The sequence below is a fragment of the Sphingobium sp. B2D3A genome (assembly GCF_025961795.1).
In the GTDB taxonomy this organism is placed as follows: domain Bacteria; phylum Pseudomonadota; class Alphaproteobacteria; order Sphingomonadales; family Sphingomonadaceae; genus Sphingobium.
On record NZ_JAOQOI010000001.1, the window covers coordinates 2,559,457 to 2,616,590 of the forward strand.

General features: G+C 62.8%; 52 protein-coding genes and 1 tRNA gene (1 of these 53 running past the window's edge). 27 read left to right on the plus strand and 26 right to left on the minus strand.

The window, feature by feature from the left end; all coding sequences use genetic code 11:
- A protein-coding gene (gene hemA / locus M2337_RS11930; protein ID WP_181559791.1) for a 5-aminolevulinate synthase crosses the window boundary here: on the plus strand, window positions 1-965 show its 3' portion. 256 nt of this gene lie to the left of the window's left edge; the window shows 965 of its 1,221 coding nt (coding positions 257-1,221); its start codon lies beyond the left edge, outside the window; its stop codon occupies window positions 963-965.
- Window positions 966-1,139: 174 nt separating this feature from the next.
- Entirely contained in the window at window positions 1,140-1,316 is a 177-nt protein-coding gene (locus tag M2337_RS11935) for a hypothetical protein (RefSeq protein WP_264570407.1), read from the plus strand.
- Window positions 1,317-1,326: 10 nt separating this feature from the next.
- Here the strand turns inward: M2337_RS11935 and M2337_RS11940 are convergent, their stop codons facing one another.
- On the minus strand, window positions 1,327-3,447 hold the full coding sequence (locus M2337_RS11940) for a putative bifunctional diguanylate cyclase/phosphodiesterase (RefSeq protein WP_264570408.1): 2,121 nt from the start codon (window positions 3,445-3,447) through the stop codon (window positions 1,327-1,329).
- Between the two features lie 143 nt (window positions 3,448-3,590).
- On the opposite strand from M2337_RS11940, the gene moaA reads away from it, so the two are divergent.
- The 3 genes from moaA to M2337_RS11955 all read left to right on the plus strand — a co-directional run bounded on the left by moaA (window position 3,591) and on the right by M2337_RS11955 (window position 5,498).
- On the plus strand, window positions 3,591-4,574 hold the full coding sequence (gene moaA, locus M2337_RS11945) for a GTP 3',8-cyclase MoaA (protein ID WP_264570409.1): 984 nt from the start codon (window positions 3,591-3,593) through the stop codon (window positions 4,572-4,574).
- A 9-nt stretch (window positions 4,575-4,583) separates the two neighbouring features.
- Complete coding sequence (locus M2337_RS11950) at window positions 4,584-5,357, plus strand: NAD kinase (RefSeq protein WP_264570410.1); 774 nt, start codon at window positions 4,584-4,586, stop codon at window positions 5,355-5,357.
- Between the two features lie 66 nt (window positions 5,358-5,423).
- Window positions 5,424-5,498: transfer RNA gene (locus M2337_RS11955), tRNA-Asn, on the plus strand.
- Here the strand turns inward: M2337_RS11955 and M2337_RS11960 are convergent.
- From M2337_RS11960 to M2337_RS11980, 5 genes are all read right to left on the minus strand, one after another.
- Window positions 5,484-7,052 (minus strand): recombinase family protein, encoded by a 1,569-nt coding sequence (locus M2337_RS11960; RefSeq protein ID WP_264570411.1) that lies wholly within the window; start codon window positions 7,050-7,052, stop codon window positions 5,484-5,486. The two genes, M2337_RS11955 and M2337_RS11960, sit on opposite strands and share 15 nt — an antisense overlap.
- 460 nt (window positions 7,053-7,512) lie before the next feature.
- Entirely contained in the window at window positions 7,513-8,046 is a 534-nt protein-coding gene (locus M2337_RS11965; protein ID WP_264570412.1) for a lytic transglycosylase domain-containing protein, read from the minus strand.
- Window positions 8,036-11,017, minus strand: a complete 2,982-nt coding sequence (gene mobF, locus M2337_RS11970) for a MobF family relaxase (RefSeq protein WP_264570413.1) — start codon at window positions 11,015-11,017, stop codon at window positions 8,036-8,038. The genes M2337_RS11965 and mobF overlap by 11 nt, the downstream gene beginning before the upstream one ends.
- Window positions 11,014-13,059, minus strand: a complete 2,046-nt coding sequence (locus tag M2337_RS11975; protein WP_264570414.1) for a type IV secretion system DNA-binding domain-containing protein — start codon at window positions 13,057-13,059, stop codon at window positions 11,014-11,016. Before M2337_RS11975 ends, mobF begins: the two co-directional genes overlap by 4 nt.
- The gene (locus tag M2337_RS11980; RefSeq protein ID WP_264570415.1) at window positions 13,056-13,358 is read right to left on the minus strand and encodes a hypothetical protein; all 303 of its coding nucleotides are present in this window, start codon (window positions 13,356-13,358) and stop codon (window positions 13,056-13,058) included. Before M2337_RS11980 ends, M2337_RS11975 begins: the two co-directional genes overlap by 4 nt.
- 470 nt (window positions 13,359-13,828) lie before the next feature.
- Here M2337_RS11980 and M2337_RS11985 point away from each other — a divergent pair, with 470 nt between their 5' ends.
- On the plus strand, window positions 13,829-14,170 hold the full coding sequence (locus M2337_RS11985; protein WP_264570416.1) for a hypothetical protein: 342 nt from the start codon (window positions 13,829-13,831) through the stop codon (window positions 14,168-14,170).
- A gap of 155 nt (window positions 14,171-14,325) precedes the next feature.
- Here M2337_RS11985 and M2337_RS11990 read toward each other — a convergent pair whose 3' ends face one another.
- The 4 genes from M2337_RS11990 to M2337_RS12005 form a co-directional block, all read right to left on the minus strand.
- Window positions 14,326-15,339 carry a DUF2493 domain-containing protein gene (locus tag M2337_RS11990; protein ID WP_264570417.1) on the minus strand — a complete coding sequence of 338 codons (1,014 nt, stop codon included), beginning with the start codon at window positions 15,337-15,339 and terminating at the stop codon, window positions 14,326-14,328.
- 83 nt (window positions 15,340-15,422) lie between these two features.
- Entirely contained in the window at window positions 15,423-15,905 is a 483-nt protein-coding gene (locus tag M2337_RS11995; RefSeq protein ID WP_264570418.1) for a DUF736 domain-containing protein, read from the minus strand.
- 711 nt (window positions 15,906-16,616) lie between these two features.
- On the minus strand, window positions 16,617-17,534 hold the full coding sequence (locus tag M2337_RS12000) for a DUF4238 domain-containing protein (RefSeq protein WP_264570419.1): 918 nt from the start codon (window positions 17,532-17,534) through the stop codon (window positions 16,617-16,619).
- A gap of 76 nt (window positions 17,535-17,610) precedes the next feature.
- Entirely contained in the window at window positions 17,611-19,128 is a 1,518-nt protein-coding gene (locus tag M2337_RS12005; protein ID WP_264570420.1) for a hypothetical protein, read from the minus strand.
- Window positions 19,129-19,356: 228 nt separating this feature from the next.
- Between M2337_RS12005 and M2337_RS12010 the strand changes: the two genes are divergently transcribed.
- Both M2337_RS12010 and M2337_RS12015 read left to right on the plus strand, forming a co-directional pair.
- Entirely contained in the window at window positions 19,357-19,632 is a 276-nt protein-coding gene (locus M2337_RS12010) for an HU family DNA-binding protein (protein WP_264570421.1), read from the plus strand.
- Between the two features lie 93 nt (window positions 19,633-19,725).
- Complete coding sequence (locus tag M2337_RS12015; protein WP_264570422.1) at window positions 19,726-20,496, plus strand: SDR family NAD(P)-dependent oxidoreductase; 771 nt, start codon at window positions 19,726-19,728, stop codon at window positions 20,494-20,496.
- Between the two features lie 69 nt (window positions 20,497-20,565).
- Here the strand turns inward: M2337_RS12015 and M2337_RS12020 are convergent, their stop codons facing one another.
- From M2337_RS12020 to M2337_RS12030, 3 genes are read right to left on the minus strand one after another with little or no spacing between them, the layout of a single operon-like run.
- On the minus strand, window positions 20,566-22,551 hold the full coding sequence (locus tag M2337_RS12020; protein ID WP_264570423.1) for a DUF3732 domain-containing protein: 1,986 nt from the start codon (window positions 22,549-22,551) through the stop codon (window positions 20,566-20,568).
- Window positions 22,551-23,063: a three component ABC system middle component gene (locus M2337_RS12025; protein WP_264570424.1), complete on the minus strand. Its 513-nt coding sequence runs from the start codon at window positions 23,061-23,063 to the stop codon at window positions 22,551-22,553. The genes M2337_RS12020 and M2337_RS12025 overlap by 1 nt, the downstream gene beginning before the upstream one ends.
- Window positions 23,060-24,229: an ABC-three component system protein gene (locus tag M2337_RS12030; protein ID WP_264570425.1), complete on the minus strand. Its 1,170-nt coding sequence runs from the start codon at window positions 24,227-24,229 to the stop codon at window positions 23,060-23,062. Before M2337_RS12030 ends, M2337_RS12025 begins: the two co-directional genes overlap by 4 nt.
- A 236-nt stretch (window positions 24,230-24,465) precedes the next feature.
- Here M2337_RS12030 and M2337_RS12035 point away from each other — a divergent pair, with 236 nt between their 5' ends.
- The 4 genes from M2337_RS12035 to M2337_RS12050 all read left to right on the plus strand — a co-directional run bounded on the left by M2337_RS12035 (window position 24,466) and on the right by M2337_RS12050 (window position 28,482).
- The gene (locus M2337_RS12035; protein ID WP_264570426.1) at window positions 24,466-24,768 is read left to right on the plus strand and encodes a hypothetical protein; all 303 of its coding nucleotides are present in this window, start codon (window positions 24,466-24,468) and stop codon (window positions 24,766-24,768) included.
- A 32-nt stretch (window positions 24,769-24,800) separates the two neighbouring features.
- Window positions 24,801-26,228: a hypothetical protein gene (locus tag M2337_RS12040; protein WP_264570427.1), complete on the plus strand. Its 1,428-nt coding sequence runs from the start codon at window positions 24,801-24,803 to the stop codon at window positions 26,226-26,228.
- A 126-nt stretch (window positions 26,229-26,354) separates the two neighbouring features.
- Window positions 26,355-27,173: a hypothetical protein gene (locus M2337_RS12045; protein ID WP_264570428.1), complete on the plus strand. Its 819-nt coding sequence runs from the start codon at window positions 26,355-26,357 to the stop codon at window positions 27,171-27,173.
- Between the two features lie 91 nt (window positions 27,174-27,264).
- Complete coding sequence (locus M2337_RS12050; protein WP_264588601.1) at window positions 27,265-28,482, plus strand: MBL fold metallo-hydrolase; 1,218 nt, start codon at window positions 27,265-27,267, stop codon at window positions 28,480-28,482.
- 34 nt (window positions 28,483-28,516) lie between these two features.
- On the opposite strand, the gene M2337_RS12055 is transcribed toward M2337_RS12050, so the two are convergent.
- On the minus strand, window positions 28,517-29,404 hold the full coding sequence (locus tag M2337_RS12055) for a hypothetical protein (protein WP_264570430.1): 888 nt from the start codon (window positions 29,402-29,404) through the stop codon (window positions 28,517-28,519).
- A 232-nt stretch (window positions 29,405-29,636) separates the two neighbouring features.
- Between M2337_RS12055 and M2337_RS12060 the strand changes: the two genes are divergently transcribed.
- Window positions 29,637-31,295 (plus strand): phospholipase D-like domain-containing protein, encoded by a 1,659-nt coding sequence (locus M2337_RS12060; RefSeq protein WP_264570431.1) that lies wholly within the window; start codon window positions 29,637-29,639, stop codon window positions 31,293-31,295.
- A complete protein-coding gene (locus M2337_RS12065; protein ID WP_264570432.1) occupies window positions 31,292-31,768 on the plus strand; it encodes a hypothetical protein in 477 nt (158 codons plus the stop codon). Before M2337_RS12060 ends, M2337_RS12065 begins: the two co-directional genes overlap by 4 nt.
- Before the next feature lie 24 nt (window positions 31,769-31,792).
- On the opposite strand, the gene M2337_RS12070 is transcribed toward M2337_RS12065, so the two are convergent.
- Window positions 31,793-33,163: a hypothetical protein gene (locus M2337_RS12070; protein ID WP_264570433.1), complete on the minus strand. Its 1,371-nt coding sequence runs from the start codon at window positions 33,161-33,163 to the stop codon at window positions 31,793-31,795.
- A 181-nt stretch (window positions 33,164-33,344) separates the two neighbouring features.
- Between M2337_RS12070 and M2337_RS12075 the strand changes: the two genes are divergently transcribed.
- Together M2337_RS12075 and M2337_RS12080 are read left to right on the plus strand one after the other, a co-directional pair.
- Window positions 33,345-34,382, plus strand: a complete 1,038-nt coding sequence (locus M2337_RS12075) for a hypothetical protein (RefSeq protein ID WP_264570434.1) — start codon at window positions 33,345-33,347, stop codon at window positions 34,380-34,382.
- Window positions 34,383-34,434: 52 nt separating this feature from the next.
- Window positions 34,435-34,824, plus strand: a complete 390-nt coding sequence (locus M2337_RS12080; protein WP_264570435.1) for a hypothetical protein — start codon at window positions 34,435-34,437, stop codon at window positions 34,822-34,824.
- Between the two features lie 14 nt (window positions 34,825-34,838).
- Here the strand turns inward: M2337_RS12080 and M2337_RS12085 are convergent, their stop codons facing one another.
- The 3 genes from M2337_RS12085 to M2337_RS12095 form a co-directional block, all read right to left on the minus strand.
- On the minus strand, window positions 34,839-35,339 hold the full coding sequence (locus M2337_RS12085; protein WP_264570436.1) for a hypothetical protein: 501 nt from the start codon (window positions 35,337-35,339) through the stop codon (window positions 34,839-34,841).
- Between the two features lie 102 nt (window positions 35,340-35,441).
- Window positions 35,442-36,374: a hypothetical protein gene (locus M2337_RS12090; RefSeq protein WP_264570437.1), complete on the minus strand. Its 933-nt coding sequence runs from the start codon at window positions 36,372-36,374 to the stop codon at window positions 35,442-35,444.
- Window positions 36,375-36,418: 44 nt separating this feature from the next.
- The gene (locus M2337_RS12095) at window positions 36,419-36,637 is read right to left on the minus strand and encodes a hypothetical protein (protein ID WP_264570438.1); all 219 of its coding nucleotides are present in this window, start codon (window positions 36,635-36,637) and stop codon (window positions 36,419-36,421) included.
- On the opposite strand from M2337_RS12095, the gene M2337_RS12100 reads away from it, so the two are divergent.
- Complete coding sequence (locus M2337_RS12100) at window positions 36,630-37,004, plus strand: hypothetical protein (protein WP_264570439.1); 375 nt, start codon at window positions 36,630-36,632, stop codon at window positions 37,002-37,004. The genes M2337_RS12095 and M2337_RS12100 overlap by 8 nt on opposite strands.
- Window positions 37,005-37,019: 15 nt before the next feature.
- Here the strand turns inward: M2337_RS12100 and M2337_RS12105 are convergent, their stop codons facing one another.
- Window positions 37,020-38,696, minus strand: coding sequence for an ATP-binding protein (locus M2337_RS12105; RefSeq protein WP_264570440.1), 1,677 nt, complete (start codon window positions 38,694-38,696; stop codon window positions 37,020-37,022).
- Between the two features lie 187 nt (window positions 38,697-38,883).
- On the opposite strand from M2337_RS12105, the gene M2337_RS12110 reads away from it, so the two are divergent.
- The gene (locus M2337_RS12110) at window positions 38,884-39,075 is read left to right on the plus strand and encodes a hypothetical protein (RefSeq protein ID WP_264570441.1); all 192 of its coding nucleotides are present in this window, start codon (window positions 38,884-38,886) and stop codon (window positions 39,073-39,075) included.
- 38 nt (window positions 39,076-39,113) lie between these two features.
- Here the strand turns inward: M2337_RS12110 and M2337_RS12115 are convergent, their stop codons facing one another.
- The 4 genes from M2337_RS12115 to M2337_RS12130 form a co-directional block, all read right to left on the minus strand.
- On the minus strand, window positions 39,114-39,617 hold the full coding sequence (locus M2337_RS12115) for a sigma-70 region 4 domain-containing protein (RefSeq protein WP_264570442.1): 504 nt from the start codon (window positions 39,615-39,617) through the stop codon (window positions 39,114-39,116).
- Between the two features lie 118 nt (window positions 39,618-39,735).
- Window positions 39,736-39,942: a hypothetical protein gene (locus M2337_RS12120; protein ID WP_264570443.1), complete on the minus strand. Its 207-nt coding sequence runs from the start codon at window positions 39,940-39,942 to the stop codon at window positions 39,736-39,738.
- 84 nt (window positions 39,943-40,026) lie between these two features.
- Complete coding sequence (locus tag M2337_RS12125; RefSeq protein ID WP_264570444.1) at window positions 40,027-41,244, minus strand: DUF932 domain-containing protein; 1,218 nt, start codon at window positions 41,242-41,244, stop codon at window positions 40,027-40,029.
- A 123-nt stretch (window positions 41,245-41,367) separates the two neighbouring features.
- The gene (locus tag M2337_RS12130) at window positions 41,368-42,090 is read right to left on the minus strand and encodes a hypothetical protein (RefSeq protein ID WP_264570445.1); all 723 of its coding nucleotides are present in this window, start codon (window positions 42,088-42,090) and stop codon (window positions 41,368-41,370) included.
- Between the two features lie 157 nt (window positions 42,091-42,247).
- Here M2337_RS12130 and M2337_RS12135 point away from each other — a divergent pair, with 157 nt between their 5' ends.
- The 3 genes from M2337_RS12135 (at window position 42,248) to M2337_RS12145 (ending at window position 44,696) form a co-directional block, all read left to right on the plus strand.
- Window positions 42,248-43,015: a MucR family transcriptional regulator gene (locus M2337_RS12135; protein ID WP_264570446.1), complete on the plus strand. Its 768-nt coding sequence runs from the start codon at window positions 42,248-42,250 to the stop codon at window positions 43,013-43,015.
- Window positions 43,016-43,140: 125 nt separating this feature from the next.
- A complete protein-coding gene (locus tag M2337_RS12140; RefSeq protein WP_264570447.1) occupies window positions 43,141-43,956 on the plus strand; it encodes a hypothetical protein in 816 nt (271 codons plus the stop codon).
- Between the two features lie 20 nt (window positions 43,957-43,976).
- Window positions 43,977-44,696 (plus strand): hypothetical protein, encoded by a 720-nt coding sequence (locus M2337_RS12145; RefSeq protein WP_264570448.1) that lies wholly within the window; start codon window positions 43,977-43,979, stop codon window positions 44,694-44,696.
- Window positions 44,697-44,712: 16 nt separating this feature from the next.
- On the opposite strand, the gene M2337_RS12150 is transcribed toward M2337_RS12145, so the two are convergent.
- The 3 genes from M2337_RS12150 to M2337_RS12160 all read right to left on the minus strand — a co-directional run bounded on the left by M2337_RS12150 (window position 44,713) and on the right by M2337_RS12160 (window position 52,413).
- Window positions 44,713-48,999, minus strand: a complete 4,287-nt coding sequence (locus tag M2337_RS12150; RefSeq protein ID WP_264570449.1) for a strawberry notch family protein — start codon at window positions 48,997-48,999, stop codon at window positions 44,713-44,715.
- Between the two features lie 135 nt (window positions 49,000-49,134).
- Complete coding sequence (locus tag M2337_RS12155; protein ID WP_264570450.1) at window positions 49,135-51,195, minus strand: ParB/RepB/Spo0J family partition protein; 2,061 nt, start codon at window positions 51,193-51,195, stop codon at window positions 49,135-49,137.
- A 33-nt stretch (window positions 51,196-51,228) separates the two neighbouring features.
- Window positions 51,229-52,413: a toprim domain-containing protein gene (locus tag M2337_RS12160; RefSeq protein WP_264570451.1), complete on the minus strand. Its 1,185-nt coding sequence runs from the start codon at window positions 52,411-52,413 to the stop codon at window positions 51,229-51,231.
- A gap of 20 nt (window positions 52,414-52,433) precedes the next feature.
- Here M2337_RS12160 and M2337_RS12165 point away from each other — a divergent pair, with 20 nt between their 5' ends.
- The 6 genes from M2337_RS12165 to M2337_RS12190 all read left to right on the plus strand — a co-directional run bounded on the left by M2337_RS12165 (window position 52,434) and on the right by M2337_RS12190 (window position 57,054).
- On the plus strand, window positions 52,434-53,192 hold the full coding sequence (locus tag M2337_RS12165) for a helix-turn-helix transcriptional regulator (protein ID WP_264570452.1): 759 nt from the start codon (window positions 52,434-52,436) through the stop codon (window positions 53,190-53,192).
- Between the two features lie 135 nt (window positions 53,193-53,327).
- On the plus strand, window positions 53,328-53,894 hold the full coding sequence (locus M2337_RS12170; protein ID WP_264570453.1) for an acyl-homoserine-lactone synthase: 567 nt from the start codon (window positions 53,328-53,330) through the stop codon (window positions 53,892-53,894).
- A gap of 9 nt (window positions 53,895-53,903) precedes the next feature.
- Window positions 53,904-54,809, plus strand: coding sequence for a phytanoyl-CoA dioxygenase family protein (locus tag M2337_RS12175; RefSeq protein WP_264570454.1), 906 nt, complete (start codon window positions 53,904-53,906; stop codon window positions 54,807-54,809).
- Between the two features lie 92 nt (window positions 54,810-54,901).
- Complete coding sequence (locus M2337_RS12180) at window positions 54,902-55,189, plus strand: MarR family transcriptional regulator (RefSeq protein ID WP_264570455.1); 288 nt, start codon at window positions 54,902-54,904, stop codon at window positions 55,187-55,189.
- Window positions 55,190-55,405: 216 nt separating this feature from the next.
- A complete protein-coding gene (locus tag M2337_RS12185; protein WP_264570456.1) occupies window positions 55,406-55,960 on the plus strand; it encodes an RNA polymerase sigma factor in 555 nt (184 codons plus the stop codon).
- Complete coding sequence (locus M2337_RS12190) at window positions 55,957-57,054, plus strand: FecR family protein (protein WP_264570457.1); 1,098 nt, start codon at window positions 55,957-55,959, stop codon at window positions 57,052-57,054. The genes M2337_RS12185 and M2337_RS12190 overlap by 4 nt, the downstream gene beginning before the upstream one ends.
- Window positions 57,055-57,134 lie beyond the last annotated feature (80 nt).

Here is a 57,134-nt window from a genome sequence, read left to right on the forward strand (position 1 = left end):
TCGGCGGCAACACCCATTATCATGTCGATCTGGAAGCCGAGCTGGCGGACCTGCACGGCAAGGAGAGCGCTCTGCTCTTCACCTCCGGCTATGTCTCGAACGAGGCGACGCTCGCCACACTGGGCAAGCTGCTGCCCGGCTGCATCATATTTTCCGACGCGCTCAACCACGCCTCGATGATTGCGGGCATCCGCAATTCGGGCTGCGAGAAGCGCGTGTTCCGTCACAATGACGTAGCGCATCTGCGCGAACTGCTGGCCGAGGCCGATCCGGATGCGCCCAAGCTGATCGCCTTCGAGAGCGTCTATTCGATGGACGGCGACGTGGCGCCGATCCACGACATCTGCGACCTTGCCGATGAGTTCAACGCCCTCACCTACTGCGATGAAGTGCATGCCGTGGGCATGTATGGCCGGCGCGGGGGTGGCATCACTGAGCGGGACGAGGCGGCGCACCGGATCACGATCCTCGAAGGCACGCTGGGCAAAGCCTTTGGCGTGATGGGCGGCTATATCGCGGCCGACAAGGTGATCATCGATGTGATCCGCAGCTATGCGCCGGGTTTCATCTTCACCACCTCCCTCTCGCCCGTGCTCGTTGCCGGCGTGCTGGCGGCCGTCCGGCATCTCAAGCAGAGCCAGGTCGAGCGGGACGCGCAACAGGCCGCAGCGGCGTTCCTCAAGGCCGAAATGGCCAATGCCAATCTGCCGGTCATGCCGTCGGTCACCCATATCGTGCCGCTGATGGTCGGCGATCCGGTAAAGGCCAAGCGGATCAGCGACATTCTGCTCGCCGAATATGGCGTATATGTGCAGCCCATCAACTTCCCCACCGTGCCGCGCGGTACGGAGCGGCTGCGGTTCACGCCCGGCCCGTCCCACAGCGAAGAGATGATGCGTGAGCTTGTGTCCGCACTGGTCGAGATTTGGGATCGGCTGGATTTGGAGTTCCGCAAGGCGGCCTGACCAGCGCCACCGGAAATCGGGCGAGCGGTTCCGATTTTCCACCCATTTTTTGCCAGCTGTGTTACACTTCTCGCGTTGAGGCGGGGAGTTTCGCTGTTTATCATCGAGTCGGCTGTGCATTTCAGCTGACGGTGCGCGGAATTCCGCTTTGCCCCTCGATAGGAGGGACATCCGATGAGAAAATTAACCGACGAATGCACGGACATGGCGAGAGCCATGCTGGATGCCGAATTATACGCAATCGCGCGGCGCGCGGCTGCGCGTGATTCGAATACGCCGCTGCAACAGGCGGTGAACACGGAAATTGCCCGTCGTAATCTGCCCTTTCGGGGTGAACTGCGTTACGGTTGAGCTGGCGGCGCTAGGTGGCGCCGCGCTTACTCGTGCGAACGAGATCGGCGAGCTTGTCGCTGGCAATGGCCGGCGAACGCAGAAAACCCTGATAACATGTGCAGCCCGCCCGCGCGAGAAGCGCGAGTTGCTGCTCGGTTTCCACACCCTCGGCGATCACGCCCAGCCCCAGCGAGCGCCCCATATCGATGATCGCCCGGACGATCACACGATCACGCGCCGTGCCCTCGATATCGCGCGCGATGCTCCGATCGATCTTGAGATAATCGAGCGGCAGGGCCTTGAGATAGGCAAGGCTTGAATAGCCGGTTCCAAAATCGTCAACCGCGACCTTGAGCCCCGCCTCACGCAATTGCGTGAGCAGCAGCGAGGCGCCGGCGAGATGCTCGACCAGGCCGCTTTCGGTCAGCTCGACGGTCAGACGCTCGCGCGCGAAGCCGGAGGCATCGACGGTCTGCAGGAAGTTCTGCAGGAAATCCGGCTCGGAGATATCAGCCGCGGTCACGTTGATCGCTAACCGCAGATCGCGCAGCTCATCGGGCCACGCCGCCGCCTCCGCCAGTGCCCGCGCATGAATATGATCGGAGAGCGGCAGCATGAAATCGGATCGCTCGGCGATGGCAAACAGCGCACCGGCGCCGATCTCGCCATAATGCGGGTGCTGCCAGCGCGCGAGCGCCTCGACCCCGACAATGCTGTCGTCCTCCATCGCATATTGCGGCTGGAACAGGAGCTGGATCTGCCCGGAATCGAGCGCGTGGCGCAGGTCGTTCTGCAAGCGATCATCATCCACGATGCGGCTGGCTTCGTCCGCCACCCGGATGCGGATGCCGCCCTGCGCACTGCCGCGCCGGGCGTCCGCGAGCGCATTGCTTGCCCGGCGGAGGATCGTCTCGGCCGCATCGCCCGATTGACCGGGCGCAAGGCCGCAGCGCGCCGTCAGGCGAATGAGATAGTCGCCCGCGTTGAAGGGCCGACTGATTTCCGCGACGATTTGCTGCGCCAGCAGCGTTGCCCGCTCGACGGAGGGCAGCGCGGTTTCAGGCCCGCCCAGCACGGCTATGACGAACTCTGTGCCGGTGATCCGCGCCACCAGCGAGTCGCGCGGCGCCATGGCATCCACGAGCCGCTGGAGGCGGATCGCAACGCGAGAGAGCATCGCATCGCCGACCAAGCGCCCATAAGCGCTGTTGACCCGGTCGAAATCGCCAAGCCCGATCAGCAGAACCGCCGGCAGCCGCCCTTGCGCCAAATGATGGTCGAGCCAGCGGATCGCGCCTTGGCGGCTGGCAAGGCCAGTCATCGGGTCCCGATCCCGCCGGTTGGCGCGATGATGCACATCGAGTTCCTCGACCTCACCGCTAAAGCCCTGCGCGTCCGGATAGAGATGCTGGACCAGCCGTCGATCCGGCTGGGACGGGACGGCATGGGCAAAGGCGGAGGGCATCAGGTCGTCAACGGCGCGACGGATCGCGGCCACGGCCCCTGCCCGATCCGCCCGATCCAGCGCACGGACCAGATCGGCGATGCCCAGCCGGGCATGGTCGGCATCCGGCACCATGATCCGCAGCAGATCGCCAAGCGCCGGGCTGATCGCAAGGGTCCGCTCCGCGCCATTCCAGCGCCAGAACAGGCCATCACTGCGTGCGACGGCATGGCGGTTGCCCGCCGCGGCAAGACTGCCGATCAATCGCTCGGCGAGTTTGTCCGCGGTGCGCAGCGCGATGGTGAAGCGGGCCTCGTCAATCTCGCCATCGAGCAGATGGGTGGCACCGGCCCCGATCAGCCCGGGGACGTGCGGCGCGCCGACGTCTTCAACGAGCAGCAGCAAGGCGCCCCCGGAGGCTTCGACGGCGGCCGCCAGGGCTTTCACCATTTCGAGGGCATCATCCGGCGTCACACCCCGCAGATCGATGACCGCGATGCGCGCCAGGCTCCCGAGATAGCGGCTCTCGGCCCGGTCCAACCGCCGCGCCGCGATGGGCTTCCACCCGGCCTGCGCAGCACAGGCGGAAAGCGCGTCACGGTGCGCGGCCGAGAGAATGAACAGCGGCAGCCCGCCCATGTCCCCGGACAGGCCGGAGGACTGGTCGCCCTCTTCATGGGGCCGGGTTGCGGCAGGCTCACTCACAATGGTCGCGATCCGTTCAGGCTCGTGGATTAGCGGACGGGATCGAGCGCAACCGACGCGCGATGGTTGCGCCTTCCCCCCGCATCGCCTAGCTAATGCGTATGGCGAACGCAATCGACAGCCTCCCCGACGCAGCTCCGGCCATGCGCGACAGTCACGGTCGCCGCGTCGACTATCTGCGGATTTCGGTGACGGACCGCTGCGATCTGCGCTGCCGCTACTGCATGAGCGAGACGATGCAGTTCCTCCCCCGGCGGGAAATCCTCACGCTGGAGGAAATTGCGGTCATCGCCGAGCGCTTCATTACCCGGGGCGTCCGCCGGATTCGCCTGTCCGGCGGCGAGCCGCTGGTGCGCCGCGATTTCGGCGACCTCGCCCGTGCCCTTGGCCGCCATGTGAAGGCCGGTCGGCTGGACGAACTGACGCTGACGACCAATGGCACGCAACTCGCGACCTATGCCGACATGCTGTTCGATGCCGGCATCCGGCGCATCAACGTCAGCCTGGACGCCCTCGACCCGGATATTTTCGCGCATGTGACGCGCGGCGGCGATATCGCCAAGGTGCTCGGCGGTCTTGAAGCCGCGCGGCAGGCGGGCCTCAAGGTCAAGCTCAACACCGTGGCGCTGCGCGACACCAACGAAAGCCAGATCCTGCCGCTGCTCGATTATTGCGCGGAGCAGGGCTTCGATCTCACCCTGATCGAGACGATGCCGCTTGGCGAAGTGACGGAGGATCGCTCGGATCGCTTCATGCCGTTGATCGAGGCAATCGCCCCGATTCGCGAGCGGCACGCTCTCATCCCGTTGGATGACCGCACCGGCGGGCCGGCGCGCTATTTTGCCCTCTCCGGCCTCAAGACCCGGCTGGGCCTCATCACGCCGCTCTCCCAGAATTTCTGCGCCGATTGCAACCGGATGCGCCTCACCTGCCAGGGCCGGATCTACATGTGCCTGGGGCATGAAGATCATATCGATCTCAAGGCCGCTTTCCGTGAACAGGGTGTCGCGGGAATCGATGCCCTGCTCGACCGGGCATTGGCTGCCAAGCCGCTGGCACATGACTTCAGCGTCGCGGCAGGCGCGCAGCCCGCCACGCGGCGCCACATGAGCGTGACGGGCGGATAACGCCACCTCATGGCCGATCGCAAACTTGCCCTGCTGGCCTCGCCCACGGACGCTGCGCAGGAAGCCGCGCGGCGGCTGCAGGCGGTCATTCCGTTCGTCAGCCTCAACGAGGCCGATATCATCATCGCGCTGGGCGGCGACGGCTTCATGCTGCAGACGCTCCATGCGCTGCTGGAGAGCCATCGTCGGGTGCCCGTGTTCGGCATGAACCTGGGCACCGTGGGCTTCCTGATGAACGAATGGCGGCAGGACGGGCTGGACCAGCGCCTCGACAAGGCCAAGGCCTTCAAGGTGAACCCCTTGCGGATGCACGCCGTGACAGTGAGCGGCGAAACCTTCGCGATGCCCGCGATCAACGAAATCTCCCTGCTGCGCGAAACGCGCCAGACCGCCTGGCTCGAAGTTTCCGTCAACGGGCGAGTCGTGATTCAGGAACTGGTTTGCGACGGCGCGCTGGTGGCGACGCCGGCCGGCTCCACGGCCTATAATCTATCGGCACACGGGCCCATTCTCCCGCTCGACTGCGGCCTCGTCGCGCTCACGCCGATCAGCCCCTTCCGTCCGCGCCGCTGGCGGGGCGCGATTCTGCCGGAGCGCAGCAAGATTCGGCTGCGTGTGGTCGATCCCGTCAAGCGCCCGGTCTCCGCCGTGGCCGACCAGCGCGAAGTGCGCGATGTCTCGCAGGTCGAGATCGCCGTGGATTTCGCCATGCCGCTCACGCTTTTGTTCGATCCCGAGCACACGCTGGACGATCGAATCGCGGCTGAACAATTTATCTCATGAGTGCTCTTGCGTTTCTTTCAAACCCGCTGCTATAGGCGCGGCCTCGCCGGACGAAAGCCCGGCTGCTCCCCGATAGCTCAGCGGTAGAGCATTCGACTGTTAATCGAATGGCCGTAGGTTCGAATCCTACTCGGGGAGCCAACTTGCAACGCCCGAGCCATCCGACCCCGTCGGAGGCTCGGGCGGCGGGTTTCCGCAGATTATTTCTTCAAGCATATCAAATGGTTCGCGGAAGGTGACGGAAAGCGCTCCGTTCGCCCAAGAGCTGTTCGAAACCAACAGATTCAAAGCGATATTTTTGCCGCTTTGCGACTGTATGCTGAAAGTCGAATGCGCCTTTCTAGCAAGATTCAGAAGCGCGATCCCATCATCGACATAGGCGTCCTCAGCGTTGTGGAGAGCATCCATGCGCCGCTGGCATGCCGCTCGCTCTTCGCGCCAAGTGGCGGCCATCCGATCGTGCATATCGCCTGTGATACGACCATCGAGATGATCAACGTACAGCTTGTCCAGCCTCAACTGAAGCCGCTCGGCCTCACCACGCAGGCGGGATATGATCTCGATCCTTTCTCTGCTTTTGTCGGAGTGCGACTCGCGAATAGCCCGCTCGATGAGAGCGAAAATCTCATCGTCGATATGCAGGCGAGCGAGCTGCTCCGAGAAAGCTTGTGCCAGGACCTCCTCGCGAACATACTTTTCGGGGCACTTCTGTCGGAAGCCGGAGCAATGATAGTAGATGTAGCGGCCCCGTTGCATCTGGGCGACGACCGCGCATCCGCAGTGGCCGCACGTGATCAAGCCTGTGAAGGCGAACCGGATGGGCTCGGCCCGCACGTTGCTGGCGCTCCGCCCATCAAGGACCTCCTGCACATTTTGCCAAGTCTCGCGCGTTATGATCGGATCGTGCGTCCCTTGGTATAGCCGCCCCGCCCACTCGAAAGCGCCGGCGTAGAGCCGATTCCTAAGCATGTGGTGGATGGTGCTGATGCCGACCGGCTTTTGGGTCCGACGGTACCGGAGCCCGGCTTCCCGAGCTTTCTGGGTGACGTCCTTTAGGGCGTAGTCGCCCGTTTCGAACCATTCGAATACACGCGCAACGATCGGTGCGAGATTGGGATCTGGCACGATGATCTTCTTACCTAGCGGACCCACCACATTCAGATAGCCAAGGGGTGCCTGCGAGGGCCAGATGCCCTGCTTCGCCTTCTCCAGCATTCCCTTCCGGGCTTCCTCAGAAAGGTTGTCCACGTAGTTCTTGGCCATGAGGACCTTGATCCCGTGCATAAATTTCTCGGAAGATCGCGAGTCTCGCGAGAGAACCGTGCCCTCCTTGACGAGATGGAGCTCGATATCAAAGCCGTCGAGCGTTACCCAATCCTTGATGTTTCGATAAAGGCGATCTGTCTTTTCGACCAACAGATGCCGCACGGGTGGATGAGCACGCAGATACTTTAGCATCGCCTCAAATTGAGCGCGGCCGGTTCGCTTCGCCGTTTCGACGTCGACGTATTGCTCGACGATCTTGAACCCAAGCCGATCTGCATACTCCCTCACCAAGGCCACTTGAGCATCGATCGAGAAGCCCTCCTTCTCCTGCTCCGCCGTTGATACACGAGCGTAAAGAACTGCCTTTTCGCTTGCTGTGTTGCGCCCTCGAGCGCTCTCCGTCACTTTCGGTTTGCGTGGTCTCGCCATGCTAGATCCTAATTATTTGAGCTGAACGCCCCTCCCTTCCCCCTCCCCTCCACTTAGTGACCATGACGATCTTAGAGACCGGGTCGGCGCGCTGGTTTCTTCCGCTTTCTATGGACCGATTTTCGGGGCTTGCTACGGGCGGCGTCGGAGCAAATCTTTTGATCGACCATCGCTGCGGGCGCTGCCGCCGAGACTTCCCACTGAACCAGCATCCAGACGTAGTCGGCGAGATTGCCTAAAAGGTTGCGCGATTCGTTCTCGGAAACGGGCCTGCCCATTCTGCGCTCAAAGATCGCCTGAGCATCAAGGACGAGTGAGCGAGAAAGGGCGTTGCGCCGAATTGCCCACCTGTCCCCTCGGCCCTCACTGTCGACGATACGATCGCTCTTTGCGTAGCGCTCGTGCTCATCTGACGATGTTTCGACCGATCCATAGGCCTGCGGGTCGAATGGGACCCGCCTCATCGAGATTTTCCAGCGCCGGGAACCGCAAACACATTCTGGCCGAAGCGCTTTTCAAGATGCCAGGTTACCCTCTGGATATACCTTCGCTGCCGCCACTCTGTGGGGCTATGATAGACGCCGACAGCTTTCCAGTAGTTGCCGGTTGCGTTCAGTCCTGCGAGGAATATCCACCGCGCGGCCTGAACGTTGAAGCAGGGATCGTGGATTAGCCAGAAGCGGATCTGCTCCGGCGGCCGCCCCACGAGCTTTGCGAGCTTTGGTACCCAGGAGCTGTTTATTTGAAGCGGTCCAAGGTCGTGCGTCCCATTGGTATTCAGTATCTCGGCGCCAATCCAACCAGCCTCCTTGTCACGCAGTCCCCAGAGCGTCTTCTCCAGCCAACCGCGTCCTGATGCAGCTTCCCGAATGCAGGCCGCGAGCCTCGCTTCGTGACCTTCGGAAATCGTGGGCGCAGCCACCGCAACTTGTGGTGACGAGAGGCCGAGCGTGGCTAGAGCGACCCAAGCGTGGTGTTTCGGCTTAGCGGTCATGGCCACCTCCCCGATCATCGCCATGGGACGGAGCGGCGTCTTGTGAACCGGCCTTCTCATGATTCGTGCGACTCGTATCGAGACGGTCGGGCGCGCGATCCTCCCCCCGGAATTTATCCAAGAGAGAAGACACCCACTGGTCGAGCGAGCGCGCGGCGGATTGGGCTCGGCCAGCCAAAAATGCCGACAACGGATCACGCTGTTGCGGAAGCGATCGCTCTCGCTCTTCCCTCAAGCGCTCCTTTCGCTGCTCCCGATCAAAACGTTGTTGGTCACGGAGCTCGTCCCATCTCTGACTGTGGCTGGCGACCCTTCCCTTCACGCTGTCGCGCTCGATTCGCCCCAGGCCTTCGAGCGAAGAGGTCTTCTCGCCCGATCTAGTCTTCAGTCGATCGACAAGCCGCTCCCGGTCCTCGGTCCAGAGGCGCGCTCCGAACCGGGCTCGCGTGATCGCGGTGTAGTAATTCTGGCCGGTCACCAGCGGCGAGTTGACCGGTGCCAGCACATAGACCCGGTCATAGGTCTTGGATTGCGCTGAATAGACGGTCTCGCCGTAGCCATGATCCCAGGTTTTGTGTTGACCAAGGTCGACTTTCTGAACCCTGCTCCCCCGGTCCCAGCGAATGGTAGCCGTCATACCGTCGAGCCGCTCGACCGTGCCGCGCTCAGCGTTCTTCAGCCCGAGTTCGTGATTGACGAGGCGCCACTGGATGCGGTCGCCCTCGCTTAGATCTCGCTTCTCCTCCCGGAAAACATTGATCTGCGAAGCTCGCCCGAGGCGGGGATCCCACTCGATCGTGCGGCCGTGCTCATCGACCAGGTTCACTACCTGACGGCCTTTGGCATCGCGACCGACGGTGATCACCTTATATTCGGTGTCCCTCGCGATCCCGAGGCCGACATTGTCGCGCGAAAAGGCAACGACCTGTCCCCGCGAGTAGAATCTCGCAAAGTGCTTCTCCTGGTCGGTCATGCCGGCCGGCGAAAGGATCGATAGTCGCGTCTCCTCGGCCGCAATCGCTCCCTCCGTCTTGAGGGCTTCGCGCACCTTGGTGTTGACGATCAGACGGGTCGCGTTGTCGAGGACGAGGATGTTGGTTTTCGCGCGGTTATCGGGCTTCAATCGAGTCCAATCCGCAACGAGCATCTCAGCGAGCTTCTCACCGGATTCTCCGGTAGTAACCTTGTCGAGCGATCCTAGCGAGCCATCGTAATTCTGCAGACGGGCGAGCCGCACGGCCTGTGCGATCTGGTTGGTCTCCTGGCGAATCGCTTCCCGCAATTCTGCTTTGGGCATCCCGAGCCGCATCATTAGCCAGAACGGTTTGCCTTGCTCGATCGCGCCTGTTTGGCGGGTGTCGCCGAGCATGATGAGGCGCGCACCAGTCGTTCGGCTGATCTCCAAAAGACGGATGGCCTGACGATTGCCGAGCTGCCCTGCCTCATCGACGACAAGGACGCTATTGTCGTTGAGCCTTGCTCCGCCGGTGGCAAGCAGGCTCGCAACGGTTCGCGATTCAATGCCGGCGTTCGCACCTAATTCGGACGCGGCGGACGATGTCGGAGCGAGCGCCATCAGCTTTGCTCCGTCGCTCGCGGCGTCGCGAAGCGCCCCCACAATCGTCGACTTGCCCGCCCCAGCGACGCCGTGGACGGCGACGATGCGGTCGCTGCTTATGCCGAGATGGAGAAGCGCGGTTCGCTGATCGGGCGTCAGATCGTGGGCGATGCCGGCATCGCGTAGAGCCTCGATAGAAGCGAGCGGCCTGGCATCCTCGACCGCAAGAGCGAGGTGGTCCGAGAGAGCCATCTCCAGGCGCGCTGTCCTGCGAGATGTCCGTCCTCGTGTGTGGACTTCGTCGCCCGTCCGGTACCGTGTCTCCAGTAGTTTGGCGCGCTCGAGATGCTCCTCGATATGCGGCCGGACGTCTGAAAGCCGCACCTCTCCCACATGTGAAGCGAGCGCGACCTGCAGCATCCGCCCAAGGTTGTTAACCGCCTCCTTGCCTTCCGACTGTCTAAGACCGAACAGCATGGCGCGCGCCGACAATGACACGCGAACCTCGATGCTGCGTTCGCCGAAATGTTCTGCTTGCGCCTTCGTGTCATGGACCGCCTCCGTATGAAGACCGAGCCGACCGGTCCATCGCTCGTGGAGCCCTTCGAGAGACACCTTCTCCTTTGGTCCCCGAGTCTCGTAAAAGGAGATGCGCCTGGCCGCCTGTCCGGTGAGGCCATGTTCGCGCGCATGGGCATCGATCTGCTCGGCGCGCTGGGACATTTCCGTGATCAGCAGCTTGGGAACGCCCCTGATCTCGAACAGTCCTTTCCGAGGGTCGAACTCGATGTCGTAGCCGCGTTCGCGCAGCAGGTGCGCTAGCTCGCTGCGATACACCTGCCCCGCAGCCATCTGCTCGGAATACATCGCACGCGTTTCGAGACTTACGAAGGAGCTTCCCTCCCGCTCGTTGCTGATATTCATGACCACGACATGCGTGTGCAGATGCGGATCGAGTTCGCGCGATGCATGCTCGGTGAAGCGGGCAAAGACGAGCCGGCCTGTGGTCTTTTCGGTGACTTCGCCGTCTACCCTGTGCCGCATCAGCGCATGCTCTTCGAGGTAGGAGAGCGCCACGCCGACGGCTTGCTCATGCGCGGCGAGGATCCGGTCATCACCTGCGACGAGGGCCATGATCGAGACTGACTTCGGGGCGTTTACCGCGAAGTCCCAACCGGGATGATGCTGGATCGTCCCCTCGGCACGTCGGCGGCCCAACTGTTGGTCGCCGACCCTTCCCTCCAGCAGCCCCTTGAAGATGGCAGGGTCGACCTTGCCTTCCAGTCCGAGCTCGTCGGCAATCTTGCCGCCCCATTCGGAATGCTCGTCGGAGCCCTTCGTGTAATAGTCGCCGACCGTGTAATAGCGGGCGATGTTGGCGGCTGAGCCTTTTAAGCGACGCGGATGAATCATGCCGGCCTCGCCTCGTCACGGTCGCCGTCATGCCGGCCATGCTGCCGCAGCCGGAAGCCAGCAACCTTGCCAAAGAGCTGTAGTGGGGGCGCAGAGGGTGGGCCGGCCACATCGGATGGCGCTTCGTCAGGGACCACCGACACCTCCTCAACATCGGGGGCCGGATCGGCCGGCGCCTCCTGCGGCTGCGGAAGTGGCAGTTCATCTTCGTGCGGGGATTGCTCGGCTCGCCGCTTGCGGGCGGCGACCGATTTGAGCCGGATGGGCTTCACAGCCTGTTCGGCAGATGAGGGATCTGGCTCCCCAGTCGGCGTAAGCCGAATTGGTAACGTCGATCGCTCTTCGAACGCGTCGGCGATCGAGGCCACCTTGTTGAAGCTATCCTCGAATCGGACGACCGGCAGGCTGCGTCCGAACCGGAGGAAGCCCATGAGGTTGGGCAGGTTCGTGACCTCGGTGTGCATCACCAGGGGCCGTGTTACCTGCATGCGCGACAGGTTCACGCCATCGCGCATGTCATTCACGCCGTAGGACATGCCTTCGTTCGCTTCGACCTGCTCGACCTGCCCAAGATTTTCGCTGACATGCTTGGCCGTCGGGGTGTCGTTGGCGCGCAGCGCGACCCAGGTTGAGCAGTAACCGGTGATCGCGGCGGCATCCTGGATACCGTAGGTCGCCTCGAGCTGCGGGTAGCTCTGGAAGCCGAGGATGCCGCACCCGCCATATTTCCGGGCGCGGGCCAGGAAGTCGGAGAGTGACGGGAGCTTTTGGAGCGTCGGAAGCTCGTCGATGACGCAGTAGAGGCGGCGATTTCGGTCCGGTGCCATGCTCATGATCGCGCTGATCGCGATGTCGAGCCAGACCGTGATCAAGGGCCGTAGCGAGGGAAGCTGGTCGGCCTTGACCGTAATGAAGAGCCAGCTGTCGTCCTGCTCATTGGCGACCCAGTCACGGATCGACAGGCCATCCTCGGTGTCATCCAGATAGGAGAAGCTGCGCATAACAGAGGCGAGTTCAGCTTGGATGCCGGCGCTGGTCCGTTCGCCTTCCGTCGAGATGAAGGCCGCGGCGTCAGTGCCGACAGCGAAGGCGGCGAGCTCCTTGAGCTTCGATCGCAGCAGCGTGTCGAGCAGGATCGAAACGAGCGTCCGTTCCTGTCGCGCCAGCTTGCGCATTACGGCAACCAGGGTACCGCGCGCGGCCTTCGCCCAGAACGGATCGCCGGCCTTGTCCGGTATAGTTGACTCCGCAATCTGATCGTAATGATAGTCGCGGGGGACATCGACCCACGGCGACCAGGAATCCGCCCGCGCGTCGAGCGGGTTCAAGAGGACGTCGATGCCGGGCCGGTAGAATTTCTCAACGAAGGTTCCGGCGGTGTCGTAAACGATCGCGCGCCGCTTCCGGTTGCGGATGCCATCGAGCATCTTGACGATGATGTTGGTCTTGCCGGTGCCGGGGGCTCCGCAGATCAGGATATGCTCCGGCTCGAAGGCATCGGGTACATTGACCCCGCCAATGTCGAAGGAGCCCTTGGCGCTTCGCCACAATGCGCGCCGTACCTGCCGGACCGTTCCGAAGCGCGCGCCACGAAGGAACTGGTTCGACCCGAGCCCCCTCCCGGTCCGGGTGAAATAGAACCAGGCCCAAAGGAGCATTGCGAGCGCAAACAGCCCCGCCAGTGTGGCACCATGCAGCAGATACCCCTCGAAGGCGGTGAGAGTCTTGTGCGCGATACCGGAGTCAAGAAGCCCCTTGGGCGAGGTCCAATATTGCTTGCCCGCGGGGGTCTTGAACAGGATCGGCGCCGCGTTGCCGGGCACCGTGTCACCCATGAATGCGGCCTGGACAAGCTTCACAAGAACGAAGCGCTCATACTCCGTCGACTTCTCGAGCGCGTACCAGATCGTCCCCCCAATCCAGATGACGAGACCGGCGAGGAAGGTCTGGTAGAAGACCTGCGTCGTCATGCGAACGTTGTGGACGATCGCCTGCCCGCCCCTCGTCCAGGAGCCGAGCGTGTCATGGCGGAAGATGCTCATGCGCGGTCCTGCTCGGGATCGAGCAGCCCCCTTTCACGGAGCAATCTGCGCGCTTCGGTCAGTCCCTTTTGAAGGATTTCTGGCGAGCGTTCACCGACCGAGGTCGCGAGGATCGCGAACGCCTGGATGGCGGTCGCGTGAAGCTCATCGAAGCGGGCATGATACCCTGAAGGATCGCTACCTTCGAACCGATCGAGGATATCGCGACAATAGGTCGCGGCGCCGACGCCCGCATTGCGAGCCTGAACGGTAAGCCGCGCATAGAGGTCGTCATCTATGCGGATTGTGATGCGTGCCAAGCGGCGGACTCCTGTCCGGCACGCTCAGAACATGGTGAAGCCTGAACGGATTACCAGAATTACTGCGCGATCTCAAGAACTTATCGAAACTGCCGGTGGCTGCCACAAAGTGCCAAATCAGATCAGTGACTTAATCGCGAGATCGCGCACTGCTGGCTGCCGCTGGCAGCCGACCAGTGCCAAAGCGACTGCCAGGTTGTGCCAGCGCAAAGGCCCGGAAAATCCGCCGGATTTCCGCCCGCAGCACCCGTGCGTACGGTGCATTACATCGCCTTCGGGCGTGCGTCCGCTCGTTCGCAGCGCGCCCGGCGCTGCGCCAAACGAATCGGGCTGCGCGGGTCTCCCCGGCAGGGGGAACCGTGCCTTTGCCGTTCGTGCGTCGGGCGGGGTGTCGGGCATTGCATCGGGCACCTCCCTTATGGATAGTGTCGGGCGGCGGGCTGACCTCCTTTGAAACGAAGGAGTCGAATATGCCCAAGATGACGGATCGCGAGCGGCTGGCGAAGATTGAGGCCGATCAAGAGGCGCTTGCAAGCGAGGCTGAGACGGTGCGCCGATCGCTGCGCGCGCATTATGGCAGGATCGTTGCCGACCTCCCTGCCGAACGCCTGAGCGAGCGGGATTTCCGTGATTTGCTGATGCAGGCGGTGCGGGTCGGTGGCGGTGCTGCCGTTACCGCACTCAAGGCTTTGCCTGCTCTGTCCGATGCCCCGCCTGCGGGAGCCGGGTCGTCGCAGCGTGAGGCTCCTGTGCGGCGCAAGCCCGTCCAGGCTGCGCCCGCTGCCGGGAGCCAGGAACAGGTCCAGCCATAGCGGAAAGGGGAGCGACGTTGGCGGGCCGCAGGCTCCGCCAAAAGGAGCGCCGCGGGGGAAACCGTTCGGGTTGCCCCCGCTCGTGCCAAAGGCACGACAAGAGGCCGGGCGCGGTCCCCCGCCCCGGTCCCCAGTCTGTCAGTCCGCCCCTTCGATCAGGCGGCGATATAGGCCCGCCTTTTCTTGACCGGCACGTCTGCGCTCTGGTCTGCCGCCATGAAAACATGGGTGGGCACGCGGTGGCCGTTCTGCGGGTTGAACAGGTCGTAAAGCCCTGCCTGAATTCCCGACCCTTCGCAGATGATCGCCTCGACGGGCATCAGGTCGGCAATCTGGCGATTGCGCTTGAAGGCTTTTCCGTCGCCGCGCCCGTAAAGGCCGAACCCGATACAGGGAACGCCCCGCTGCGAGGCCCAGCTTGCCGCCGCTGCATCGACGCCCGCCCGCTGCCCGGTGGTGACAAGCATCATGGACGGGATGCGCGCCTTGATCTGGTCGAGCCGGTTCCAGAGGATACGCCAGTCATGCCATTCGGCGGGACCGGAGACGACGACGACGGGGCCTTGCGGGTCATAGCGTTCGCGCCGCCGTTCGGAGCGGGCGCGCAGGAAGTCGAGCGCGGAAATCTGGCTTGCGGTCGTCACCTGCGAGGCCCGCGACCCGCGCGCCGGGCTCCATGGCTTGCCGGTATAGGTGCGATACATCAGCCCCGCATAATCGCGCATCGTTTCCATGGCGGCGCGCTGCTCGGCCAGCGACTGGCATTCAAGCTGGGTGTCCTCAAGCTCCTTGGTGAAGACTTCGCCCGGCTCCAGCCGCCGCGCCATATCGCGGATACGGTCGGCAAGGTCATCCTCGCGCCGCTCCAGCTTGGCCGCCACGAAATGGAAGCTGTTGACGAAGCCCCATGCGATCTCGGCGCTAAGCGGTTCAAGCCGGGTATCGCTGAACAGGTCGAAGATCGATGCGACCACGCCCCCGCATTCGGCCTGCGCGGCGATTGTGTCCGGCATCAGATGTTCGGCGGGTTCCTCCTGCGGCCCGGCGATGCTCAAGGGGATGGGATCGCCGAACGATGCTTCAAAAGGCGGGGTGGTGGTGAGGCTGGCATAAAGTTCCGGCAGGTCGGTGAAACTGCTAACGCTGCCCAAGGCCGTTGGCTTGCTCATGGGATGGTTCCTTGTGACGGGATGACGGTTGAGGGCCGGGGAAGCGTTGCACCGCTCCCCCGGTCCGACTGCGCTAGGAGGCCTTAGAAAGGCACCTCATCGTCAAGGCTGCGGGCGCTGCCGCCGGTATATTCGCCGCCCGGCCCGGCGGTGCTGCCACCCGAAAAGCCGCCCGACCGGCCCCCGAACCCGCCGGAGCGCTGGCCGCGTCCGCCGAAATTCATGGGTTGGGCATCGCGTTCGCGGTCGCGCCGCCATTGGACGTCAAAGCCGTTCGTCTCGTCCCCGAACAGGGCGATGGGAAGCGGTTCGCGAAAGCTCGGATCGTCGATCATGCCGGACAGGAACACTTCGGCATTGCGCTGCATCTTGCGTTCCCACACGACGCCAATCTGAATGTCGTCGCCTGCCTGGCTCGTCTCGTAAATCTCATAGACGGGGGCCGCGTCGGATTGACGATCTTCGACGCGGCGCATGATGAGATAGGGAAAGCGCATGGTCCGTGTGGCGATCTTACCGATGATGTCGCCCGCGCGCTCGTCGAACTTGAAGTTACCGATCTTCATTGCTTCATCCTTTCTTCCGGTTCTGCGGCTCGAAACCTTCACCGGCCGCATCTGAACCTTACCCCCTCCCCTACATTACTTCCATTTCATTGATTTCTTGACAGAATTTCATCGTACCTGGTGAGCCCGAGCACTTTTCCGCCGCGAAGCGGCCAATGGACACGAAGACGCACCGGCCGCGCGAGCGGACGGTTCCCTTTTGACGGATAAGGGAGCGTGGGCCGGCTCGATCGTCATCGCACCCGGAGCCGCCCTCGCGGGTCCGAAGGCGCAGGGCCGGGTCGGGGATGCAACAGGCACGGGAGCCTAGCGAAGCTTGCTTAAATGGGGCCGGCGCTTCTCCTGAAACAGACAAAAGCCGCCGGCCCCATTTCAGCTAGCGCAGCTTGGCGACGCAACTCGTTGCATCCCCGACCCCGCTCTGCAACGCGCGGAACCTGCGAGGCGGCGAAGGGTGTGATGCGATCGTGCTGGCTCCACGATCCACATCGCGCGGCACGCGCGATTCCTTAGGCGAAGCCTGCATTGCGATGCCCGTGCGACACGCCCGACGCCGCAGTAGACACCCCCAGCTCCCTCTGCCCAACGCCCGCGGAAGGGATCGTCACCGCGAAGCGGACAAGACCCGAAGGGGCTTGGTCGAAGCGCAGCGGAGATAGAGCCCGGTGCCCGCTCGCGGGCAGCCGCCCTGCCCAGCGCATCCGACAAGGATCAATCCGCGTACTGCTCACCCCAAGGCTCGGCCTCGCCCCGCCTTTTCCAATAGCGCTTCGCGACCGCATCGAACGGTTCGACATTCTGCCCAAGCGCATCGAGATTAGCCTCGATGAAGGCCCGTCCCTCGGCGGCATCGCTTCCCCAGATCCGGGTCGACGAAGAAGCAAGCGACCCGCGATTGACCCGGCGGATCAGCTCCAAGCCCGGCAGGGCGGCGAGCCGATCCTCGGTAGCCTGGCTCGCCGTGCCGAAGAAGATGCGGTCCGGACCGATCGGCATCTGGATGAAGAATTGGTCGCTCATCAGCCCTCCTTCCCAATGGAGCGGGAGATCCGACAGCAGGAGTTTTGGCGCCTCTGGCTTGAAGGGCATCACCCACCAGTCGAGATCGTGGAAGCGCTTCGTCATCTCGTCATGAAGCACGATCTGGGAGAGCCAGGACGTCAGGCTCTGGGTTTCCATGAGGCCGGGATAATGCTCGCCCAACCACTCTTCGGACGATGGCCAGCCCTCGGGCAGCGCAACATCCCCCTGCGTCAGGAAGTGCTTGAGCATCGCCATGCCCTGGGTACGCAGATGATCGAGGACATCGGGCTTGCGCAGCCGGAGCGAGTTCAGGAAGAAGGCCCAAGCGAGCTTGTCCTTGGGGCTGATCGCCTCGCGCCGTTCGATCTTGGCGAGCACGACGGCAGCATCATTGTCGATCGGACCGAACAGCTGCTTCTCGAGATGATCCTCCTCCAGCCCCAGCGGATTGTCGCCGAGCGCATAGAGACCGTCCTCATAGCCGGTATATTCCGGGGCCAGCGCGCTTGACAGCACGCGCCCGTCCAGCACCTTGAAGCTCTGGAGCTTGCAACTTGCGTCACACCAGCGGCGAAGCAGGAATCGAGGCACATAATGATGCTTCATGGGAGGCTCAGCGTGATCCGCCGCCGCCTCGATCGCAAGCGAACATCACCCCGCACGAATGAACAAGGCGTCGCCATCAATCCCGCTCCGAGAAGATGCGCGGCAAGATCGCGCGCAGCTCGTCCGCAAAAGGATAGGGTCGCACCGGCCCCTCCGACTGGCCCGGAGTCAGAGACCAGTCCCACCCGGTCTGGTCTTCCGACAGAGCGCGAAGCCGCTCGAAGAAGGTGGCAGGCTCGCCGTGTTGCAGGGTATATTCGAGGTCATCGACCAGAACGATCGGCACGCGCCGCCAGTCCTCGACGCTGATCTCAGGGTCCTTCTCGTCGGCGATCGCATTGGCGATCGCCAGCACCTCGGGGTAGAGCTTCTGTCCCATGACCAGCCAGGGATCGGCGGTCACGACCATGCCCAGGCAATCGTCAGCGACGGGTCGGTCGAGCAACCCACGCCGGGCATGGGAGAGGAAACGCCAGACCTGGAACACCCCTTTGGCGATCTCAGTATAGGCCATCGCCGCTTCGCTGACCGGATCACCGGAGAAGCGTGCTTCGACCGGCATCCGCTTGGCCTTGCACTCGACCGCCAGGCGCACCCCGCCACTGTCGGAAACAAGGATGTCGGGGGAGTCGAAGCCGCGACCGCGACGACCATAGCGATATTCGGGATCGACCTGCTGATCGGGCAACATCGCCTTGAGATAGCGCAGGCAATAGCTCTCGAACAGGTGCCCGACCTCGCCCCAGATCGCCCCGCCGCCATCTACGATATCGAAATAGAGACCCGAGGTGATGCGTTGCATGATGAGCGGCGGCAACGGCGCCATGGCGTCCTCACCGGCCGCGCCGAACAGCAGGATGGGCTTGCGCCGCAGGACGCTCGGCTCATAGCCGATATGACCGCGCCCGCTCCGCAGTCGCTTCGCCTCGAGCACCGCCTCGTTCGAGGTCCAGGAGATCCGCGCGAGCACTTTCTCACGCACGTCCGCCGTCACCCCCTCGGGCAGGTCATGGTTGCGCCAGATGCGCGTCGCCGAACTTGTGGCGCCCACAAACAGGTAGAAGCCGGCCTCGATGAACTCCGACACGGTGCATCCAACCTGCGCCTCGAAATGCGCTCCCGCCAGCCCTTCACCGAACATCTGCAGCGCCCGGTACGAGCGCGGCATGTTGGAAAAGCCGCGCTGCCATTCGAACTGGCGCTGGGTCAGCCGGTGGACCTCATACATCACGTCGCGCCGCTTCAGGAACGCCCTGTCGTCGGCCTCCTCGGTCCGCTGAACGAGCTTAACGAGCTGGAAGATCGTCGAGAACTGCTGGGTTATGAGTTCGCGCCCCCGGGGATCGGGACGCTGCGGCGCGACCATCGCATAGTTCACCAGCGTTTCGAGCTGCCAGGGATAGAGTACATAGGGTGCCCCAGCCGACCCGTCGGTCACCTCTGGCGAAAACTGCATGTAGCGGCGCGCAATGTCCTCCTGACCATTCTGGATCGCCCACGCGCTCCAGGTCATGCCCACCACATCATAGAGCGTGGTCTTGGACAGGAGGCGCGCCAGCTTCTCGCGATATGTTTTCTGTCCAAGGCTCTGCATGCGGCTTTCACTATTCTCTCTTGGGCGGCGCGCATCGGCCGGTCGGGAACTCTGGTCCTTCCGCCTCGAACAGCCACTTTGCCGTGGAAGCTATGCTAAAGGCGGGAACAGACAAGCGTCGCAAACGCGCGCGTTGCGGAAAGTCTTGCACCACCGGCGCTGTCCGAGGTTTTCCGACCGGCCACCTGTCGTTATGGCCGCGAATCCAATTCAACTTGAGGTACTAGAATGAACAATAGTGATATCGCCGAGACCCTGGCGGGTGAGCATGGGCTGACCAAGGCCGACGCCAAGAAGCTCGTCGATGCCGTGTTCGCGACGATCGTGGACGCAGCGGCTAAGGGCGAAGAAGTATCGTTGAACGGCTTCGGCAAGTTCAAGGTCAAGGATCAGCCCGAGCGTCGGGGCCGCAACCCTTCGACCGGCGAAGCGATCACGATCGCGGCGTCGAAGAAGCTCGGCTTCACCCCCGCCAAGGCGGTGAAGGATAGGCTGAACGGCTGATATGGACCGGGAGGCCCGTTGATCGCCGAACGGCGATTACCGGGCCTCCCGCCGAACTGCTGGCGGCCCACAGTAGCGCGACAGGAGCATGCCATGGCGAGGATCTTCATCACAGGCAGTTCGACCGGGCTCGGGCTAGCGGCTGCGCAATCCCTGTCGGAAGATGGGCACGAGATCGTCCTCCATGCCCGCAACACCGAGCGCGCCATCGCCCTCGAGCGCGAGATACCCGATGCCAAAGGGATCGTCACTGGCGACCTTAGCCTGTTGGCCGACGTCCGCTCGGTAGCCTACCAGGTCAATGCGCTCGGCCCCCTGGATGCTGTGATCCACAATGCCGGCCTCTACGGCGACAGCGGCCAGGGCCGTACCGCCGAGGGCCACTCTGTGATGACGGCGGTCAATATTCTCGCGCCCTATGCCCTTACTGCGCTGATCGCGCGGCCCAGGCGGCTTGTCTTCATGAGCAGCGGCCTGCATCGCGGGGGAGCTGACAGCCTCGACGACATCGACTGGACCCAGCGCCGCTGGCAGGCGGCTCAAGCCTATGCCGACACCAAGCTCCAGATTGTGGCGCTCGCTTTCGCCCTCGCGAAACGCTGGCCCGATGTCCTCAGCAACGCGGTCGATCCCGGCTGGGTACGCACCCGCATGGGAGGCTCCTCCGCACGGGTCGATATCGCCACCGGACAGGCGACGCAGAGCTGGCTTGCGGCCAGCGACGACGCCACTGCCCTCACCAGCGGCGGCTACTGGCACGCGATGCGCAGCGAAACACCGGCAGCACCAGCGTCCGACCCGAGCTATCAGGATCGTCTCATGGCCGAGCTGGATCGCTTGACGGGCATCGGCCTCAAAATCTGAGCTGGGATTGGCACTCGAGAAGCGGGAGCCGGGCTCGGCCGCTTGGCGCGTGACGTATTGTAGAGGAGCTTACTCAGCTTCATCGTCAGGGTCATTGGGCTCCAGCCAATCGAGCGGAACAAGGGCGTGATCGCGCCATTGCTCGGCAAGAACCACGTTATCCAGTTCACCCCAAACATCCTCGTCGGCATGGTCGAGAACGATGACCTGGAGACGCCCGTTGGCGGCAGCCACCTGATCCCCGAGCAACGCGAAGACCTTACGCACGGCTTCGACGTCCTGGTCACGCCAGGTCACCGGGTCTGCCTTCTGATCGCCGGCAGTACGGCGAGGGAAATAGACCTGGCTGGGCTGGTCGTAGATCAGCAATCCGGGAACGGGGTGGTGGGGAAGCGACAGGAAAAATGTCTGAAGCGCGAGCGTCAACGCGACATGATAGGCAAGCCAGTTCGCCCCGCTGCCGATCTCCCAGAGATAGTCGTCCCGGGTGCCGCGGATCACCTTTACCGTCAGGTCCTGGATCATCAGTCGGACCGGCGCTTCGGGCCATTCGGCATCAAGACGCGGGATCAGTCGCCCGGTCGTCGCCTCGATGCTGTCGATCGCATTGCGCAGCTTGCGCTGGATCTCGCTCTCCGACACCCGACGCTGCAACTCGGCGATCTGCGCCTTGAGGGCATCGATCTGCTGACGGAGCCCGGCGGCTTGATCGGTCTTGTCGTAGAGTTCGAGCGCCTGCTCCAAGCGCCCAAGGAAACGCTCCATCCGGTCAAACCGGTCGATCGCCTGCTTCGCCGCTTGCGAGTTGCGCTCCAGCAGGCCAATCTCGCGCTTGATCTCGTTCAGGCGGATCAACGAGGTCTCGGCCTCGGCGCGCAAGCGCAGGATCTCTTTGTCGAGCGTATCTGAGACGCTGGGATGGGTTCGCAGCCGAACCTCGATCGCGGACAGCGCATCGCTCAGCTGCTCGACCTTCTCACGGCCGCCTTCCCCCAGGATCGCGACGACATCCTCGGGCCGATCTTCAGGGACGAGTTGCTTGAGCCATTCGGAGATCGACAGACGATCCCGTTGAATGCGCAATGCGCTTCCGTAAGCGTCGCTGCTTTCGATAAGTCGACGCAATTCGCTCAGGCGTTGGCGCCGTTGAGTGAGTTCGCCAGCGACCTTGCTCTCTTCGTCGCGCAGTTCGCGCAGCCGCACCAGGGCAGCGTCGATGCCGGCAATGGTGGGATGTGCGGCCTCGCTATTGGCCGCCACAATCCCGCGCAGCAGGTCGACGATATCTGGCCATTCTGTCGGGATTACCTGATCTGACGGCAACAACCCGAACTCGATTGCCTGCCGAAGCCAAGACGTCGCCTCCAGCCTCCAGGCATTTCCGGCGGTCACGAGCGCACGCAAGTCGGTCTCCCGCCGTCGCAGGATCCGGTTCAAGCGGTCAAGCTCATGGCGCGCCTGAAGGACCTCGGCGGTCACGGCCTGCAGAATGTAGGGAAAGATCGTCTTCAGCTTGTCGCGATGCTCGCTGGTATCCGCCTTGAAGAACATGACGTCAGGATTGGCGACGATGTTCTGGGGCTGGAATGTGAATGCCATGAGGTCGCGAAAGCTGGGCCGCGACTGGGAGGCGGCTTCCGAATCGGGATCGAAGCCGAGATTGGTGAGACCCGCGAGCCGGTCGAGCACCTTTTTGACGTTACCCTGAGTGGTATCCTTGCCTTCGATCCGGTGCGGAATCTCGATCGTATCGGCCTCGATCAGGACCATATCGCCAGTGCTCTGCTGGTCGCCAGGCTCCCTGCGTGCGAGCAACTTCTGCCCTTCAACCGTATCGATCACGATCCCAAACCAGCTGCAGTTCTCGCGAATGACGCCAACGGGGATCGCGCATTTGTCGGAGGCGAGGCAGTAATCGATGATCGGGATGACCGCCGATTTGCCTGTCTTCGAAGCGCCGCTGATGACGTTCACGACGCCTGGGTGGAAATCCAGCTCGCGAGGCTTCTCGTCGGTGCGTGGCCAGAGGATCAACTTGAGAAGCTGGAAATACATTAGAAGTCGATCCTCAGGGTTGAGGCGATCTGGGGAAGGCCGAGCTTGGAAAACCAGTAGCCAATCTTGTCGGCAGCGCTCGAAAATCCTTTCAACCGTTCAGGAATGGAGGGTTTCTTCACATCCAGCAGATCGAGCGGATATCCGTGCAACAGCGCTGTTTCGTGGTCGATGCGAATGAGCCGCGAAGTCGATGCGACCCCGATCGACTGGAGGCTGAGCGGCCTTAGCAAACGGGCCCGCGAATGAAGCTCGACAAGAGCCTCGCGTTCACGATCGAATTTGGCGGCAAACAGCGTGAGGCCCGACGCCTTTCTGGTCGATGCGACAGCGTCGAACGTTTGCCGGTGAAGGAGCATCGGCAAGACAAGGAAAGCGAGCAGGAAAGGCGCGGACTCGGCGGCGCCGTCCTCCTGATATCCCAGCGTGAAATTCCAGATCAGATAGGCGCCGATGGCGGGGTTCTGGACGAGGTCGAGTTCGGTGAGGTCTGCGCTTGCGAAGGCCGTCATTCAGGAGCGTCTCCCAGAAGCGAATCATAGTCCGCGTGCCAGCCTACTCGGCGGCGATCGGCCAGATCGTTGAAACTCCCATGGACGAAATGTCCTGGCACGACCCGCCCTTCGAGCGGGGCCTGATGTTGCGCGCACTGACGATAGACCAGCCGTCCCTGAACCGGCGCCGATCGGTGGGAATGAAGATCTGCGATATCGCCACGGATCATGCCATGCCGCCGAACGAGATCGTCGTCCCAGGTGTCGAGACTACCGGGAAATATCACACCACGATCCGCCCAATCGGCCTTGTCCGCCGACGCCCGCAGATAGTCGCTGACGGCACGCAGGCGCTCTTCGTCGTTGGCCTCCACCAGTTCGAGCTGCCGGATGAAGGTTGGCCTCGTTGAAGCAATGCCGGCGACGAGATCGTCGCTTGGCGCACCGCCAAAGGATGTGAGCAGTCCAGGCATATTGTTTTGCCGGACGAAGGCGTGGAAATCGCGCCGGAACGCGTCGGCATCCAATATTGGACGCTCGCCCCGCTGGATGAGACGGTCAAGCGCCTGCTTGGCCTGCCCGATACCGGATTTGATGAGGACGTCGATCTGGCTCTCGCTGATCACCGGCAAGAGAACCGCCCGGATCGCGTCGAGAGGGTCTGCCCCCTCCGACTCCAGCGAAAACCGCGTCACGATCGCCATCTGCTGCTCGGGCGGCGCGTCGAGGAACGGCTGGAGATACTCAGCGCAGCCAGGAGGTGTCTTCAACTTCGCCAGCTTGGTCCGGATGACCTTCAACGCGGCCTCCGCGCTCGCGTCATCATCTGCTGCGGACAGCGTCTGGGCGAAGTCGCCCTTTTTCTGCGGCGTTACGTAAAGGCGGTAGTCGGTCAGGCCCGCATCGATCTCTTGGCCGACGATCATGGCCCGCCAGTTTTCGAACGCTTTCCAAAGATCGTTGGCCCAATCGGACACTGGGTTTTGCCGAAGCGCGCTCTTCGTCTGCTCCAGCAAAAGCTTGCCGTCCGCATGATGGACGGCGACGTCGTCCTGGAACTCCAGCGATACCATGGCGCCTTTGGGACTGGTCAGCAGATGATAGAAGACCCGCACCGGCTGCAACGCAAAGCCGAGATATTGCCCAGGCGCGCTGTGCTTGGCAGGTTTTGTCTCGGCGTTCATCAGATCAGCCCCCTTGCCAGCGATGCTGTTCAAGTCGCGGCACAAAATCAAGCGGTGATGACTTGAAACATCGCCTAATGCTCTGCTCGGGGCCGAAGCGACGGATGCACTGAGCTTTTAGAAAAACGAACCAAGCCGATCACATCCCCCCAAATGGGTGGAAACGTGATCGCGGAACTTGAATGCCAGGCGGGCTTGTTCCATGATTGTTCTTGCTTAAACCTCAGGGGTGAAACTTGGTAGACGTCATCATCAATGAAGCCCTGATCGAGGCGGGGGAGCGCTATTTCATCGCTTACGTCGCTCGGCCCAAAGGTGTCGGAGCCCAGATCGTCGCAGACCTGGAAATGGATCTCACCGGTCCCGTCACCGCCGAACTCATGGCACCGAGAAAGCTCAGCGGCTTTGAATTCCCGGCGCTCGAACTGATCGAGCGGGCCAGGCGCACGGCTGCGGAAAACGGCGTTCGCAAGATCCTGCTCATCGATCCGCAAGGCCTGGTCCCTCTTTCAAAGGTCAACCGCGCGAACCGCGACTGACGCGGGCGGCCACAGTTTAGGATCATAGCCATATGGGGTCATTTCAGAGGCACAAGCGAACGATCAGGATCGCAGACTTCGAAGACCCTCGCGGCGCGGTCACCATCGAGACCCTCATGGCGATGGAACGCCCGGACTGGGAGCATCTGCGCGACCGGATCAACCTTCGCCGCGCCGATGTTCCGGGCCAGCCGCTCGCGCGCTGCCGGCAATGCGAGCACGGCGTGTTCATCCGCGCCCAGGCCGTCGACGATGATCATGTGCCGATGTTCGCGCACTTCCCGGGCAGTCCTGAGAACTGCCCCTGGTATGATGGCGGCACGATGACGCCCGACGACGCCCGGGCAGCCCAATATCAGGGACATCAGGAATCGGCGCTGCACAGACGTACATGCCAGACGGTCGAGGCGATGGCGAAGCAGGATGCCCGCTGCGCCCATAGCGCGATCGATACCTATCTGCGCCCGGCGATCCATAAGCGCGGGCGATATCCCGACGTATTCCTCGACATGACCGGGCTTGGGCGCTTCGCGGTGGAGGTCCAATTGTCCAAGCCGTTCGCGCCCGAGATCAGTGCGCGACATCTCCATTACGACCGCGAGGGGGTGAAGCTTATCTGGGTGTTCCTCGAACTGGCAAAACCGCTTCCCCAGGGCTTCCACGATGTGATCTCGATGCAGCGCGGAAACGCATTCCTGTTCGATGCCGCGGCCGAGACCGCTTCGCTCGCAAAGGGAACGCTCGTCCTCAGCTGCTATCTCGAGAACGGCAAAGGCGGTTGGCTCGCACCCCGCCTCGTCGCCCTCGATGATCTCGACCTCACGACCGGCCGCTCGGTGTTTCTTGAGGATCGGCGCAGCGAGCGTCTGATCGCACTTTGCAAGGACGGCCGGAGCAGATGGTGGCAGGCGCTCCAGCAGGCCCGACGCGAGAAGCCGGACAATCCCTTTCGTCATGATGCCTATGAGCCGGCCTGGGCATCGGTTCGCGCGCATGTGCCGGCGCTCAGCCCATGGAAGGATGAACATTGGGCTAGGCACGGCGAGCGTGGCCGAGACCATCTCGCGAGCCTGTTCGCGATCCTATGCTCGGTCGCACACAGCGCCGAGCGCGGTGAGGACGTGCTCTACATCTCGCGATATTCTGGCGACGGCCGGTTGCTCGCGATGCTCAACAGCAAGCTCAGCTCGACGACCTACTACCCCTATGTCGATCTTTTTGAGACGTTCCTCGGCAATTCGGCATGCCGCGACCTCATGGAGCGTTCGTCGTTCCGCAAGCTCGCCGCTGCGGCGCGGAGCGGATCACCGCAGATCGACCGGGAACACCCGGTATGGATGGCCTTGGCGCGCCTGTTCCCCGAAGCGCTCGATCCCCTGATCCGCGCTGACCTTTCAGATCTGGAACGCCTGCCGGGCTGGGCTCAAGTTGCTGTAGGCGAAAGGGCTGAGGCGTCTTAGCCGCTCACCAGAAGGCCACTTTGGGACCGGGTACCTGAAACCCCTGTCAAAAATCCTGTTTCAGGTGCCGACGCACCAAGACGTTTGACCATAGAATCGGGCATCTAACGCCTGAAGGACGAAAGAATGGCCACTCAGATTATGACCGATCCCACCGAGGTCTGCGAACAGACGCTGCGCGACAAGAAAGCGTACAACATCGAGCATAGCATCTGGCCGAGCGAGAATATCGTGATCGACCGCCTGCTCGAACGGCGGACCGAGCTGATCCACGCCTATGCCGAGATCCACGAGAAGCTCCATCAGCATAGCTGGGGCATCTACAGTCTGCTCGGGGTTGTCCTGAACGTGACCGTTCTCTGGAATCCCGAGCGGGTAGCCGACGCCCGCGACGCACGCAATCGCCTGGAAGAGATCAACCAGGCAATCGCCGCGATGGCACAGGATCTGACCGGCCTGATCGAGGAGCGCTCGGAACTCGGCAATACGTCCGGGTTCGCGAGCGACACCCACTATCATATCGTCGACGTCATCGACGCCGCGTCGAGCGAGAACGGCTTCTACCGCTTCCATCTGAAAGACGAACTGAAGCCGCTCGCCACCCGCTATGACCTCAAATATTGGCCGAGCCTTGCAGAGATCGTGCAGGTCATCGGCCAGGATGCGGACTTCGCGGCGACCAGGGCGACCGATCCGCTGACGCGGGCGGCAACGACCGGGTCGCGAGGCTCCAAGGCGGACTTCTTCAAGGCGCTGTTCGTGTCGCTCGATGAGAATAATGTCCGCAATCACGGCCATCTGCCGCGCGGGTTCAAGCTGAGCGACGAGACGCTCGCCTCCCTTGCGAACTGCGCTCTCGACCTCGGCCCCGATGACCTCCTCGACGGCGCCTATGTGAAACGGCTGCGCCAGCGCGAGCGCGAAGCGCGCAAGACTGGAGAGTGAACGGCGAAATCACGGGACTTCGCGCGACAGCGGTGCAAGACGACAGGAAAATTGTTACTATCCTGCACTAATTCGGAAGCGGGGGGAGTTCATGCAGGTCAGGATGGTGCAACACGCGGTCGGCCAGGGCGGCTTGTTCAGTGGAGAACTGACGGGGCAGGGAAAGCCGCTGCGCTGGGTCTATGACTGTGGGTCGAACCAGCGGGACGCGCTACGGCGCGAGATCAAGACGGTTGCCGGTGGCGGCGACATTGACATGCTATTTTTATCGCATCTCGATAGCGACCATGTCGGCGGCGTCGATGAGCTGCTTGGCCAGGTAAAGGTCCGCGAGGTCGTCCTTCCCTATCTCAACGAACAGATTGTGCTGGCGACGATGGCACGCGACGCATCGAGCGGGGCGCTGTCGGGCACGTTCGTCGAAGCTACAAACGACCTTGCTGCCTGGTTCGGAAGTCGCGGCGTCGAGACCATCACCTTTGTGGGTGGACCTGAAGAAGAGGATGGCGGTGACGGACCGAGCCTTCCGATCGATCCAAGTGACGGCCGCGAGGGCGAATGTAGGCCCAAATGGACCCAGCCGCCGCAGGCCGCGACCGAACTGATCGCCGATCCCAACCTGACGAAGGCCCGCCCGGCAGGTACGGCGATGATGATGCAGGTAGCGCCAGGCGCTGCTGTACAACTGGTAACACCGACTGGCGCGATCAACTGGGCACTCATCCCTTATGTCCATATGCCGTCGGCCAAGCAGATGCGCGCCTTCGAGCAGGCGCTGGAAGATGCCTTCAGCAAGCCGCTCGACAAGAAGGCAATCGTCGCGAGCGCCAAGGATCCCGACGTTCGCGACAAGCTCCGCGACTGCTATGACGCGCTCTGGCTTGACCACAACCTGATCACGATGACGCTCTACTGCGGTCCCCTGAAACCGCACCACGCCGAGGTATCAGTTTCAAGGTTCCGCCATCATCCTGACTGGTGGCATGAGCTGGGCGGTTGGATGTTGACCGGGGACGCCCATCTGGACGGACTGCGGCGGCGCCAGGGCTTCCTGCGATATTATCAGCGCGTCACGCCGCTTACGAACGTTCTGATGCTTCCGCACCACGGGTCGATCCATAATCATAGCGATCTGGTTCTGGATGCGATGCCGGAACTGATCGTCGGCTATGCCGCCGCCGGCCCGAACAGCTACGGCCATCCGCACGATGACGTGACAGATGCAGTAAACGGCCACCGGCGCGCACATTTCCACCGGGTTTCCAAGCACCGCTCGCACCAGCTTGAGATGAGGGTCCAGATCCCCTGAACCACTCTAAGACCGCGCCGCGCCCAAGGTCGGTTCAAGCCGCCTTGGACCGGCCCGCGCGGTCTTCTGCCAGCCGGTCGAGCCCGTTGCGAACCGCGAGCGCCACATTGACCCGCAGGCGCGTCACCGAATTCTTGAGCGCGTGAAGATAGGCTTTCTCCTCGGCCCGCAGCGCGTCGGCCGATTGCTTGTCGACCGAGAAGTCGAAGCTCTTGAGACCTTCATGGATCGCCACGATCCGGGCGCTGCTGCCCCGCCCCTCGATCCGATATTCCGGGCTCGCCGGAAGGGAGCCTGACACCGGCGAGAATATCCCGATCGAAAGCTCATGGTGGCTGGTCAGGACATAGGTCTGGTCGACGATCTCGACGACGAGGTCGCCCACCAAGGCCAGCCAGGGCTTGTATATCGTGCTGTGCATCCGCAGCCGGTTGTGCAGGCAGTAATCGTCTTCGAGGTCGACGTCGGGCAGATCCTTTGCCCAAGGACGATAGCCGGGCTTCGGATTGTGGGGCCGCTGGAGATAGCTCGCCAGGTTCGACGGCAGCCGCCCGTAGTTCATCCGATAATCGTCGGCCATCGCGCCGGCGAGCCGGGCGGCGACCAGCAACTCCATGCCGGCCTGATGGAAGGCCCCGACCAGCGTGATCGCGCCGAGTGCGACGCTGTCATAACTGCGATGCCCCCCCTTCCCCGCCACGGTCTCGATCGGCGCCGGTGCGAGCCCCTGATCGATCAGCAGCGAGACGTTGCGAGGGCTGAGTTCGGCCGCGATCGCAAGCTCGCGGGATGTGAAGCGGTTTTCGGTGAGAAGCGGACGCGCCATGATACTTCCAGTTTGTGCGAGTTTACATAACTCACATAAACTGGAAGTTATTGCAAGCCCCCTCTTCCAGGCGCTGGCAGCCGGACGCTGGCGCATCTCATGAGCCACCCATGACGCGTACCGAGCCGTCTATTTCTTTCGAACATTCCCCACGCGGCTCGTAGAATAGAGTTGGCAGAGGCACATTATTTCAAAGCCGTGACATCGCTCGCTTATTCGAGCCTGTAACGAAGTTCCGACTCCACCGAAGTTGGAAAGGATGCTATGTTTTTGCTCATCCAACGCTTGCTCCGGGGGGACCATGCGGACGCGAGAAGAGAACGGCGACTTGACCGTAAATGCCGTGGCCGGCGCTTATGTCGTGCTGCTCGGCTGGAGCATCGCTGACGATAAACGCGGTGGCCTCAGAGGCTTTGCGGTCAAGCGGACCGATCCGACAGAGCAGGAAAGCTACTGGATGAAGGGCACGAAGACCTTCAAGACGGTCGAGCGCTACCCAGCTCCCGGAGAGCAATTTTCCAGCCTCATCCACCCGTTCCAATCGTTCCAGTGGGCAGACTATTCCGCGAAGCCGGACCGGCCTTACAGCTATGAGATCGTCCCCATGTACGGCGATCCGGGGGCGCTTACAAAAGGCGCGTCGGTCACGATCGACGTCCATACCGAAGGCGCCGTCGGCGCTGACCATAGCATATTCTTCAACCGGGGCTCACCGGCCACTCAAGAATATGCGCGCCGTTTCCAGAACAAGAAGCCGTCCCTGGCAGGACCGGGCGCCTATCAATGGCTGTCGCGAGGGCTGATCGAAAGCGTTCTTGCCTTCATAGCTCGTGCAGAAGGTCCCGGCTGGAGCCTCAAGGGCGCCTTCTATGAACTCCAGTGGAAACAGGTGCTCGATGCGCTCGGCGCGGCACATGGGCGCGGCGCCGAGGTCAGCGTCGTCTTTGATGGAATCGAAAAGGACGGAGGCCCTCGGAAAGCGAACCTCGCCGCGATCGACGCGTCGCATATTTCCGCGATCACGATACCGCGCACGCATGGTACGCTGATGCACAACAAATTCCTGGTGCTGGGCAACGAGGATGGTCCGGTCGCGTTGCTTTTCGGATCGACCAACCTCACCGAGAACGGCATCTTCGGCCACGCCAATTGCGTCCACATCATTGAGGGCGAGGAACCGGCCAAGGAGTATCTCACCTACTTCGAAGCACTGACCGGCGATCCACTGACGACGCGCGCGAGCACCTACAAGGCCGAGAATGCCTCGCTCTCCCCAGCGCCCAAGGCGCTTGGCGCCGAAGCGCTGGCGCCGGTCTTTTCTCCGCGCCCGAACCTAGATGCGCTCGAATGGTATGCCGATCTGGCGGGTAAGGCCGACAGCGGCCTCTTCATGACCTTCGCCTTTGGCATGCACAAATTGTTCGCTGACATTTTCGCCCGCACCGACGGGCAACTTCGTATGGCGCTGATGGAGAAGGAGTGGAATGGCGCCAACAAGGAGCCGCAGATCGCCAAGATCCGCGCGCTGCAGGCGCTGCCCAATGTCGTGATCGCAGTCGGTAATCACATTCCTCTGACTGGTTTCGACCAATGGCTCGGCGAGCTCGATCGCGTGACGAGCAAGGTCCATGTCCATTGGGTTCATACCAAGTTCGCGCTGGTCGACCCTCTCTCCGACGACCCGATCGTGATCACGGGCTCAGCCAATTTCAGCGAGGCGAGCACCGAGAAGAATGACGAGAATATGGTGGTAATCCGCGGCAGCACCCGGGTCGCCGATATCTACATGGGCGAATTCTTCCGGCTGCACTCGCATCACGCCTTCCGGCAGGCGGTCGGCATTTTTCTGGAAAAGCACCCAGGCGCTTCGCCAGAGGACTTCGAGGTCCGCTTCCTTGTCGACGACCGCGACTGGACGCAGGACTATTACGCGCCAGGCGACCGCAATGCCCGGACCGCGCGGCGCCTCTATTTCTCGCAGTCATGACCGATCCGGTCGCGCAAACCTCGGGCGGCGGCCTGACGGCGCAGCGCAAGAATGAGGATCTCAAAGCCGAATATGTGTTGATCCAGGGCCAGTATGAGGCCTTTGACCAGCGCGCCCTTGGCATGAAAGCTCTCGCTACCCCGCTGCTCGGCGCCGGGCTCGCATTCGGGGTCAAGGAGCATAGCGACGCCCTCCTCTACGCAACCATCCTCGTCGCAGCGTCGCTCTGGCTGCTCGAGGCCATCTGGAAGGGCTTTCAGAAAAACCTGGCTGGCAGGATCGGCGCGCTGGAGGCGTGGTATCGAAACGAGGGCCCCGAAGAAATGCCACCATTCCAGATCTACACGGCTTGGAATGCGGTCCCGAAGATTGACCGGCTCACCTATGTCGCGACGCGGATGTTCGCGCCGTTCATAGCGCTACCCTATCTTGTCGTGATCCTCGCCTGTCTGGTCACGATCCCGTTCAACTGACGGGGCCTATTCCTGCATCGATGATCACCGCCTGGGCCAACGCAGATCCGTGACCGACGACAGGACAGAGTTTGCCCAGATCGTGCTGCAGACGATCTCGCCGTCCTTTTCGAACCAGTGCGTAGCGCCGGGAATGAGGTCGAACGGAATCGGGTGAGACGTTCTCGGATTGTGGAAGACTTCGAGTTCCTGACACCAGGCTTCGCCCTGCGGCCACAAAGCCTCATAGGCGGGTGAGGAAATGGACAGCTCGAAGGGAATCGCATCGACTACGCCGGGAGATCGATCGAACAGGATGCCGTGACGAACCATATCGAGGCCAGGTGGCTGCCACCCAGCAAGAAAGCCCATACGGTTGAATTTGGCGAGAGTGGCGGCATTGCTGAAGATGACCCCCGACAGATGGGCGAAGTCGGGGTCGCGGAAGATTCCCGCCGGGATCTGATCTTTGCCTGTGAGATGGGAGATGGCGACGCCAGCGGCCCTCCGATCCGCACCCTCGCCTTCTACATAGGCTTTCACCCCATAGAGATAGGTCGGCAGCGCCTCGCGGCTCCAGACCATCGACCCCGACTCGTGAAAATCGGCGATCGCGATAGCGAAGGACTGGCCCGCTACATGCGGTAGCGTTTCGTAGTTGCGCTGGAGTTTGCCGCGAAGCGTCTTGGCGAACCGCTCCGCCGTCGCTCCGGTCAGGCGCTCGTCGCGGTCCTCGGGAGCATGGACCCAAGGTCCGATCCCTCCTGACCGCGGAACTGGCGAATTGGCAGTCACGGCCTCGATCCAGCAGCTCGCTCCGCCGCGTTCAATAAGGAAATCGGGTGATGGATGATCCTGGCGTACGGCGATGCTCTGTTCGCGAAAACAGGCCAGAAGGTAGAGTTCGAACAGGCGCGAGGCGAAGTTGCTGGTCTGGAAGTCGGTGACGAAGTTCGCATCGGGCTTGGGCAGTGCGAGGTAGCATTCACCCACAGCCGTCAGCGCCGGCAGATGATCGACCGAGCTGGCGAGCAGCTCGAACTCAGGCGATGTCCCCGATGGGCCAACCTCAAGTAACGGTTTGCGGCGGGGGGTGCTGGGCGGCAGCGGCTCCGCAGGATCGCCGATCCGCATCGACCGCTTCAGATGATCTTTTGCCGCGTCCGGGTCTGCGAACCCTTCGGCTTCGTCCACCTGGACCCAGCGATGATCGACCTGGCGCCTCATCGTGATGGTCGAAAATGCCCAGGTCGCAGGATCGATGAGGATGGCGCCTGCCGCCTCGCCGCGTGCGGACTTGTAGGCGTCGTAGATCTCGCGGTCGCCAAAATTGGGTCCTCGCTCGAGCGAGAGCGCATAGAGATCGAACTGCCGGGCATTGATCTGCGTAAGACCGCCAGCGATCTCTTCAGTCATGGCTGGTCAGCGAGCTTATGAACATTGGGAGATGCTAGTGGAGCCGCTGTCCGTCCGCGACTCATTTTGACATGAAGGCAGGCCATGATTGCGAGGCGCCGTGCAGAGATATTATTTTGATGAAAGCGGCCATGATGGCGATCTGGTCTCGGCGTCGGGCCTCGATTTCTCAGGTCAGCCCATGTTCGCACTGGCCGGGGTCGGCATCGAAGATGACGCTGCCCTGATCGAAGAGCTTGAGCGCCTGCGGAGCACGCATCGTTGTGGGATTGGTGAGCTCAAGTCGAGCGGTCTCGGCGCGAAGCTTCCGGCTTTCGCAAGTAATCTGACCCGCTGGCTCATCGCCAACCGCGCGGCGATCTTCATCGAGCTGGTGGAAAAGCGCTATTTTCTCGCTATCCACATCGTCAATCACCTGCTGTGCGGCCCATATTCTCTTGACGAGGTCGACCAGCCGACCCGGTGGCAGATGGCTGAGCTGCTCCACGGCCCCACCTTCGACAAGGTGCTCGTGGGCTATCTTGCCGCTTGCCGGTCGCAATCGCTGGCCGACATCAAAACGCTTCTCGATCTGATGTGGTCGACGCTCGACGAGTCCGACGAGGACGTTGCGCGCAGTGCCCAACTGCTCACCATGTATGCGCGCGACAATGCGATGGAGGCGGATGCCGAGGCAGAAGCCTTTCTGCCGATCGCCGACGAGAGCGTGACCGGTAAGAAGGTCTGGATGCTCCCCAACCTGCAATGCCTTACCAACATCTATGGCCGGATCAACCAATCGCGCCGCTACGGACTGGACGGAGTGACCTTCGTTCACGACGTCCAGCTCCAATATGGCAAGGTGCTGGAAGATGCCAAAGGCGCGCTGGAGACACTGGCAGCGCAGAACGCCATGCCGATCGTACCGTTTGCCGACTATCAATTGCGCGGTCATGCGACGCTCGGGTTCGCGACGTCGGAGCCAAACCGTGCCTGCAGGCGGCCGATATTCTGGCTGGCTGCGCCATGCGCTTCGGTCGGTCGGGCGTTCAGCGCAAGACCACACTCGACCCGGCACTCAGGGAGGCCGTCCTGGAAATCTACGAGGCAGCGGACCCATATCGCGCGACAGGCATCAACTTCGTCATCAGCGACCGGACGCTGGACCAGCTGGCGGTCCCGCACCTGGGCGATTTCAGCTGGCTCGTCAGAAGCGCCCGGTGAGATGATGGCGGCCTGAACTTGACTTTCTGTTCCTATTACGTTCCAATTGGGGCGCGAGGATATCGTCAATGATCAACAGCTATCTCCAGGGTTATGATTTCGATCTGCCGCTGCATGACGCAGCCGCAGATCCCGAGCTGCCACTTGTGCGGCGCCGGCTCGCGAGCATTGCGGCAGGCGAATCGCTCGATCGCGGATATTACGAGGTCCAGGAACTGGCCGATGCATTTCTCGCGGCCGCTCGAGAGGCAAATGCCGACATGTCGGAGGATGATAGTCCTGCGCGCGCAGGCCTTCGCGACATCCTGGCGCGAGAGCTCGCCTACCAGCAGGAACTTTTCGACGAGGTGTGCGAGCTACCGCTCGCCGACGCGGCCTCGCATCTGGCGTGGCTGGCAGGGCTTATGCGCGACCGCGCAGATATGGCCCCATCAGTCGACCGAGCACGGCGGGTCTAAGGGCATATAGCCATTCAGGCCGTCCCCCAACAGGTTGCTAACGGGCTGATCTGCCTGATCTCGGCGGGCCCTAGCGTCGTCAGCATTTTGCGCTCGGCCGCGACCACCTCGTCAAGGTCATCATAGATGTCGATCGTGTAGGCCAAGCGCGCGAACTCCGATTGCGGCGAAGTGACCATCGCCGTGTAGCGCGTCGGCCAGCAGCAGAGCAGGACCCATGGCCAGCCAGCTGTGGGCGGCGCGTAGCGGGCGAAGAGGATGTCGTCGCTCTGCAGTTTGGAGGGGCGGCGATCGAGCAGGTCGGGAGGCACGACACGCTCGCGCTCCGCGCAGAGAAACGCTTCGAACTCGCACGCCTCGGCGAGCGTTTCCAGGATGACGGGATAATAGCGACCGAGCGCAAGGCTATTCCCAGCATAACATCCGGGGATGTCGATGAGCAGGAGGTCAGGCAGCGTGGGAACCGAGCGGCTGTAATAGATTCGCTTCGCAGCGAGAGTTTCGATGAGACGCATAGGCTTGATACTCCGCTGCTCCGAAGCGGCGTCAAGCAGAGTTAGGGCAAAACTTGCGGCTTTGTTCTTCGACGAGCGGACAATGCAGCGGCGTTGTAGCGTTCAGGCTGCCAGCCGCAGAGCACCCTCGTTGAAATGGTCGATCCATTCCCGCAGGCGAGGACGCTCATCGACGGGAACGTCGGCAGCCGCGCGCTGGAAATCGATGAGATCGCACGGCGCCTCGCTCGAGATCACGTAGATCTCATGGCGCGGAAGCAGGCTGTGTTCGCGGATGTAGCGCGTCATCGAGCCGGGACGGCTCCCACTCGTTGATCGCCAGAGCCCCTCTACTGTCCTGAGCAGCGGAGCAGCGCGCGCCTCGACCAACACGATCAGACGCAGACACCAGGGCAGCAGGCCGGCCAGCTCGTGGACCTTCTGCGCAGCGCAGATCCAGCAGGCCGACTTGATCGGCACCGGAAGTCCTTCGGCCTTGATCCGCAAGATACACGCATCGCGGTCCCAGCCCCATTCGCGCAACGGATAGTGATAGTCGTAGAGGTCGCTGACATGCCCCTCGCGGTGTGCATAACGCCTGCTGTCGGCGGGCGAACTGTCATAGCCGATCAGCTTGATGACCTTCTGCCCCCTCGCCCATGCCGCCTTCGCCGGCTCCCAGTTCGCGACCCACTGATCCTGGGGCTGGATCTTCCACTTCTGCGAGCAGCTATGCCGACGAAAGCTGATCGACGGCAATGTCGCGTTCGTCAGACAGTTTTCCAGCAGCGAGTAATAAGGCGGCCAGTGCTTGAACCGCTTGGGAATGTAGCGGACGACATGATGCTCGATATGGCGCCCGTCCATCCAGCGCTGGAAAACCGGCAGACAATCGTATGTTTCTTCCCGCTCGGTGCCGGTATCAGCCCTGAGCACGACCGAGAGCGGCAAGCCGCGCGCGACCCATTCGATGATCATCGCTGTGCTATCGACTCTCATGCCCCATGCAGCAAGCACCGGGCGCATGAGCTCCGCCTGCTCAGTCATGGCAAGCATGAGCATTTCAATCGCCATGGGCGGCGTGGCTGTCGGCACCGACATCATGCGACGAGGGTTTGGAGTTGGTCGGTATGCGTGGGAGGACTGGTGGTCAGCCGGAACGGCTGGGCCGGATTTCCTGTCCGCAACACGAACTGTGCAGCACCGGTTTCGCGATGCCTCTGGACCGCGACCGCATAGGCATTTTCAAAGGAAGCCAGGCGCGCCCGCTTGGGTGACAGCGGTGCGCGCCTGTCGAGATTGGCATCGAAAATGGCCATTGGCTTGCTCCAGCAGACCGGACGATCATTCGTCGGGGAAAAGTGGGAAATGCGGGCTGGCTGGTTCGTCGCGATCGAACAGGACCCAGGATGCATCGCGCGCGAACGCATGATCGAGCACCGCCCGGAACTCGGCCGAAATGGCGGGGGGCTCGGCATCGCCGAACACCGCGCTGGTGTGAACGAAGAACCCATATTGATGGGCCTAGAGCACGAGATCGACGTGCTGGATGACGATCCGACCATCAGCGCCGCGTGGGGCGGTCTGGATCAGGCGCTCGATCGCTGCACGGTCGGCGGGCGGAATATGCTCGGTCGAGCAAACGAACAGCGTCGAGCGCCTCATCTTCATCTCCATCGGGTTTGAGACATCGCCAGCCGGTCAGGCGGCCGGCGCCAGCGAAATCGCAAGCCCATCGCCTGAGGAGGTCAGCGCAAGCGTCCGCCCGGCCGGGATCAGCCAGCCTACATGGTCGAGGAACGCGGATCGGATGCGGGCTGCGAGCGCGGCTTCTTCGCCGAGCAACAACCGGTTGGCGAGGTTGCGAGACTGGCGCGAGAAGTCCTGTTGCTGGGTCTCCCAGCTGTCGCAGTCGCCATCGTCAGCCGCCGAGAACAGGCTCGCATCGATGAACCATGCAAAGTCTGCGGGCTCTAGCGGCGCGCTCTCGACGAACAGGATCACGGCATCATCAAGGTCGCTCGACCAGGCAGTGCAGGCCAGCGCTTCGCAGGGAATCGAAACGACGACCGCCTCGGCACCTTCCGTCGCGTCGGGCAGCACCGGGATCTCAGCGGTGATCGACGTTACAGCGCCGGTGGAGAAGTCCTCGGGCAGATCGTCGTCGGCGCCATAGGCATGCTGAACGCCATCGCGCTCGATCGTGAACACGCACGGCTCCGCGCGCGGCAGGCTGTCATACCAGCTATAGCCGGAGAAGGATGGCTCCTCGAGAACGGGCCGGCCGCCAAGCGGGTGTTGCGCGCCGAACGCACGCGCGAGCGCCTGCTCCACATGCGCTTCCTGCGCCGGCATGATCACCATCGGATCGGTTCGAACAGGATCGCCGGTGTAGCGATCACGGCTGTCAGCCGTGATCGGGAGCCAACCGCTGAGCCATGCATCTGCTTCAGGAAGAGCGATCCCGAGGTCGAGCGCCGCAGTCCAGCTTTTGAACGACAGCCGATGCGTCGCATTCCGCGAGACCGCACGAAAGATCGCGGTTTTCACCGCCCTGCGCAGCGCGTCGAGCGCCGGGTTCTCGACCATCTCCTTGCGCGCCGGGAGCACGAGCTGGAGCGCGGGCGCATCGATGATATCGACCCGGGCACGCCAGCCCTGGCGGTCGACCTCCGAGACGGTCGGTAGCCGACAGGGGACCGTGACGCCGTGAAAGTTGATGCGCGGCGCGTGACTTGCTTCTGTCACACGGTCGGCGAAGATACCGATGCGACAGCCCTGCCAATGCTCGACATAGACGGCGCCTGCGAGGAAGTCCTTGCGGTCGAGCTCCTCGCCGTCAAGCCAGACCGGCATGGGGTAATGAAGCGCCGCCGCCTTGGCTGCCTGCTCGACCTGGGAGGCCCAGGCATCCGGCAACAGGATGTCAAACAACGTCCCCCGGGTCAGATCGGACTGCTCGATTGGCAGCGCAATCGCCCCTTCCCAGCCATTCTGGGGCAGATGGACCTTCCACGCACGTCTTGCGGTAGTCGAGTAGGACTGAACGGTGACGGCGTGTCCGGCGAGACTGAACACGCCCATACCGGCTGGATCTTCACGACGAGCCGTATCATCCCCCCACCCGGACTGGCCCAGGGTCAGCAGCATGTTCGGGTCATCAATGCCGTTCCCGTCGTCCCGCACCAGAAGGTGCGGGCTGCCGTCATCGGTTACAACCTCGAGATAGATGGCCGTCGCATTCGCGCGCCGCGCATTCTGCAGAAGCTCCGCCAGAACGTCCGAGATCGTCCCGTTGAACAGACGCGAGACCTTGGTGATGAGCGATTGACCGACAGCTGGCCGGACCTGGGTTGGAAAGGTCATTGGGAGGGGCACGGCTATTCTCCTTGGGCACGCGGGGACAATCCCTCACGCATCCAAACCCCACCCCCTCCCCTGGGGCCGGTGTGCCCGAGCGCCTCAGCCAGAGACCGGAACCACTCGAACGGGCGCGCGGCCAATCGCCCGATCGGCTATGGTCGATCGGTAGCGGGAAGGTCATCGACTCGAACGGGAGGACAAGATGCGCGAACTGGATGCGGAAGAGCGGGCAAGCCTGGCTGCGCTCGATACGGATCTGCCGACAGCCGATCTGATCCATATGGCCGATGGCCTCGCCGACATTCTCCGGGGTCGAGGTCACGTCATCCAGGCCCGGCTCGTCGAGGTAATGATCGGACGGCTGGAGGATCTCGATGGCCGGTTGAACGATTAAACGCCGACACTGTCCCATGGGGAAACTGGTTGTCCCGGCTAGTCTCGCGTTGAACGATCAAGGGCGGATGCGATGGACGCCAGAGCCTCACCGATATGGCGTTCGACCTCGACGCTGGTGATCTGCAATCGCCGGGCAATCTCTGATACGCTCAGGCTTTCGCGCTGGTGAAAGAGCAGGATGGTCCGCGTCGTGTCAGGCAGCGATCGCACCGCAGCCTGGTACCGCGCGGCGACCTCGGGCTCGATCTCGCCGAGACTGGCACGTCCCACCCGGACCCAGGAACGGACCCAGATAGCATCATCCTCCCGCATGACGGTCCTTTCATCCTCGTCGATGCGTAAAAGCCCAGCGGAGGACCAGCGCTCTCGGGCGATGGCGATGGCCGGGTCCGGCGCCTGGTCGCTCCCGAGATAGGCATCGATCCGGGCTGCCAGCGCATAGCTGGTACGGCGACGGTCGCCCCGCAGACTGAAGCGGGGATGGTCGTTGAAGAGGGCGAGCGCTTCCTGCAGGAGCGCCCGTGCATCGTGGTCGGACATGTCGGCCACCTCCAAGATAAGCAGAACCATGACGCGCCGGCCGTCGATCTGGCCCAAATGGGCAAGATGCGACCGGTCCGGCGCGAACGGCGGGTCGGATAGCGAAGTCGTCGGCCGGTCAGCGGGCGACGGCCTCACGGGTCAGGTCCGGGATCCGGGCGTTGTCATAGGGACTGGAGACCGAGCGTTCGAGCGCATCGCGCTGGGCGCGATACCAGTCGGTCGCCTCGATCTGATAGGTCTCGGTGGCAAAGGGTTCGCCGCTGCTCGAAAATACGACGTCGATGGTGAAGGTCGCGAAAGCGATCTGGGAAGAAGCACGCACGGGAAAGCCTTTCGATAGGAAAAAGGCGGCTCCGACCGTGATCGGAACCGCCATGTGGGTTGCTGGTGACGTGGAGAAGGTGCCTCAGTCGGCCTTGGCGAGAAGCTTGCGGGCCTTGCCCTCGATCTCCAGCCTCGTGTCCTGGTTCGAGCGGGTCCGAGCATGGGCGGTAATGCCCTGCACGAAGTCGAACAGGCTCGCGGGCGGATGACCTTCCTCCGCCAGGACCGACTGGATGATCTTCGCGGTGTCGGTCTTCGAGAAGCCGCTCTTGCGCAGAAAGCTCTCGCGGTCCTCGTCGGTCCGCGCGACGATGCGTCCACGGGCGGTCTTGATACCATCGATGAAACTCGCCGCCGAGGATTCAGCGAAGGTCTCGAGCGCCGGCGCGGCTTCATGCGCGAAGCGATTGGCGGCGAACTTGGAATGGCGGACCTTGATCTCTTCAAAATTCTCGACGCCCCAGAGATTGCGGTTCATGCACACCGCACGAAGATAGAAGGTCGCTATTCCCAAAGACTTGGAGCCGACTTCTGAGTTCCAACAGTAAAAGCCCCGGAAGAAGAGGTCGGGATCGCCATTGGGGAGCTTGCCCGCTTCGATCGGGTGGGTATCGTCGACAAGGAAAATGAAGACGTCGCGGTCGGACGCGTACAGTGTCGTCGTGTCGGTGGTGACGTCGACATAGGGGTTATAGTGCATCGAGCGCCAGTCGAGGACGCCTGGCACTTTCCACCGCGTGTCGCTCACCCCATCGCCCGCAATCCGCATGACGGCTGCGACCAGCTCGTGATCCCAGATCCGGCCATAGTCGGGGCCTGTCACCGCGCGCAGTTCGGTACGCCCTTCGCTCGTCCGCAGGAGCTTCACCTGCTCGCCGCGATGATGGAGCAGGCCGTGCTGGAGATTGATGCCGGCAAGAGCGGCCGGCAGCGTGCGCAGATAGGAAGCGGGCGCACCGACGAGGCTCGACAGCTGGCCGAACGACCAGTTGGTGGGGGCAAGCGGCTCGGCTTCGCCTGGCACGATCAACGACAGGCGCTCGGCACTGTTCATGCTCGCCTCGACGCGAACCTGATTGCTTTCGACCACGCGGGTCCGGGCATTGTCGGCACGCGCGCGAACGCTGTCATAGAGGGTATCGAGCGAGAGGAATTTTTCGTCGTCGGGCCGCGAGAACCATTCCGACGAGACGCGCGAGATGTTGCGCCCCCGGGAGATGTCGACCCGGTATGCGCCCGATACTGGCGCGCGTGGAGAGGAAGAGGGAGCAATATCGATCTGCTGGGCAAGACTGGCCATTTGAGGTCTCCTTGGATCGCACGGCCCGAATTCCCGGACCGGCCATCCCTTCCCCACCCACTCCCCTCCCAAGTGTTGGAGCGCCTTCGTCTCGTTGGAGAGATCCGAGAGCGCTCGCCAGACTTAGGCAGCGATCTGCTGAGGCAGCCATTCGTAGAGAAGATGGGCATCGGGTTCATATTCGTTGCCGATGGCGATCCGCACGAGGCGCCCGTCGCAGGCGAAGTTCGCAGCTCGCGGAAACTCCATGTAGCTGCGCCCGTCGAACACAAAGTCTTTGGATCGAACCGCAGTTACGGTCCGGGTCGTACCCAGAGCGCGGTGCCCGCCTGGCGCGCTGATCAATGTCATCCTGTCGCCGGCCTTTAGGCGTTTGCGGAATGCGGCAAGCGAGAGGGTCGCTTCGACCGGACTGGACTGGCCCCGCCTGCGCGCCAGGGCAGACCAATAGGCGCGGCCAAGGGCTACGTCGCTGTAGAAGGAGCAGGAGAAGAAGTCCTGGAGAGGGTTCGACCGGGTGAAGCCGAACCGCTCGACCTGATCGCGCACGGTGACGATCATGTTGTTCTGGGCATCGCGGTCGGTCAGGTCGTCGGGCGCATCGAGGATCTCGACCTTGACCTTTCGGCCACCTGCGAACCTTTCCGTTCGGACCGAGAAGCGCATGTTCGGGAAAGTCGCGCAGATATGCCGTTCGATGCGAGCGGCGAGCTCATCGAAAGGTTCAGCCTGGCGGTAATAGTCGCCCGTATAATGAAAATTTCCGCGATCATCATAGGACGTCTGGCTGTACAGGCACGGGGCGGCTTCACAGCGCGGCGGAACGGCTTTCGGGTGCTCAGTCATCGAATGTCTCCTTGCATGGCGCGTGCCCAAATCGCTGCGCCACCAAGTCCATCCCCACTCCCCTCCTTTGACTTCGCTCTTGCGAATGTGCAGTCATCACCGGCCCGCTCGCTCTGACTTCGCTGCGGGATCCATTTTCAGTGATGAGAGGTGCTGCATGGCCGAGATCGAACAGCCAAATGTCATGACTTTGACGGTATCTTTGCTCAGCGCCTATTTTTCCAACAACACAGTTCCGAGCGCTGAACTGCCAACCCTGGTCGACGGCACGCGCAAGGCATTACTCGGCGAACTGGCTGGCGCGAGCACCCCGGAAGCGCGTTCCGCGCCGCCCGTCGAAACGCCAAAGGTCGAGCTTGCAGATGACCTGGTTGCCCCCCCAGCGCCTGAGCCCGCGCCGGCACCCCAATATATTCCGGTGGTCTCCGTCGAAGAAAGCATCGCATCCCCCGACCATCTGATCAGCCTTGTCGATGGCAAGCGCTACAAGACTTTGAAGCGCCATTTGGCGACGCATGGTCTGACGCCAGCAGAGTATCGGGAGCGGTACGACCTGCCCAAAGACTATCCGATGACGGCAACGAGCTATTCAGAGGCGCGTCGTGCGGTTGCCAAGGCCTTAGGCCTGGGCAGTCGCCCGACGGCGAAGGCCGATCCTGTACCTGCCCCTGAAGTCGAGACCCCAGTGGCCACAAGCGCCCCCGCTCCCAAGGCCAAAACGCGAATTGCACCGAAGGCGCCGAAAGCAAAGGCGGCTGCCAAGAAGCCCGCAGTGCCGAAGGCGACCCGCAAGCCGCGCACCGCGAAGACTGCGGCCGCAGCGCCGGAACCAGCTCTTGAAGTTGCCACTGCGCCGAAGCGTCGCCGCGTCAAATCCAGCGAAGCCGCTGCGGCCGCTCCGACCGAAGCGCCTGCAGAGGCCTGACAGAGAAAAGTGGCGGCGGCCATCGCTCGATGCGCCGCCGCCACGCCCACCCAGCAGAGGGCGGCCCATCCTTTCGGTCACGGGCGGCCAGGCCGCTGCCCCAAGACGGAAGGACATGACGGTAGATGCGCGCCCAGCCTTTCACACGACCAACTTTGCTTGCCGCGGTCGAGATGCTTGAGCGGCACACGCAGGCAAGCTTCGACCAGATGACATTGCGCCTCGGGCTCGAAAATGAGGTCAGCGAAGGGTCGGGAATCAGCGTTGCCAAGAAGGTCGGGCAGCTCGGCAGGATTGTCGTACAACGCTCCGGCACTGTTCTTCAAACCGTCCAGGGAAGCATGACGCTGGGCGAGGCTGTGGTCCGCGAGACCCTCCCGCTTCTGACCCCACGCTTCGAAAATCCCAATCAGACTGCGCTTTTGCGCGGCCTGGCGCGCGACGGCTATGTCGTCGAATTCGACGATAGGGGGAAAAGCCCGCAGCTTCGCGCGGCACTGCCGGAAGAGGTAGATCTCCCGGCGAGCGACAGCGAGGTGCATGAACTGCTCAAGCAGTATCAGTTTCAAGTACCCAAAGGTCATCTCGACCAGGCGATCGAGGCGCACACGCGAGGCGATTGGGCGGCCTGCAATGCCCAGCTGCGAACCTTCCTCGAGAGCTTGTTCGATCAGCTTGCCCACCGGATCGCACCGGCGAAGGCGGCAGCGCTGGCATCCTCGGAAAACCGCCGCGCCTTGCTGGCGAGCGAGGGTTTCCTGGTTTCTGATCGGAACGAGTGGACTCAGGATGGCAAGAACTTCGTCAACGGGCTTTTCAAGATGCTCCATACGGACGGCTCGCACCCAGGTCTCTCGGACGAGGACCATTCGACCTTCAGGCTGCATCTCGTCCTGGTAACCGCGCGGACCTTCCTGCGCCGTTTCCACAATGGGACCTGAGGCATGAGGGATAGGACCCGATGAAGCTCGAATTTCAGTGCTGGAAATGCGGCGAGGGAACGCCGGGTCGGCGCGTGACCGCCCCGTTCAACGAGAGCAGTGTCTACCGCTTCGAATGCGCCCACGGTCACGTCCACGAAATCGTGTTGGCGCAGCTGCGCTTCGAGGTGCTTGCCGAGACCGGCATGCAGGCGCTGGTCGACGGCTATTACCGGGATGCCGTCGCCTCCTTCGCCGCGGCGCTGGAGCGCGTCTACCAGCTCTATTGCGAGATCATCTCCCGGAGCAAAGGCACGGATCCGGCCATGTTCGAGGGGACATGGAAGCTGGTCGCCAGCCAATCGGAACGACAGCTCGGCATGTTCATCGGGCTGTACTTCCTCGAAAATGGATCAGCGCCACCGCAGCTTCCCAGGAAATGCGTCGAGCTGCGCAACAAGGTGATCCACCAGGGGCTGCTGCCGACCGAGGACGATGCGATTGCCTTCGGCCAGGCTGTAGTTGATCTGGTGCAGCCAGTGCTCAACGCTATGATGCCCCGCTACACCAAGGAGATCGAGGCGTTCACCATCCAGCATCTCGAGAAGGCAGAAACCTCAAGGAGCCCCGAACGCTATAAGCACCGCGTGTTCTTCGAGTTCATCCTGCAGTTCGACACCGAGGCCGATGACTGGGATCCTGCGCCGGCCGATCTACGTGCGGAACTCGCCGTTCGCAGGGCGCGGGCAGCCGCCAACTAGACAGCCGCCCTCTCCGTCATCGTACAGCGTCGGTGATCGCTTCGAGCACCGCATCGGCCCGGTCGAGCGGGACGAACAGTCTCGTGCGATATTGGATAACTTCGCTGAACGCGCCGAGCGCCTTCAGCCGTTCGCGATCCTCGGGCCTGTAGTTGCGGATCTCGAGGCGTCGCGTCCCGTTGACCAGCGCCAACGCCAGCACTGCGCCGCCCAGATGAGGGATGGTGATCGCATTGCCCGCCTGGGCAGCCGCCCGTAGCTCGGCGGCGCTTAGTTGAATGGCGCTGTCGAGCCCGAAAGCCTGCTCCAGCTCGGCGACGGCGGCGGGTGCCACGATACGTCCAAGGATCGACGTGCCGGCGCCATCGTCGATCCGCCAGACGCGGACATCGTCCTGGGGGAGCCTGTGCCAGACCGGCAGGAGCAGGCCGGAGGCGACATTGACGATCTCGATGTCGACCTGGGCCTCGGCTTCCGCAGCCTCCGCCTCCCATTGCGCCTGGAATTCTTCACGGTCGATCTCCTTCCAGAAGCTCACCCACATCGCGATCTCCTGCATGCGCGCGGCGCCGGTCGGGCGGACAAGCTGGCACATCGGAATGATGCGCCCTTCCTCGTCGGTGATCGACCAGGACGGCACCTTGAGCGCGATCCGCTTCGATCGGCTGTTGCGCAGGTAAGCGATGCCCTCGGTGCCTTCCCATATTTGCATGAGCCACTTCCAGCCGGTGACGCGAGGGCGCAAGTGAAGCTCGAGGCGCAGCAACCGCGTCTCCGCGCCAGTGACCGGATCGGAGCGCAATGTCTGCTGCGAAAGCGCCACGATCTTTTCGGCACGGATCGTCTCGACGCCGACATCGAGGGTGCCGGCCTCCCGCGCGGCATCCACCCGGGCCTGGATCAGCCCCATATATTCGTCGAATATCGCATTCTGAGTCGCGATCCGAAGAGCCAGGATACGATTGAGCCAGCGCTGGATCGGCGGCAACGTGTCGAGCAGCGTGCCGTTCTCGTCCGTGAGCTTGAGGCCGGTCATCCCGACAAAGTCGTCGAGCTTCACGCTCGCGAGCTTTCCGCCGTGGAGGAGATGATACCACTGCGTGAGGGCTTCGCGGGCATAGTCGCTTTCGAGATTGTCGGCCGGATTGAAGAGATTCTGGCCGCCCGTCTGCCGCTGGCCTCTCGTCAGCGCCCCGAGACTGTCGAGCCGGCGGGCGATCGTGGAGATGAAGCGGCGCTCGCCCTTACAATCGGTCGTGACCGGCCGGAATACCGGCGGGACACTCTGGTTGGTGCGGTGCGTGCGCCCAAGCCCCTGGATCGCGACATCCGCCCGCCAGCCGGGTTCCAGCAGGAAGTGGACCCTGCGCTTGTGGGCTGTCCCGCACGCAAGGTCGGCATGGTAGGACCGCCCGGTCCCGCCCGCATCCGAGAAGACGAGGATGGGCTTGCGTCCGTCCATGAAAGCTTGGGTTTCCCAGAGATTGGCGCGCGTACCGCGACGCTCAAGCTTCTGGTTGCCATCTGCGCCGATGACAATGCGGCGGGACCGCCCAGTTACTTCTGCGACGCGGTCCGTTCCGAAACGACCGAGCAGCGCATCGAGCGCGGCCGGCACGGGTGGCATCGCGCACAGTTCCTCGATCAGCGCGTCGCGCGCTGCCAGCGCTTCGTGACATTGGACGAGATTGCCGGCCTCGTCGCGCATGGGCTCTGAGCGGAGCGAGCCATCGCTCGTCGCGAATACGCGCATCTGCTGGGTGGGAAAGGCGGTCTTGATATAGTCGATCATGGTCGCGCGCGGCGAGAGTTCGAGATCGAGATGAGCGCGCTCCTCGGCCGTCAGCTCGGCGAGGCGCCGGTCGAGGATCGCTTCGGCGGTGCTGACGAGCTGCACCACCGCTACGTTGCCAGTGGCAATCTCGGCCTCGATCGCCGAGAAGACGCTCGGCATTTTCATCGAGATCAGGAGCGACGACCAGAAGCGCTGCTTGGAGCTTTCGAAGCGGCTGAGTGCCGACCCTTTCGCCATGGCGTTGAGCGTCTGGCCGGAGGCGCGATCGACGATATTTGCAGCCTGGAGCGCGGCCTCAAGGTTGCGGTGTATGATCGCCCAGGCATCGGCATAGGCGTCGTAGATCTCGATCTGGTCGGGGGTCAGCCGATGTTCGAGCGGATCATATTCGACGCCGGCAAAGCTGAGCGCACGCGCCGTATAGAGGCCCATCGCCTTGGTGTCGCGCGCAACAATTTCCATCGCTGCGATGCCGCCCTCGTCCATCGCGGACAGGAATGCGGTGCGATCGTGAAAGGCGGTGCCAGTCCCCCACAAGCCGAGTCGCGCGGTATAACTAAGATTATCGGGCTTCGTGGCGCCGGTGGCGGACACATAGATTACCCGCGCGCGCGGCAGCGCATTCTGAAGCCGCACGCCCGCCAGACCCTGTTCAGATCCCTTTGCCGCACCAAACTCGGTCGCGGTGCCGGTGGCGTTCCCGAGCGCGTGGGACTCGTCGAACAGGATCACGCCCTCGAAATCTTCGCCAGCCCAATCGAGTAGCTGCTGCAGACGCGAGGTACGATCGTGACGCTGCGATCGAAGCGTTGCGTAGGTCAGGAAAAGGATACCGCTCTCCATGCCGATCGGCTCGCCGAGGGGGACGGCGTCGAGCGCTTGAATATCGATCGGAAGGCCGCCGAGCGCGCTCCAGTCGCGGCGCGCATCCTCAACGAGGGCAGCGCTGCGCGAAATCCAGATCGCGCGCTTGCGCCCCCTGTTCCACTGATCGAGGATGATGCCGGCGCCTTCGCGACCTTTGCCGACCCCGGTTCCGTCCGCGATGAAGAAGCCGGCGCGATAGACCGCGCCATCAGGATCGGCATGGAGTTGGTCGCCCGCCGGGTTGGGCGAAAAGGTTCCGGGAAGATCGCGCTCGCAGGCCTCCCCAGCATGGATGATCGTTTCAAGCTGCGCGTCCGAAAGTGCTGCGACAGCATGGCTCTGGAGCAAAGGCTGATAGCTGGGTGCCGGCAGTAGCACGGATGCCATCGCGAGCGATTCGACGAGTTGGTCGGGATGGGCGCGCGCGCCCTCGATCGCAATCCGGGCGGGACGCCAGGGTGCATAATGGCCAACAGGATCGCCGGACGGAAGCGGCGTTTCCCTGACCGCATAAGCGAGTGGCCGAACGGTGCAATCTGCTGCGATACGGGTCGGAGCGACGAGCACGCGTCTGGAAAGTCCGCCGAACAGGGCGGCCGGCGAACCCATTGCGGGGCGCCGCGGGCGGGTCGGCAAGGCCGCTGTTGTCGGGGGATCGGTCTCCGGGGGCGTGATGCGCTCGGGAATCTCAGCAAGCAGCAGAGCGGCCGCTTCGATCGTCTCGGCCGTGAACCGCACCACTTGTCCGCTCCAGCCATTGTCGAAAACGAGCAGCCGGACCGCGATGCTGGTGCCGTGCTTGGCATAAGGGCTGCCCAATATGGTAATCTCGAACCGGGGCGCGACAGTCTCTGCCACCATTGCATAGCCCGTTGCAGCGGTGCCATCATGCGCGAAACTCGGCGGCATGATCGCAACACAGCGGCCGCCGGGCGCCAGGCAAAGCAGTGCCGAGCGGAGGTGCCGAGCACCAGCAAACCGATCCTTGCCGCGCCCCTCGCTGCGGCTGAAGGGCGGATTGATAAGCACGACACTGGGACGTGAACCAGCGCGCAGCAGATCATTGATGAACTCGCCGTCGTGCGTGGTGACGTCTGCTTCGAGCAGACGGGCTAGGAGGCCGGCGCGGATCGGATCGCGTTCATTGAGGACCAGCCCGGCTTTCGCCCGCACGCCGTGAACAGCGAGCATGCCGGTTCCAGCGGATGGTTCGAGAACCCGGTCCGACGACGTCAGCCTCGCGGCTTTAGCGACCAGCGAGGCGAGCGCGATCGGCGTGCTGAACTGCTGGAAGGCGATCTGATGTTCACTGCGGAACGTCTGGGTCGGCAGCGTTCCCTCGAGCCATTTCAGAGTGGCAAAGGCGTCAGCTGTATTTGGATCAAGGCCGCCCAGAGCCTTGGCGCGCCGCAGCAACAGCACCTGAGCGCCCTCCAGCGCGTCATAGGCTTCGCGCAGCGTCCAGGCGCCGGTTGCATCGCTGGCTCCGAATGCGGCTTCCATCGCCGCAGTCAGATCGTGGCGTCGGATCGTCGCGTCGCAATCAAGGCGGGCCGCCAGGCGCGTGGCGACCTTGAACAGCAGGTCAGCCTTGGAAGGGTTGGACTCTGGGGTGGCAAAATCGAGAAGCGGTTGAGACATGGCAGGTCTCCTGGGACAATCGGACTATTTCCGGTCCGCCCACGCCCTCCCCCCTCTCTTCCGGGATGAAGGCGCGCGATAAAGGGGCCGCGACGAGCGGCCGCGACCCCTGCGAGTTTGCTTTTTTTGCGCGGCTCAGGCCGCTTGCGGCAGCGCGTCGGGCGCCTCGTCGACCACGGACGGATCGGCCAGATCCTCTTCCTTGGCGAGGGTGTCGTCCGGTGCCTCATCAGTCACATCGGCCTCGACGACCAAGTCCTCATCGGCCAGGATCGCCTCAGCCTCTGCCGGATGCGTGAACCGCATCACGTCGGGCACCCAGCTGAGGGCCGCCTCGCGCAGTTCGGCTTCGATCGGCACCTGGCCGCCGAAGATCTTCTCTGCGGACGTCGCAAGGTCGTGCTTCTTGGACGCTCCATAGCGGCTGGCGAGTTCGGTGCCGCCAAGCGCTTCGAGATGCGCAAGGATCGCGCCCTTGCTGGAGAGACGGTCGAAATAGTTGTTCGCGGTGGGACGCCACCAAGCGGCAACATCGATCTCTAGTTTGACCCCGAGATGATCGAGAAAGGCGCTGCCGGTCTTCCCGGCAGGGACCGCAGTCAAGGTTCGGGCGACGACCCAGCCGAGCCAGGCCGCACGCGCCTCCCGCGGCAGGGAGCAAAACGCGTCATAGCGCTCGTTCACATCCGCGAGACCCGTCCAGCTGCGATCGAGCGACTCGCCGAGCTTGTCCCACTCCTCCGACGCGAGCGTACCGCTCTCATAGCCCGTCAGCGGAGAATAGGGTGCATCGGCCCGCAACTCAGTCGCGAGGTCGAAGCTCCCATATTTGCGCGTCGCCCGGTCCGCCATCCAGAAGGTAGCGAGATCAAGCGCGAAGGCCGGATCGCTCGCGACATGGACGCGCAGCAGTTCGGTCCTCATTTCGGCCAGCTCCTGAGAAAGCCGCTGGCTGTAGGCGGGCTTGCCGGCCTTGGCCTCGACCTCGCCCTCTGCGTCTTCATCGCCCTCGTCCGCATCACCGTCCGGTTCCTCGCCAGGCGCCACATAGAGCTGCTCGTGGAGCCGTGGCTGGCCGTCTTCGCCGATGACGAGATAGGCGAGCACAGTGCCCTTCTGCTCGGCGCTCAGGATGGGCTGCCGGTGATAGATCGCCTGATACTCCGCCTCGAGCGCCTCACCGCGCGCCCGGGCGGTCTCGGCCTCCTCCTTCTCGAGGCCCTCGACTTCGAGATTGAACGCCTCGATCTCGGTCTCGAGTTCCTCAAGACGGCTCTCCTGCTCGGGCGTGAGCGGCGGCAATTCGGCTTTGATCGGATGCAGATCCCAGGTGTCATTGTAGCTGACATAGGTCTTGGGAAGGACGCGAACCTCCCGGAAGCCCTCGCGTTCGCGAAGCGCTTCGGCGGCTTCTGCCAGCGTCTCGGCGGCCAGCATGTCGAGCAGCCCGCCATCGATCCAGCGTTCGGTGGTGTGATCCGTAAACAGGTCTCCGTGAAAGCGGCCGCCGGCCTCCACATAGGCCTCGCGCCCGACCAGCTGGGCTTTGGGGTCGCTGCCGGTGTAGGTGCCCTCGGCGAGATGGCGTCGGATCTCGTCGGCATTGGTCCGCTGATAACTTCCACGGAGCCGTTCGTAGGTCTCTGCCTGGCGTTCGCGATCACTGCTGCCGCTCGCATAGGCGGTTGCGACCGTGAGCGAGATCTCACCGTTGCGGAGTGCATCGAAGACCACATCGGCGAGGTCGGCGAGCGCGAGGCGGCTGCGCACGAACCGCTCGGTCAGGCCGAACCGGATCGCAACCTCCTCGGGCGTGCGGCGCTCGATTTCGATGATGTCCTGGAAGGCGCGGCAGGTGTCGGCCGGGTTCATCGTCAGGTTGAAGAAATTCTCCTCGAGGCTGGTCTCGATCGCTTCCTTCTGATTGTCGAGGACGAGCACCGCGATCTCGAAACTCGCATCAAGGACGCCCTTCTCGATCAGGCGGTGAACCGCGTCGAGGCGTCGGCCCCCGGCGATGATGCGGTAGTGCCCCTTCTTGCGCGAGACGGGCACGCCGATGAGGTTCTGGCGAACGCCCTTGAGGGCGATATTTGCCTCCAGCTGCGCGTCGGCGAACGGATCGCTGACCTTGCGCACGTTGCTTGGCGACTTGGTGAGGTTGGTCGCCGGAACCGGGATGGGCATGTGCTTCATGTTACTAGTCTCCGAGCGGTGGTGACCTGACCATCAAGCCACTTGCCGCCACCACTCCCCCACCCCCTTCCCTCCAAGGCGGAGCACGTCGTTCCAGTCCTTGTATGGATCAGGCGGAAACTCGGTCTCGATCGTGCGGCCCGGCAGCTCGTAAGCCTCGCGGGCATGGGCCTCGGCGATTTCTCCGGCGATATCGTTGTCGGGGAACAGGATGAGGCGGGTGACGCACTCGGGAATGGCGATCTGGTGCAGGCGCTCGGCGCCGAGCGTCGCCCAGACAGGAACGCCGAAGAGGATCATCGCCGACAAGGCGGTCTCGGTCCCTTCGGCAAGGCCAAGTACGGAGCTTGCAGCACCCAGCATCACGGCGCCGCGATGGGGGCGACCGAGGGTCATGCGCGGATCAATGAGATCACGGGCACGCCTTGCATCATCGCGGTCGAAGAAAGTGCGCTGGACAGCCACGAACCGGCCGGCATCATGGACCGCCGCGATCATCGCCGGTCGAAAATCGATGTCCTGGCCGCCCCCCAGGGGGGTGCGCGCATTGAACCGCAGCACTTGGGGCAAGAGTGCGATGCGCCTTCGTTGAAGATAGAGCTCAGCGGCCGTGCCCATCGCCGGGCGCGACTGGTCCCAGAGCCGCAGGGCACGTTGCCGGCCAGCCAGATCGGCGGAAATCACCCGACCGATGCCCTGCTCGAATTGGGTCGATTGCAGGGCCTGCTCGTCGACCTTCAAGACCTTCTGGAGGACGTCGCGCGTCTCGCATCCGGCAAAGCATTTGAAGAGCAGGGCATGATCGCCGATCCGAACCGAGAGGCTGGGACTACGGTCAGCATGGGCAGGGCACCGGCACATGCCGTGATCCCCGCGCCATATGCCGCCAAGCCTTTTGACGATCTGTGCGCCGATGGATTCCAGATCCAAGCGGGGCCGCGAAAGCGTGGATGCATTTGTCATAATAGAGCACTCGAAGGGGGCGGGATTGGCGCGCGCGCCAGGAGAAGCACGGCAGCGGGCGGGGCCATCCGGCACCGGGGCCCAATCGCTGCTTCCCCCCTTCCCTCCAACACTTTGGGAGCTGCGCAGCCTGCGGCTGGTTGCGCCTCTTTTCGGTTTCGCAATATTTTGAACATTATGGCCTAATCGCCTGATGTCGCTGATTTTGTTTATTTTTGACAATAATGTTACATTCGACTGACGATGCTTGGACACCTTTCAATCAGGAGGTGAATATGCCGGACCGGTTCGACTTCCCGCAGACGATCGCTCGCCTTTTGGGTGCCCAGAGCGAAGATGATCTTTTCGCCGATCTCGAACGCGCGACGTTCGACCTCGGCTTCAGCAAATTCGCAATCGGCCATCATGTCGATCTCGCGATCGCGCCAGCAGATGTTATTCGCATGTCCAACTATGATCGCGAATGGATCGAGCGATCGTTCAGCGAAGGCTTCTTTGCCGACGACCCCATTCACCGGGCGAGCATGAAAACTGCCGCTGGCTTTCTGTGGTCGGATCTGCCGCGCTTTATCGACCTGATGCCCCGGCACCAGGAGATCCTGGCGGCCGCGCGGAACTACGACCTCGCCGAGGGCTATACCGTCCCTGTCCATGTGCCCGGCGAATATCAGGGAACCTGCTCCTTTGCCGCGCGATCGCTCGATCGGCTCCGGGCAAACGCCCTACCGATCGCCAATATGATCGGGATCTGGGCATTCGAGGCCGCCAGGAAGATCTTGCGCGTCAGAGACACGCTCAACGGGCGTGCAGTCATCACCCCAAAATTGACCGAGCGACAACGCGATGCGCTGGTGCTGCTTGCACGCGGAAAGCCCGATCCCGAAATTGGGGCGTTGCTGGGCATCTCGGAGAGGACCGCGCACGAGCATGTCGAGAATGTGCGCAAAGCCTATGGGAATGCGCAGCGACCTCTTCTTGTCGTCCGCGCGCTGTTCGACGGTCAAATCTCGTTCGGAGACGTCTTCCGGCGCTAGGCAACCAGCCAATCAGCGGGTCGCCTGATCGCGCCACTCATATGAGCATCCTCTTGTCACCGACAGGAGGAAGCCATGCCCATACAGATATTCACAGGAATAGACGATCCGCAAGCGGCGCCGGATATCGAGGCAATGTTCGAAGATCGCAAGCGGATATTCGTCGACCTGTTGAACTGGGACGTGCCCGTCCTCGCCGACCGCTATGAAGTCGATCAGTTCGACACGACAGATGCGATCTATCTGGTCGAGGCAGAAGACGGCGAGCATTACGGCTCGATCCGGCTGCTACCGACAGACGTCCCGCACATTCTGGGCTCGCTCTTCCCGTATCTATGTGACGGCCGCGTGCCAGCGGGCGCCGATGTCCTCGAGATCACGCGCGGATGCCTGTCGCCGCGCCTGCGCGCTGCTGAGCGCCTGCGGGTCCGCAATCGACTGACCACGGCCGCTGTCCACTATGCGCTGATGCACGAGGTGCGCGCATTCAGTTGTGTCGCGGATTCTGGATGGCTCGTCCAGATCCTGACGCTCGGCTGGGACTGCAGGCCGCTGGGAGAGCCACGCAGCATCGCGGGCGTCAACACGGGCGCTCTGATGATCGACGTCCGGACCGATACGCTCGCCAAGTTGCGCGAGGCTGGCACCTACGCCCACACATCAATCGTCGCAGGGCGCTTTTATGCCCCTGTCGCGGCATAGGAGGGGATCATGGCGACCCTCGCTATCGAACGCCCTGTCACGTCACATGGCTCTGCCCTCGCAGAACTGCTCGACCAGGGGTTCTGCGTCATTCGAAATGCGATCAACCAGGAGGCGGTCGCGGCGCTTGCCGGTGCGCTTGCGCCCGACTTTGCAGCAACGCCTCCAGCGCAGGGACCGTTTTACGGCCCGTGGACGAAGCGGTTTCACGGCCTCCTGGCAAGATCACCGCTTGTCCATGATTTCGTCACCCAGCCCAAGATCATCGAGATCGTCGAGGAAGTGTTGGGCCCGGCATGCGACCGGATCCAGATCAACCTCACACAGGCGATCGAAATCCTGCCGGGCGGTCGTGCCCAGCCGCCGCATCGCGATCAGGATATGTGGCCGGTCCGCGCGGCGGGCGTCGAATATCTGGTAAACGTGATGTGGCCCTTCACGCCGTACACGGCGGCCAACGGAGCCACTCTGATCTGGCCCGGCAGTTATCGCGGCCAGGACGACATCGTGCTGGATCCAAAGGCGGCAATCGCCGCGGAGATGGAGCCAGGCGACGTCTTGCTGTTCTTGGGCTCAACGCTTCATGCCGGCGGCGCCAATCGCACGGCCCTCTCCCGTCGCGGAATGATCGTCAGCTACAGCCTGGGGTGGTTGAAACCCTATGAACTGCCCTGGCTGGCCTATCCGCCCGAGATCGCGCGGACCTTCTCCGAGCAACTGAGGTCGCTAGCCGGATACAAGGCGCATCGCCCGAACCTCGGAACCTACGAGGGCCATTGCCCCTCGCTTCTTCTTGAAGAACCAGGCGGCACGCGGGGCGCGATCGACGTCCTACGCCCGGAACAGGAAGCGCTGATAGAGCAATATTATGCCGGCGCGCTCTCATTTGCTCCCGTCGACGACGGCGCCTCATGAATGGATCTCTGCTCAGTTGCGGCGGGACCGACCTCGACCGTGTCGGTCTGGCAAAGCTTCTTATTCTCGCCAGCCGACACATCGGAGAGCGCATGGGCCGGGACCTGTTTTCGACCCCCGCGCTCGATATGATGCTCGATCTATATATTCGTGACGAGCATCGGCCGATGTCGCTGACCAGCCTTGGCGGGGCGGCTCATGTGCCCGAACGCACCGCGCTGTTCACGATCAACCGGCTCGTCGAGCGCGGTCTTCTGACACGGCACCGCGATCCGCGCGATGGCCGCCGCGTCAATGTGGACCTTTCGGCCGGCGGCCTGCGCTTGCTCGACGAATGCATAGACGATCTCGCCAAGATCATCCGGAACCGGCGCGACTGATATACGCGATCGACAGTTGCGGTCCGCCCAGATGTGATGCACACTTGCACGGCAGCGCAGACAAAAGCCGGCTTATGCCGCTGTGGAATTGTCCTGCCCAGCATCACGAGCGCCCGTCCAGTCCGTGTCAGGCGATAGCATCGGCAACTTGACCGGCACCCAAGGATGGGTGGCTCGTGACGAATATCGATCTCAAAAAACATTCGGCAGCGACCGATGGCGCTCCGTGCCGTGCCTGACGATGGGGCAAGCGAGCGCAGACAAGAAGAGCTTGTCGAGAGAGAGCATAAGGATCTGGCCGCGATGTATCGGTCGGAAGCGCCGAGGCTCGCCCGGTATTTCCAACTCAGGTTTCAGGGCCGCGAGGATCCCGATGACCTGGTGCAGGAATTGTTCGCCAGGCTGGCAGCCGGCCGCCCGTTCGAAGAGCTTCGCGATCCGACAGGCTATCTCAAGCGGATCATGCGGAACTTCCTCATCGATCGAAATCGCCGGCAACGAGGGGTGCCGGGCTTCGTCCCGATGGACGGCATCGAACCCGCCGTCCCTCCTGAGCAGGCGCATGAGATCGAGATGAAGCAGACGCGTGAACGGTATCGCGCGGCGGTAGATGCACTGCCGCCGAGAACCCGCGAAGTTTTCCTGATGCACCGGGTCGAAGAGCAAAGCGTGAAGATCATAGCCGAGCGGCTCGGCATCAGCACACGGACCGTGGAGTGGCATCTCGCCCAGGCGATCATACGCATCGGACAGGCATTGGAGCGCGAATGAGCGACGAAGAACAGCAGGACACGCCAGAGCCTGAAAGCCTGATGGATCAGGCCAGCCTATGGTTTGGCCGCATGTGTGGGCCGGAAGCCGAAATGCATCGTCCACAATTCGAGGCGTGGCTCGCGCGCGGTGCCCTGCACCGCTCGTTCTACAATCGTGCCAGCGAGATCTATGCGATCGGCAAATTTCTCAAGGAGGAGGAGGCCCATGACGAGGAAGGCGACGACCATGCCGATCCTGCCCCGGCGCATCAGACCACGAGCGGATTGAGCAAGGCGTGGGTCTTCGGCTGCGGCTTCGCCCTCGTCTGCTTCGTCATCTTCGCATTCATGACGCTCGTTCAACGGCCTTTCGGCAAGGTCGACGCTGAGCGAGAGTTCGCCAGCGACGAGGTATCACAGGGCATTGTGGGGAGCCTGCGCACTTCGGCAGGCCAAATTTTGACCCAGATCCTCTCGGACGGTTCGTGCGTCACCCTCGAGGCGAACTCGGTGCTGACCATCGCATATAGCGCGGACATGCGTTCGCTAATCCTCAAGCGGGGTTCTGCCCGTTTCGAGGTTGCCCATGAAAGGCGCCCGTTTGTCGTCCACGCCGGGCGCGGCAGCGTCACCGCGCGTGGGACGATCTTCGATGTGGCGCTTTCCACCACCGACGCGGTCACCGTGAAGCTGGTACGCGGGAGCATCGACGTCGCTGTCGAGCAATCCGACAGCTACGACACGTCGGTTCGCAGGCTGAAGGTGGGTGAGCAGGTCACATATACAGTCAATGGATCGGGTCTGACGGCAGTAGAACAGTTTTCTGCCACTCCCTTTCCCGTAAATACGCCTGCCGCCGCTCCAACCGCTCTCGGAACTCCGACGAGCGACCTCAAGGATTTCAATGGCACGCCGCTTAGGGAGCTCGTGACCCAGGTCAATGGGCAGGCTCATGGAACAATCACGCTCGCCACTCCGGCCCTCGGTTCCTTGAAGGTCTCGGGTCGCTTCAGCCTCGATGATCCTGATCGTCTTGCTCGAAAGCTAGCGCTGCTCTTCGACCTTCAAGCGGATAAATCGAGTAAGGGCGAAATCGTCCTGCGGCGGCAGTGAGTTTCGCCGTGGAAGCGCCGAATACAAAAAACTGTCACATCTGACCCAGTACCAACCAATAGGCAGCGTCCATTGCCCCC

Coding starts and splice junctions, on each gene's coding strand:
- M2337_RS12110 (WP_264570441.1), top strand. CDS start 38,884: ATGCGCGAACTGGATGCGGAAGAGCGGGCAAGCCTGGCTGCGCTCGAT.
- M2337_RS12095 (WP_264570438.1), bottom strand. CDS start 36,637: ATGGCCATTTTCGATGCCAATCTCGACAGGCGCGCACCGCTGTCACCC.
- M2337_RS12100 (WP_264570439.1), top strand. CDS start 36,630: ATGGCCATTGGCTTGCTCCAGCAGACCGGACGATCATTCGTCGGGGAA.
- M2337_RS12130 (WP_264570445.1), bottom strand. CDS start 42,090: ATGACTGAGCACCCGAAAGCCGTTCCGCCGCGCTGTGAAGCCGCCCCG.
- mobF (WP_264570413.1), bottom strand. CDS start 11,017: ATGATTCATCCGCGTCGCTTAAAAGGCTCAGCCGCCAACATCGCCCGC.
- M2337_RS11990 (WP_264570417.1), bottom strand. CDS start 15,339: ATGAGCAAGCCAACGGCCTTGGGCAGCGTTAGCAGTTTCACCGACCTG.
- M2337_RS12145 (WP_264570448.1), top strand. CDS start 43,977: ATGAAGCTCGAATTTCAGTGCTGGAAATGCGGCGAGGGAACGCCGGGT.
- M2337_RS12015 (WP_264570422.1), top strand. CDS start 19,726: ATGGCGAGGATCTTCATCACAGGCAGTTCGACCGGGCTCGGGCTAGCG.
- M2337_RS12125 (WP_264570444.1), bottom strand. CDS start 41,244: ATGGCCAGTCTTGCCCAGCAGATCGATATTGCTCCCTCTTCCTCTCCA.
- M2337_RS12055 (WP_264570430.1), bottom strand. CDS start 29,404: ATGCGCCAGCGTCCGGCTGCCAGCGCCTGGAAGAGGGGGCTTGCAATA.
- M2337_RS11995 (WP_264570418.1), bottom strand. CDS start 15,905: ATGAAGATCGGTAACTTCAAGTTCGACGAGCGCGCGGGCGACATCATC.
- M2337_RS12070 (WP_264570433.1), bottom strand. CDS start 33,163: ATGACTGAAGAGATCGCTGGCGGTCTTACGCAGATCAATGCCCGGCAG.
- M2337_RS12150 (WP_264570449.1), bottom strand. CDS start 48,999: ATGTCTCAACCGCTTCTCGATTTTGCCACCCCAGAGTCCAACCCTTCC.
- M2337_RS12115 (WP_264570442.1), bottom strand. CDS start 39,617: ATGTCCGACCACGATGCACGGGCGCTCCTGCAGGAAGCGCTCGCCCTC.
- M2337_RS12080 (WP_264570435.1), top strand. CDS start 34,435: ATGATCAACAGCTATCTCCAGGGTTATGATTTCGATCTGCCGCTGCAT.
- M2337_RS12170 (WP_264570453.1), top strand. CDS start 53,328: ATGTTCGAAGATCGCAAGCGGATATTCGTCGACCTGTTGAACTGGGAC.
- M2337_RS11935 (WP_264570407.1), top strand. CDS start 1,140: ATGAGAAAATTAACCGACGAATGCACGGACATGGCGAGAGCCATGCTG.
- M2337_RS12075 (WP_264570434.1), top strand. CDS start 33,345: ATGTTCGCACTGGCCGGGGTCGGCATCGAAGATGACGCTGCCCTGATC.
- M2337_RS12165 (WP_264570452.1), top strand. CDS start 52,434: ATGCCGGACCGGTTCGACTTCCCGCAGACGATCGCTCGCCTTTTGGGT.
- M2337_RS12185 (WP_264570456.1), top strand. CDS start 55,406: ATGGCGCTCCGTGCCGTGCCTGACGATGGGGCAAGCGAGCGCAGACAA.
- M2337_RS12090 (WP_264570437.1), bottom strand. CDS start 36,374: ATGCTTGCCATGACTGAGCAGGCGGAGCTCATGCGCCCGGTGCTTGCT.
- M2337_RS11950 (WP_264570410.1), top strand. CDS start 4,584: ATGGCCGATCGCAAACTTGCCCTGCTGGCCTCGCCCACGGACGCTGCG.
- M2337_RS12020 (WP_264570423.1), bottom strand. CDS start 22,551: ATGTATTTCCAGCTTCTCAAGTTGATCCTCTGGCCACGCACCGACGAG.
- M2337_RS12005 (WP_264570420.1), bottom strand. CDS start 19,128: ATGCAGAGCCTTGGACAGAAAACATATCGCGAGAAGCTGGCGCGCCTC.
- M2337_RS12180 (WP_264570455.1), top strand. CDS start 54,902: ATGGGCCGGGACCTGTTTTCGACCCCCGCGCTCGATATGATGCTCGAT.
- M2337_RS11965 (WP_264570412.1), bottom strand. CDS start 8,046: ATGACCGCTAAGCCGAAACACCACGCTTGGGTCGCTCTAGCCACGCTC.
- M2337_RS12045 (WP_264570428.1), top strand. CDS start 26,355: ATGGCCACTCAGATTATGACCGATCCCACCGAGGTCTGCGAACAGACG.
- M2337_RS12135 (WP_264570446.1), top strand. CDS start 42,248: ATGGCCGAGATCGAACAGCCAAATGTCATGACTTTGACGGTATCTTTG.
- M2337_RS11960 (WP_264570411.1), bottom strand. CDS start 7,052: ATGGCGAGACCACGCAAACCGAAAGTGACGGAGAGCGCTCGAGGGCGC.
- M2337_RS12190 (WP_264570457.1), top strand. CDS start 55,957: ATGAGCGACGAAGAACAGCAGGACACGCCAGAGCCTGAAAGCCTGATG.
- M2337_RS11975 (WP_264570414.1), bottom strand. CDS start 13,059: ATGAGCATCTTCCGCCATGACACGCTCGGCTCCTGGACGAGGGGCGGG.
- M2337_RS12000 (WP_264570419.1), bottom strand. CDS start 17,534: ATGAAGCATCATTATGTGCCTCGATTCCTGCTTCGCCGCTGGTGTGAC.
- M2337_RS12140 (WP_264570447.1), top strand. CDS start 43,141: ATGCGCGCCCAGCCTTTCACACGACCAACTTTGCTTGCCGCGGTCGAG.
- M2337_RS12030 (WP_264570425.1), bottom strand. CDS start 24,229: ATGAACGCCGAGACAAAACCTGCCAAGCACAGCGCGCCTGGGCAATAT.
- M2337_RS12155 (WP_264570450.1), bottom strand. CDS start 51,195: ATGAAGCACATGCCCATCCCGGTTCCGGCGACCAACCTCACCAAGTCG.
- M2337_RS12010 (WP_264570421.1), top strand. CDS start 19,357: ATGAACAATAGTGATATCGCCGAGACCCTGGCGGGTGAGCATGGGCTG.
- M2337_RS12175 (WP_264570454.1), top strand. CDS start 53,904: ATGGCGACCCTCGCTATCGAACGCCCTGTCACGTCACATGGCTCTGCC.
- M2337_RS12050 (WP_264588601.1), top strand. CDS start 27,265: ATGCAGGTCAGGATGGTGCAACACGCGGTCGGCCAGGGCGGCTTGTTC.
- M2337_RS12065 (WP_264570432.1), top strand. CDS start 31,292: ATGACCGATCCGGTCGCGCAAACCTCGGGCGGCGGCCTGACGGCGCAG.
- M2337_RS12040 (WP_264570427.1), top strand. CDS start 24,801: ATGGGGTCATTTCAGAGGCACAAGCGAACGATCAGGATCGCAGACTTC.
- M2337_RS12025 (WP_264570424.1), bottom strand. CDS start 23,063: ATGACGGCCTTCGCAAGCGCAGACCTCACCGAACTCGACCTCGTCCAG.
- M2337_RS12085 (WP_264570436.1), bottom strand. CDS start 35,339: ATGCGTCTCATCGAAACTCTCGCTGCGAAGCGAATCTATTACAGCCGC.
- M2337_RS11985 (WP_264570416.1), top strand. CDS start 13,829: ATGCCCAAGATGACGGATCGCGAGCGGCTGGCGAAGATTGAGGCCGAT.
- moaA (WP_264570409.1), top strand. CDS start 3,591: ATGCGCGACAGTCACGGTCGCCGCGTCGACTATCTGCGGATTTCGGTG.